Source organism: Clostridium sp. K13 (assembly GCF_019734195.1).
Lineage (GTDB): Bacteria > Bacillota > Clostridia > Clostridiales > Clostridiaceae > Clostridium.
This window is the reverse complement of record NZ_JAASHM010000019.1, coordinates 1-57,671: the sequence shown is the minus strand read 5'-3', so window position 1 is coordinate 57,671 and position 57,671 is coordinate 1. Positions and strand designations below refer to the sequence as shown.

At 28.3% G+C, this 57,671-nt stretch carries 48 protein-coding genes and 2 pseudogenes (1 of these 50 running past the window's edge); 16 read left to right on the top strand and 34 right to left on the bottom strand.

All coding sequences use genetic code 11. From position 1 onward, the window contains the following. Together HCG76_RS11655 and HCG76_RS11650 are read left to right on the top strand one after the other, a co-directional pair. Positions 1-750 carry the 3' portion of a DUF4317 domain-containing protein gene (locus HCG76_RS11655; RefSeq protein WP_221700488.1) on the top strand. The gene continues 591 nt to the left of window position 1, outside the view, so the window shows 750 of its 1,341 coding nt (coding positions 592-1,341); its start codon lies beyond the left edge, outside the window; it ends in the stop codon at positions 748-750. 416 nt (positions 751-1,166) lie between these two features. Next, positions 1,167-1,388, top strand: coding sequence for a hypothetical protein (locus tag HCG76_RS11650; protein ID WP_221700489.1), 222 nt, complete (start codon positions 1,167-1,169; stop codon positions 1,386-1,388). A gap of 209 nt (positions 1,389-1,597) precedes the next feature. Here the strand turns inward: HCG76_RS11650 and HCG76_RS11645 are convergent, their stop codons facing one another. Both HCG76_RS11645 and HCG76_RS11640 read right to left on the bottom strand, forming a co-directional pair. Then, positions 1,598-1,741 carry a hypothetical protein gene (locus HCG76_RS11645; protein ID WP_221700490.1) on the bottom strand — a complete coding sequence of 48 codons (144 nt, stop codon included), beginning with the start codon at positions 1,739-1,741 and terminating at the stop codon, positions 1,598-1,600. After that, positions 1,719-2,300, bottom strand: coding sequence for an MgtC/SapB family protein (locus HCG76_RS11640; RefSeq protein WP_221700491.1), 582 nt, complete (start codon positions 2,298-2,300; stop codon positions 1,719-1,721). Before HCG76_RS11640 ends, HCG76_RS11645 begins: the two co-directional genes overlap by 23 nt. Before the next feature lie 217 nt (positions 2,301-2,517). On the opposite strand from HCG76_RS11640, the gene HCG76_RS11635 reads away from it, so the two are divergent. Then, complete coding sequence (locus HCG76_RS11635; RefSeq protein ID WP_221700492.1) at positions 2,518-3,030, top strand: L,D-transpeptidase; 513 nt, start codon at positions 2,518-2,520, stop codon at positions 3,028-3,030. Positions 3,031-3,369: 339 nt separating this feature from the next. Here the strand turns inward: HCG76_RS11635 and HCG76_RS11630 are convergent, their stop codons facing one another. The 4 genes and pseudogenes from HCG76_RS11630 to fliB form a co-directional block, all read right to left on the bottom strand. Beyond that, positions 3,370-3,654 carry a hypothetical protein gene (locus HCG76_RS11630; protein WP_221700493.1) on the bottom strand — a complete coding sequence of 95 codons (285 nt, stop codon included), beginning with the start codon at positions 3,652-3,654 and terminating at the stop codon, positions 3,370-3,372. Between the two features lie 7 nt (positions 3,655-3,661). Continuing rightward, positions 3,662-3,922 (bottom strand): annotated as a pseudogene (locus HCG76_RS11625) (recombinase RecA); the annotation flags it as partial. 232 nt (positions 3,923-4,154) lie between these two features. After that, positions 4,155-4,892 carry an MBL fold metallo-hydrolase gene (locus HCG76_RS11615; RefSeq protein ID WP_221700495.1) on the bottom strand — a complete coding sequence of 246 codons (738 nt, stop codon included), beginning with the start codon at positions 4,890-4,892 and terminating at the stop codon, positions 4,155-4,157. A 119-nt stretch (positions 4,893-5,011) separates the two neighbouring features. Further along, positions 5,012-6,160, bottom strand: a complete 1,149-nt coding sequence (gene fliB, locus HCG76_RS11610; protein WP_221700496.1) for a flagellin lysine-N-methylase — start codon at positions 6,158-6,160, stop codon at positions 5,012-5,014. 248 nt (positions 6,161-6,408) lie between these two features. On the opposite strand from fliB, the gene HCG76_RS11605 reads away from it, so the two are divergent. Next, complete coding sequence (locus tag HCG76_RS11605) at positions 6,409-7,098, top strand: YoaK family protein (RefSeq protein ID WP_221700497.1); 690 nt, start codon at positions 6,409-6,411, stop codon at positions 7,096-7,098. 113 nt (positions 7,099-7,211) lie between these two features. On the opposite strand, the gene HCG76_RS11600 is transcribed toward HCG76_RS11605, so the two are convergent. After that, positions 7,212-8,183 carry a galactose ABC transporter substrate-binding protein gene (locus tag HCG76_RS11600; protein WP_221700498.1) on the bottom strand — a complete coding sequence of 324 codons (972 nt, stop codon included), beginning with the start codon at positions 8,181-8,183 and terminating at the stop codon, positions 7,212-7,214. 397 nt (positions 8,184-8,580) lie between these two features. Here HCG76_RS11600 and HCG76_RS19395 point away from each other — a divergent pair, with 397 nt between their 5' ends. The 4 genes from HCG76_RS19395 to HCG76_RS19090 all read left to right on the top strand — a co-directional run bounded on the left by HCG76_RS19395 (position 8,581) and on the right by HCG76_RS19090 (position 11,151). Next, positions 8,581-9,117, top strand: a complete 537-nt coding sequence (locus tag HCG76_RS19395) for a S8 family serine peptidase (protein WP_311776396.1) — start codon at positions 8,581-8,583, stop codon at positions 9,115-9,117. A gap of 297 nt (positions 9,118-9,414) precedes the next feature. Beyond that, positions 9,415-9,960, top strand: coding sequence for a S8 family serine peptidase (locus tag HCG76_RS19390; RefSeq protein WP_311776395.1), 546 nt, complete (start codon positions 9,415-9,417; stop codon positions 9,958-9,960). A 9-nt stretch (positions 9,961-9,969) separates the two neighbouring features. Further along, positions 9,970-10,902 (top strand): S8 family serine peptidase, encoded by a 933-nt coding sequence (locus HCG76_RS11590; RefSeq protein WP_260458111.1) that lies wholly within the window; start codon positions 9,970-9,972, stop codon positions 10,900-10,902. 99 nt (positions 10,903-11,001) lie between these two features. After that, entirely contained in the window at positions 11,002-11,151 is a 150-nt protein-coding gene (locus HCG76_RS19090) for a hypothetical protein (RefSeq protein WP_260458112.1), read from the top strand. Between the two features lie 65 nt (positions 11,152-11,216). Here HCG76_RS19090 and HCG76_RS11585 read toward each other — a convergent pair whose 3' ends face one another. The 3 genes from HCG76_RS11585 to HCG76_RS11575 all read right to left on the bottom strand — a co-directional run bounded on the left by HCG76_RS11585 (position 11,217) and on the right by HCG76_RS11575 (position 13,537). Further along, positions 11,217-12,089, bottom strand: a complete 873-nt coding sequence (locus HCG76_RS11585; RefSeq protein ID WP_221700499.1) for an SPL family radical SAM protein — start codon at positions 12,087-12,089, stop codon at positions 11,217-11,219. 38 nt (positions 12,090-12,127) lie between these two features. Beyond that, the gene (locus HCG76_RS11580) at positions 12,128-12,568 is read right to left on the bottom strand and encodes a GyrI-like domain-containing protein (protein ID WP_221700500.1); all 441 of its coding nucleotides are present in this window, start codon (positions 12,566-12,568) and stop codon (positions 12,128-12,130) included. Between the two features lie 66 nt (positions 12,569-12,634). Next, the gene (locus tag HCG76_RS11575; protein ID WP_221700501.1) at positions 12,635-13,537 is read right to left on the bottom strand and encodes a helix-turn-helix transcriptional regulator; all 903 of its coding nucleotides are present in this window, start codon (positions 13,535-13,537) and stop codon (positions 12,635-12,637) included. A 143-nt stretch (positions 13,538-13,680) separates the two neighbouring features. Between HCG76_RS11575 and HCG76_RS11570 the strand changes: the two genes are divergently transcribed. After that, positions 13,681-14,067, top strand: coding sequence for a hypothetical protein (locus HCG76_RS11570; RefSeq protein WP_221700502.1), 387 nt, complete (start codon positions 13,681-13,683; stop codon positions 14,065-14,067). A 141-nt stretch (positions 14,068-14,208) separates the two neighbouring features. Here HCG76_RS11570 and HCG76_RS11565 read toward each other — a convergent pair whose 3' ends face one another. From HCG76_RS11565 to HCG76_RS11500, 14 genes are all read right to left on the bottom strand, one after another. Further along, positions 14,209-14,658: an NUDIX hydrolase gene (locus tag HCG76_RS11565; protein ID WP_221700503.1), complete on the bottom strand. Its 450-nt coding sequence runs from the start codon at positions 14,656-14,658 to the stop codon at positions 14,209-14,211. Positions 14,659-14,712: 54 nt separating this feature from the next. Beyond that, the gene (locus tag HCG76_RS11560) at positions 14,713-14,907 is read right to left on the bottom strand and encodes a YwbE family protein (RefSeq protein WP_195989134.1); all 195 of its coding nucleotides are present in this window, start codon (positions 14,905-14,907) and stop codon (positions 14,713-14,715) included. A 51-nt stretch (positions 14,908-14,958) separates the two neighbouring features. Further along, positions 14,959-15,555, bottom strand: a complete 597-nt coding sequence (locus HCG76_RS11555) for a S41 family peptidase (RefSeq protein ID WP_260458113.1) — start codon at positions 15,553-15,555, stop codon at positions 14,959-14,961. A gap of 307 nt (positions 15,556-15,862) precedes the next feature. Continuing rightward, positions 15,863-21,454 (bottom strand): beta-N-acetylglucosaminidase domain-containing protein, encoded by a 5,592-nt coding sequence (locus HCG76_RS11550; protein WP_221700504.1) that lies wholly within the window; start codon positions 21,452-21,454, stop codon positions 15,863-15,865. A gap of 955 nt (positions 21,455-22,409) precedes the next feature. Then, complete coding sequence (locus HCG76_RS11545) at positions 22,410-22,700, bottom strand: TIM barrel protein (protein ID WP_370778838.1); 291 nt, start codon at positions 22,698-22,700, stop codon at positions 22,410-22,412. A 160-nt stretch (positions 22,701-22,860) separates the two neighbouring features. Next, a complete protein-coding gene (locus HCG76_RS11540) occupies positions 22,861-23,667 on the bottom strand; it encodes a hypothetical protein (protein ID WP_221700506.1) in 807 nt (268 codons plus the stop codon). A 785-nt stretch (positions 23,668-24,452) separates the two neighbouring features. After that, complete coding sequence (gene purD / locus HCG76_RS11535) at positions 24,453-25,691, bottom strand: phosphoribosylamine--glycine ligase (protein WP_221700507.1); 1,239 nt, start codon at positions 25,689-25,691, stop codon at positions 24,453-24,455. Between the two features lie 66 nt (positions 25,692-25,757). Further along, complete coding sequence (purH, locus tag HCG76_RS11530; protein ID WP_221700508.1) at positions 25,758-27,263, bottom strand: bifunctional phosphoribosylaminoimidazolecarboxamide formyltransferase/IMP cyclohydrolase; 1,506 nt, start codon at positions 27,261-27,263, stop codon at positions 25,758-25,760. A gap of 13 nt (positions 27,264-27,276) precedes the next feature. Next, a complete protein-coding gene (gene purN, locus HCG76_RS11525; RefSeq protein WP_221700509.1) occupies positions 27,277-27,879 on the bottom strand; it encodes a phosphoribosylglycinamide formyltransferase in 603 nt (200 codons plus the stop codon). Further along, positions 27,867-28,868, bottom strand: a complete 1,002-nt coding sequence (gene purM / locus HCG76_RS11520) for a phosphoribosylformylglycinamidine cyclo-ligase (RefSeq protein ID WP_221700510.1) — start codon at positions 28,866-28,868, stop codon at positions 27,867-27,869. The genes purN and purM overlap by 13 nt, the downstream gene beginning before the upstream one ends. Positions 28,869-28,877: 9 nt before the next feature. Further along, positions 28,878-30,293 carry an amidophosphoribosyltransferase gene (gene purF, locus HCG76_RS11515; RefSeq protein ID WP_221700511.1) on the bottom strand — a complete coding sequence of 472 codons (1,416 nt, stop codon included), beginning with the start codon at positions 30,291-30,293 and terminating at the stop codon, positions 28,878-28,880. Positions 30,294-30,447: 154 nt separating this feature from the next. After that, a complete protein-coding gene (gene purC, locus HCG76_RS11510; protein WP_221700512.1) occupies positions 30,448-31,152 on the bottom strand; it encodes a phosphoribosylaminoimidazolesuccinocarboxamide synthase in 705 nt (234 codons plus the stop codon). Further along, a complete protein-coding gene (gene purE / locus HCG76_RS11505; RefSeq protein ID WP_221700513.1) occupies positions 31,152-31,631 on the bottom strand; it encodes a 5-(carboxyamino)imidazole ribonucleotide mutase in 480 nt (159 codons plus the stop codon). Before purE ends, purC begins: the two co-directional genes overlap by 1 nt. Positions 31,632-31,775: 144 nt before the next feature. After that, a complete protein-coding gene (locus HCG76_RS11500) occupies positions 31,776-35,522 on the bottom strand; it encodes a phosphoribosylformylglycinamidine synthase (RefSeq protein WP_221700514.1) in 3,747 nt (1,248 codons plus the stop codon). Between the two features lie 303 nt (positions 35,523-35,825). Between HCG76_RS11500 and HCG76_RS11495 the strand changes: the two are divergent. Both HCG76_RS11495 and HCG76_RS11490 read left to right on the top strand, forming a co-directional pair. Then, positions 35,826-36,467 (top strand): annotated as a pseudogene (locus HCG76_RS11495) (undecaprenyl diphosphate synthase family protein). A 24-nt stretch (positions 36,468-36,491) separates the two neighbouring features. Then, the gene (locus HCG76_RS11490) at positions 36,492-37,973 is read left to right on the top strand and encodes a phytoene desaturase family protein (protein WP_221700515.1); all 1,482 of its coding nucleotides are present in this window, start codon (positions 36,492-36,494) and stop codon (positions 37,971-37,973) included. A gap of 77 nt (positions 37,974-38,050) precedes the next feature. Here the strand turns inward: HCG76_RS11490 and HCG76_RS11485 are convergent, their stop codons facing one another. After that, positions 38,051-43,798, bottom strand: coding sequence for a glycosyl hydrolase family 95 catalytic domain-containing protein (locus HCG76_RS11485; protein ID WP_221700516.1), 5,748 nt, complete (start codon positions 43,796-43,798; stop codon positions 38,051-38,053). Between the two features lie 466 nt (positions 43,799-44,264). Between HCG76_RS11485 and HCG76_RS11480 the strand changes: the two genes are divergently transcribed. Next, complete coding sequence (locus HCG76_RS11480) at positions 44,265-46,442, top strand: HelD family protein (RefSeq protein ID WP_221700517.1); 2,178 nt, start codon at positions 44,265-44,267, stop codon at positions 46,440-46,442. 47 nt (positions 46,443-46,489) lie between these two features. Here the strand turns inward: HCG76_RS11480 and HCG76_RS11475 are convergent, their stop codons facing one another. Further along, positions 46,490-47,434 (bottom strand): SPFH domain-containing protein, encoded by a 945-nt coding sequence (locus HCG76_RS11475; RefSeq protein ID WP_221700518.1) that lies wholly within the window; start codon positions 47,432-47,434, stop codon positions 46,490-46,492. Between the two features lies 1 nt (position 47,435). Continuing rightward, positions 47,436-47,864 carry an NfeD family protein gene (locus HCG76_RS11470; protein ID WP_221700519.1) on the bottom strand — a complete coding sequence of 143 codons (429 nt, stop codon included), beginning with the start codon at positions 47,862-47,864 and terminating at the stop codon, positions 47,436-47,438. A gap of 336 nt (positions 47,865-48,200) precedes the next feature. On the opposite strand from HCG76_RS11470, the gene HCG76_RS11465 reads away from it, so the two are divergent. Continuing rightward, positions 48,201-50,105, top strand: a complete 1,905-nt coding sequence (locus HCG76_RS11465; protein WP_221700520.1) for an NAD(+) synthase — start codon at positions 48,201-48,203, stop codon at positions 50,103-50,105. Positions 50,106-50,150: 45 nt separating this feature from the next. Here HCG76_RS11465 and HCG76_RS11460 read toward each other — a convergent pair whose 3' ends face one another. From HCG76_RS11460 to HCG76_RS11430, 7 genes are all read right to left on the bottom strand, one after another. Continuing rightward, positions 50,151-50,756, bottom strand: coding sequence for a hypothetical protein (locus HCG76_RS11460; RefSeq protein WP_221700521.1), 606 nt, complete (start codon positions 50,754-50,756; stop codon positions 50,151-50,153). Positions 50,757-50,873: 117 nt separating this feature from the next. Then, a complete protein-coding gene (locus HCG76_RS11455; protein ID WP_221700522.1) occupies positions 50,874-51,524 on the bottom strand; it encodes a deoxynucleoside kinase in 651 nt (216 codons plus the stop codon). Positions 51,525-51,655: 131 nt separating this feature from the next. Then, the gene (locus HCG76_RS11450; protein WP_221700523.1) at positions 51,656-52,519 is read right to left on the bottom strand and encodes an NAD(P)/FAD-dependent oxidoreductase; all 864 of its coding nucleotides are present in this window, start codon (positions 52,517-52,519) and stop codon (positions 51,656-51,658) included. A 12-nt stretch (positions 52,520-52,531) separates the two neighbouring features. Continuing rightward, positions 52,532-52,846, bottom strand: a complete 315-nt coding sequence (gene trxA, locus HCG76_RS11445) for a thioredoxin (protein ID WP_221700524.1) — start codon at positions 52,844-52,846, stop codon at positions 52,532-52,534. Positions 52,847-52,985: 139 nt separating this feature from the next. Then, complete coding sequence (locus HCG76_RS11440; RefSeq protein WP_221700525.1) at positions 52,986-54,695, bottom strand: ABC transporter ATP-binding protein; 1,710 nt, start codon at positions 54,693-54,695, stop codon at positions 52,986-52,988. A gap of 93 nt (positions 54,696-54,788) precedes the next feature. Beyond that, complete coding sequence (locus HCG76_RS11435) at positions 54,789-55,013, bottom strand: hypothetical protein (protein ID WP_221700526.1); 225 nt, start codon at positions 55,011-55,013, stop codon at positions 54,789-54,791. Positions 55,014-55,062: 49 nt separating this feature from the next. Beyond that, positions 55,063-55,437: a DNA mismatch repair protein MutT gene (locus HCG76_RS11430; RefSeq protein WP_221700527.1), complete on the bottom strand. Its 375-nt coding sequence runs from the start codon at positions 55,435-55,437 to the stop codon at positions 55,063-55,065. A gap of 191 nt (positions 55,438-55,628) precedes the next feature. On the opposite strand from HCG76_RS11430, the gene HCG76_RS11425 reads away from it, so the two are divergent. From HCG76_RS11425 to HCG76_RS11415, 3 genes are all read left to right on the top strand, one after another. Further along, the gene (locus tag HCG76_RS11425; RefSeq protein ID WP_221700528.1) at positions 55,629-56,228 is read left to right on the top strand and encodes a restriction endonuclease; all 600 of its coding nucleotides are present in this window, start codon (positions 55,629-55,631) and stop codon (positions 56,226-56,228) included. Next, positions 56,206-56,718 (top strand): restriction endonuclease, encoded by a 513-nt coding sequence (locus HCG76_RS11420; protein WP_221700529.1) that lies wholly within the window; start codon positions 56,206-56,208, stop codon positions 56,716-56,718. Before HCG76_RS11425 ends, HCG76_RS11420 begins: the two co-directional genes overlap by 23 nt. A 167-nt stretch (positions 56,719-56,885) precedes the next feature. Next, positions 56,886-57,599 (top strand): HAD family hydrolase, encoded by a 714-nt coding sequence (locus HCG76_RS11415; protein ID WP_221700530.1) that lies wholly within the window; start codon positions 56,886-56,888, stop codon positions 57,597-57,599. Positions 57,600-57,671: the final 72 nt, after the last annotated feature.

Below are 57,671 nucleotides of genomic sequence, written 5' to 3'. Positions count from 1 at the left end.
GGTACAGATGTTAACTCTATTATGTATTATACTAAAAATGCCAAAGACACTCATCCTGAGCTAATGGAAAATGCTTTAGGTTGTCCATCAAAACAAACCAATACAGAGCAAAAAGAAGCATTTAATGAAATAGTTCGTGATGCTCTTGGTCCAGATGAGAAAAAATCTGAGCATTTCTTTATGGAAATTCAAGAAAGTCTTAATAATAAAATAGAAGAACATAATAGTATTTATGAAGATACTGCTGAACCAATTATTTTAACTAATGATATAGTTCAAGAAATATTATCTTTAAGCGGTGTTCCTGAAGAAATTACTACTAAAATCGAAAAATCATATACAGAAAACTTTGGAGACACTCCTCCTGTAGCAGATATATTATTAGATAATAAAGCTCTTGCTGCAAAAGCTCAAAAGAAAAAAGAGGAAATGTTAGAAAAGCAAGTTCGCATACTTGAAAATAAACTTGAAAGAGTAACTCAAGATATTTCAATAAACTCTGAAATTGAAAATACTTCATTAGAATTAGATGATGAAGCTGCTGTAGAATCAGATAACTCCATTGATAATTTAGAGACAGAGCAAGATGCCCCTACAGATATTACTGAAAATTATGATATTGTACTTAAAGTAAAACCAGAAAAAGTACAACATATAAAATCACAGATAATTGACGGCAAAAAATATATTGTTATTCCTATTGATGAAAATGAACAAACTACTGTAAATGGCATTGATAATTTAATTTAACCTACTTAATGACTTCTGATATATTTCATATTGGAAGTCATTAAATTTTTAATTATGCTATTTATAGGTTATTATTTTACTTATGAACTAAAAAAAACTATTAATATGCTTATTGGATTACATTATATGTTGCTATTAACTTATCCAGTTACTGTATCACAGCTGCCTAGAAGAATACAAAAGAAGCTGATATTATTTTAGTTGAAACTATAAACAAACTTAAATCAACTATATTTGATAATAGAAAAAGCGATTCTCATCTTACAGAATGCGGATCAAATACAATTAACATATTATCATCTTTAGAAAAAATTGATACAATATTAGATAATCTAAAAAATAAATCTTTAGATTACAGTTTTTTAGATGAAATATCTACAGTATTAAAGGATATTAAAGATAATAAAGATGAATTTATGAAATTACACGTTAAGAAAAACATTATAAATTTAAAAAATATACGCGTTGCATATGGCTTAAGATTAGGTTTAATGTTTGCAATAAATTTCTTTATAGTAAGATTATTTGACATCAAACACGGTGAATGGGCTGCATATACAGTGTTTGCATTAATACAACCACATTTAGAATTTACTGTTACTAAATCTAAGAAATTACAAGTACTTCTAATAGCATAGATATTATTCAATCAAAAATAACAGAATCTATAGCTTCTGTTAACAATATTAAAGAAAAATTCTTATTAGTAAAAGTAGAAAAAATATTAACTGATATACATCATCTTGATTATAATGAAAAAGAACAAAGTGATTTATATGAATTCTTAACAATATTTAGTTAATAAAAAAGATCCACAATATAAATTGTGGATTTTTTTATTTATATATTAATGTTCTATTAATTCTACCTTATCAACTTCACTTATAATCATAATTTCTGTTAATATATCACTTATATCAAGTTCATCATCAATATTTATTTTAAATCTAACTCTAACTCCATCACTATTAGATTTTTTTTTGTATTTCAATAGATACAATATCACCACCTACACCTCTTATCATATCCTTTATTGCTTCTACTGTACTAGCTATATTACCATTTATTCCAACCTCAATATGTGCATGTAAATTTCTAGACTCAGATACTAAATTCTTTATTTTAAATATATCATTTAAAAATGCATAAGCAACAAGTGTAACTACACTTGAAGGAATATATATACCTGTTCCTACAGCTAGTCCTATTATGGCTGCAAAGCATATTGATGCTGCAGTAGTTAAGCCTTTTACACTTCTTTTATCTTTTAATATAGTTCCAGCTCCTAAAAATCCAATTCCTGAAATATATTGTCCTGCTAATCTAAACACGTCATTATCTCCACCATTAATACGATAATATTCTAATGATGTTATTTGAATTAACAAACCAACAAGTCCAACCATAACGTGAGTTCTTATACCTACTACCATTCCCTTTTTTTCTCTATTATATCCTATAGCTCCAGTAAGTATTACACATAAAACTATTTTAAACATTATAACTGCTGATATCCTAAATGTTTCATTACTAAAAAAATTATTTATCATAAAAATACCCACCTCCTTAGATTTAATAATTTTTATATTTCTCTAATTTAGTATTTGTATAAAAATAAGTTTTAGAAGTAATTTAAACTTTAAATTAATAACTATTTTAACATATTTTCTTAAACTTCTATCTTTATTTATAATACTATTTCACTAATACTATTTTTTCGTACTATATAATATAATAAAAATTTAGGAGTTTTAATAAAATAAGCCTATGAACTTTTATAATAAAATAAAAAATTCATATCATCATTATATTTTTAAAAAATCTATAATATCCCATAATCTTAGGGATTCATCAAATTATATTAATACCTCTACAGATTTTGTAAATAAAAACAATCTATCTAGTAGTACTAAATATCTAATTTGGGTAGATACTAAAAATTTCAAAGTAAATATTTTTTTAGGATCTAAAAATAACTGGAAATTACAAAAAAACTACCTTTGCTCTATTGGAAAATCATCTACTCCTACACCCTTAGGAACCTTTAAAGTTGGGGCAAAAGGTTATTCTTTCGGAGAAGATCATGGATATATTTGTTATTACTATACACAATTTAAAGGAAACTATTTATTTCACTCAATTTTATATAACTTAGATAATACTATTAGAGATGGTAGACTTGGATTTAAAATTAGTAATGGATGTATAAGACTTGCTAAAGTAAATGCTAAATGGATTTATGATAATATTCCTTATGGAACTACAGTTTATATAACTTAACTCTTATATTTTTAATACCCTATATTAATAAATTGTGAAGCAATTTATTTAGTTAAGGGCCTTTGTCCGGTTAAGTTTTTTGAACAGCGCTTCGCTAGTTCAAAAAGGTTAAAAATTGACTACGTCAATGGTAAGGGCCTTGCGGCTAGTTAAGGAAGAAACGTCTTACGAAGCTTCTAAAATATATATTCAAAGGAATTACGAAGTAATTTTATCCTTAACTCTTTAACGTTTGCGTCAGCAAACACTTACCTATGATTAATTAGCGCAAGCTATATTAATCACTTTACCTTGGCTGTTAGGCCCTTAACTTTTATTTTCCTTCGCAATTTTATTTAATTATGCAATGTCTTTTTCTAACTCTAAAGAATTATCACTCTTTTCATGCATAATTCTCATAACCTTTCTTGCTATAGGTTGTACAATAATAAGTTCTAAGAAAATAACTACACAAAACTTTCGTGGCCAGCATATTGTAAATTCTTTCAAAACCTCTATATTAAATCCAAATGCTAGTACTCCACCTATAAGTGTCATTATAATAGACATTCCAATAACAGTGAAAAATGCCTTAAATAAAATATAAGCATTTATACTATCTGTTGGCGAACTAAAAATTTTCACTAATTTATATTATATTTTCTATTTCTAAAGCAATATCTGTATTTTCTTTTAAGTACATCTTAGAATTTTCTCTTCCTTGTCCAAGTCTTATATCATTATAAGAGAACCAAGCTCCACTTATTTCAACGATTCCTTCATTTACACCAACATCTACTAAATTTCCTTCTCTTGAAATTCCTTCATTATACATAATATCAAATTCTACTTGTTTAAATGGCGGTGCAACCTTATTTTTAATTACTTTTACCCTAGTTCTATTCCCTAAAAAAGTATGGCCATTTTTTATAAATTGAACCTTTTCCAAACTGTTTTCCTATTTGCCCCATAACACTTTCTATTGCTCTTAATTTCTCATTATCAATATTCATCTATATCCTCTCCATCTTTTTCTAATAAAATAAAAAATGCGTTTGTACCTATGGCAAGTGGTATGACCATAGGTACAACGCATTGTCTTTCAAAGTATAACATAATTTTTTTTATTGATGTAATACCTAAAATTAATATTTTTTATTAGCTAGTATCTTGATATTATCATTTACATTATTATTATAAACTCCGCCATGATAACAAATAACTGTATTTATATCGTAATTACATAACTTCCTTATTGATTTTAAATACATTTCATCATTAAAATTTAAATCAGAAGCTGTAAAGCTTAAACTTTCATCTTTAATTATAAAGGCATCTCCAACTATTAATGTTTTACTTTCCTTATCATATAAACTTATATGACCAGGGGTATGCCCAGCAGTATCTAAAACTATTATATTCTCAAAGCCAGGAATAGTATATCCATCACTTAAAGTCAAATCTATATTAACCTTATTACAATTATAAAATTTTTTCATCTTTTCGTATAATAACTTTGCTTGTTCTGGTAAATCATTAAAATTATCTTCTAAATAAGTTAATTTTGTAGGAGTTTTACTTCCATTTATATATTTTTCTTCAACTTCTGAAGCAAGAACTTGAACATTAGGAATTGCATTGATAATTTCATAAGCTGTACCTACATGATCTATGTCTTGGTGAGTGAGTATTATAGCTACTAGTTTATCAAAGCTAAGTCCTTCATTTTCAATTGCATTTTTTATTTCTCCAAACTGACCTGGATTACCAGTATCAATTAGTAAAATTTTATCATCATTCTTTATCAGTGTTGGATATATAAATTCTTCTGGATTCATAGCTGATTTTAATTTTAAAACATATATATTATTATTTAATTTCATTTTATCCTCCAAAATCTTTGTATTAATTTAACAAGGGTAAATAGCATTAATAAATATTATTTGACTATTTATTAAATTTATACTAATACTACAGATTTTATAGATAATAATTTACTATGTTAATATAAACTTATAAAGCATATATATCCTACATCTAAAATTTCACTACCAAAACCTTCATTAATGAACTCTATAACAGCTTCAGTATTATTTCCAATAACTCTTGAAAATACCACTATATAATCCTTTATATTTTGTATATCTAATCCTTCTTCTTCACTAATACAATATTTTAAGAAAAGTGCATATCTAATTAGTAAATATTCTAATATAATCATTTCGAAGGAAATTACTACCTCTTCAATATCACTACTATTACAACTAGCTAAAACTTTAGATACTATGCAATTTTCAATAAGTTCATCATATTTTTCGAATTTTCCTTTGTAATCATCCCACTGTTCACAAAGATATTCTATTTCTATTTCTTCTGCAAAACCTGAAATCTCCTCTAAAATATTTTCTAGCCCAGAAACATCTCTATAGTTTTCTACTATATCTAAAAATAAATTATTAAGTTCTTCTATAGACTCATCTATATTTAAATTTACTTTACTATACATGTCTTCAAGCTCTTTCATATATTCTTTATCTTTATATTCTTCTATTTCTGTAAATAGTCTTCTCTTTTGAATATGTACATTTTCTAAAATAGCTAATAGCATCTGGAAACAAATTATTAGTTTATATTCTAATGCTAATTCATTATGCTGAATTACACTAATTAAAGTTTCTCTTACTTTAAACTCTAATGAAGAATCTATAGAAGCATTATTATCTTTACATATCATATTAATCTTTCCATCAATATTACTTATAATTTCTATAACTTCTGGACAAGAGCACGATAAAGTAAACTCATTTCTATCTCCTAATATATTTTTTATTCTAGGAAATGTTTGACACGTTAAAGATATATATTCATCTCCATGGTTCTTTACTATTTTACATAATCCATTTTCATCTAATAATGGGCATGTCTCATGAGTATATTTATCTAAAAAGTATTCCTTTTTCTCTCCAGACTCTTTTAATTTTAAATTCTGTAAAATATAATTAAATTTACTTTCTTCATTTTTCCACTTATTAAAAGTATCCTCATCTACATTTATGTCCCATCCTTCACAACATGTAAATTTGCATTTATCTGCACTACATTTAAACCTATCATAACCTGTAATTTTTGATATACTTAATTCTTTATTCATTTTTATCTCCAGTTCAATTTATTTAAACACATAGAATCTCTAACCTAAAAATTATTTTCAACAAATAAAGCTAGTGATCTATTTAACTGTTTCATTAGCTATCATAACTTATTTATAAATATCTATAAACATATTTATTTTTTATTTACACTTTATATTCTTTAACATAATAATTTCTATTTAAAATATTTAATATTTTTAGGGAATACTATATCTATGCTTATTTTTTGATAACAAAGGTGAATTATATGAAAAATGATAAAATAAAAAGAATTCCTCCTTGGGAAAGGCCATTATTTATTATGATAGTAACCTTTGTGGGAGGCTATATGAATGGATATACATATATAACTAGAAATAATATATTAGCTAATATGCATACAGCTAATATGTCTAAATTAGGAATTAATATTGCACTTGGAGAGTGGTTAGAAGCACTAAGTTACTTTCTTCCTATTATGACTTGTATCCTAGGAGCTGCATTTAGTGAATTAATTAGAGCTATACTTACTAATTTTAAATTTAAAGGTGATTGGAGAAAATTTGCTCTTATTTTAGAAAGTATTTCTTTATTTTTAATAGGCTTAATTCCTAAATCTTTTCCTGATGTTATAGTTACAAACTTAGTATCATTTCTTATGGGCTATCAATTATGTTTATTTAGAGACTGTCTTGGTACAGGATTTAATACAACTATATGTACTGGCAATATTAGAACTGTTGGTATATTACTATTTAGTGCATTAGATAAGAAAAATAATGAATCATTAAAAAAATTAATTACTTTTACAATTCTCACCTTTTCTTTTGGTTTTGGAACTATTCCTGGAACTTTAATATCGCTTATATTAAGCATTAAAGCAGTCTGGCTTTGTAGTTTAATACTATTTTTACAAGCATTCTGGATATATTATTATGAAAAAATTTATTTAATATAACTAACTTTTCACTTTGAACATTTATTCCTAGTTTTCATATCATTACTTATTTAAATTAAAATAAAAAACTAATAGAGTAAACTACTTATAAATAGTTTACCCTACTAGTTCCTTTATTTTAATAACTGTTCATTTATAATATATTTTGTATATGGTATACGTACTCCTATACCGCTACTATCAAAACTATATCCTGTATTTTCAAGTGGTTGTTTTCCTTCTACCACATTTATAGATATTTTATATAATGCATCTGACATTTTATATGGTTGCTGCACAACTGTTCCAGACATCTTTCCTTGTTTAATTAGGTTTATAGCCTCTTCTGTACCATCTACTCCAACAATAATAACTTTTTCTTTTGAACTATATCCAAATTCCTCTAAAGCAATTACACTTCCTATTGCCATCTCATCATTATTACAAATAATCGCTTCTATAGAGTTTCCATACTGTAATAAAAGTGATTTTACTCTATTTTTAGCAATATCTCTATCCCAATTACAAAATTCAGATGCAATTTCAATATTATCAACACCATTTTTATTTATAGTTTTTATAACATACTCACTTCTTAGTTTTGCATCTAAATTATTTTTTTCTCCCTTGATAAGAATATACTGAAGTATATTATCATCATTTCTATCAAATATTTTTTTATTTTTCTTCCATAACTCTGTAATTATTTCTCCCTGTAAGATTCCTGCCTCTTCTGAATCATTACCCACAAATACTGCTTTTCCATATAATTTTATGTTTACTAAAGAAAATGGTTCCCTATAAAAAAATATTACTGGTATGTTTTCTTCTTTAATTTTATCTACTAAATATTTATCATAACCTATATCTACCATACTTAATAATATTATATCAGTTCCATTTTTAAGTACTTCTTCTAATTGCTTATTTTGCAACTCTTGACTTTTCTTTGCATCATAAAAATTAAAACTTATTTTATCTTTATTATTATTTTCAATTTTCTCAAGCTCTTCTTTTATTTCACTTATATATTTATCTTTATATGTATATAGTAATACACTTGCATTTATAGGTTTATCTGAAATGGTTATACCATATACATTCATAAAATTATTTATAACCCCACTAAAAAGTAGGTGGAAAATTAGAATCTTTAATATTATTTTTTTAATACCATTATTATTTTAACTCCTATAACTATCTATTATAACTTATGATTTCACAATAATTTAAATTCTAATTGTAGTATTTGTTAATCTATAAATTTAATTCATTAATTGAGATTTAACTTAATATATTGAGTATTATTAAGTTTTGGAGATACCATAATGAATAATAAAAAGTCTTTTTATTTCGATCCATTGACTGAGAATTTTTTAGTAGAATATAGAGGTAACTTTAAAGAAGAAATAGATAAAATTTCTTAGGCTGCTGGAGATATAATTTCTAGTACCTTAGCAGTTGTATCCTTTCTGCCTGAAGATAGAGAAAGACTCTTAAGAAATAAATTCAGCTATAAAAGCTTATAAAAACAATGAAAATCCGTATAGCATTCTTCCAACTAAAGACGAACGTGGACATGGTACCAAAATAGCTGGAATTATAGGTGCTAGGGGTACTACGAGCGAATTTCAAGGTGTAGCTCATAAATGTAATTTCATAATTGTTAAGCTTATGGAATCTACTAATTTTAAGTCTATGTTAAAGGATAACTTAATAGATGATGTGCCTATTTATAATACTTCAGAATGTGTTGCTGGATTAGAGTTTTTAAAAAAAGAATTCTTTAAATTAAAAAATAAAGCCATGGTTATCTATACAGGCTTTGGTTCAACTGAAGGTAGCCATGACGGTAGAAACCTTATTAGCCGCTATTTAAATTCACTTGCATTAATAAGGGGGCTTTGCTTAGTTACAGGTGTGGGAAATGAAGGTGCTGCTGAAGGTCATACAACTGGATATATAAAATCTAAAAATGATATATCAACTCAAGAATTAAAAATTCCAAGAGCAATTAAACATCTTAGTTTTAATATCTGAATACAAAAACCTAATAGCGCTTCAGTTGAAATTATATCACCTACTGGAGAATCATCTCAAATTATAAAGTCTAAAATAAATAAAATTGAAAAATATAAATTTGTTTTCACTTCAACAGAAATTACTGTTTCATATCGTCTTCCAGATAACTTTACGGGATCTAATGTAATTAGCATTCAATTTAAAAACTTAAAACCTGGATCATGGAAGATCAAATTAATTGGTGAATATATAATTGGTGGTAGATATGATATATGGCTACCACCACATATAACCCTTCCAAGTGGTTTAGTGTTTATGGAACCCAATAATACTACTACCTTAACGCTTCCTTCTACTACTCAAAATACAGTTTCAGTTGCATATTATGGAGAAAACCAAGTAGTTTTAGCTGAGTCCGGTAAAGGATGGGATTATAATATAGGTAGAATTAAACCTGACATAGCTACTATAGGAGTAAATGTTCTAACAACAAAGCCCGGTGGCGGCTCTACTACACTTTCTGGTAGTTCCGCAGCTACGGCTATAACTGTTTGTGTTTGTGCTCTACTCCTTCAGTGGGGAATACTTAAAAGTAATGATATAAGTATGTATTCAAATAAAATTAGAAGCTATCTTATTTATGGTACATTAAGAAATCCTAATTATAAGTATCCTAATAAAGATTTAGGATACGGAGAATTAAATTTATTAGGAACCTTTAGTTCAATAGCAAAAATATATAATAATAAAACTCAATTAAATAGCCTTATGAGTATAAGATCTGATTCTAATATAGTTGATTCAGAGTATATAGAGTATAGTATTAATAATCTATTTATAAGAATTCCAATAAATACTTAGGAGGATTTTATGAAAAGAAATTTTTCAATAGATAATTATATAAGTAATCCTGACTATTTTAATTATTTAATAGAATACCAAGGTGATATTATAAAGGAATTTGAAGCTTATCCTGATTTATTTATAAACATTATTAATGATAAATATGCAGTACTATATATTCCCAAAGCAAAGCTTGATATTATTGATGATGGTTTCAAATTTTCAACTATAGTTTATATAAAACCTTCTGCTATGTATACATTACAAGACATTTCTCCAATTGAAGCATCCCAAGTAAACTTTTTACAGTTAGATTTACCTTTAAAATTAACCGGTAAAGGTATTGATGTAGCAATAATAGACACTGGTATTGATTATTTAAATGAAGAGTTTATGGATGAATTTAAGAAATCTAGAGTAGATTTAATCTGGGATCAAACAATAAAATCTACCAAACCTATTAAAGATATTAATATTCCATTTGGTACAATATATGAAAATAATGAAATACAGTTGGCTATAGATGAGTTTTTTAAAGGAAATGATCCCTATTCAATAGTTCCAAGTAAAGATGACTTTGGTCACGATACAGAAATGGCAGGAATAATTGGTGCTTCTGGAATACTTACTGAAAGTGATCCAATTAAAGTAATTGATTTAGATATACCTCCAGAAGAAAAAAATTTATGGTTAGAAATATGGGTTGATGTGCCAAATATAGTATCATTGGACATAATCTCCCCCTCTGGAGAAAATAGTGGTGTTCTCAACTCTCAAATAAATAAAACAATTAATTATACTTATATTTTTGAAAAAACCTTCATTAAGGCAAATTATTATATTCCTGAAGAAATTACAGGTGATGAACTTATAAGAGTTGGTTTTTACGATTTACAACCTGGTATATGGAAATTAAGGCTTATAGGAAATTCTCTTTTAGATGCTCATTTTAATATTTGAATTTCTCAGAAAGGTTTAGTAAATGATAATACTAGACTTAGCCCATCTGATATTTATAATACGATAACTAACCCTGGTAACTCTGATTACACAATTACTGTGGCTGCTTACAATCAAAATAATAATAATAATAATAATAATAATAATAATAATAATACATTAAGTTATTCAGGTATGTCTCCTGATATAAATTCTATTAGTACTGTTGATGTTGCTGCTGGAGGAGTTAAATGTGCTAAATGTATTTAAAAACATGTATTAGCATTATATTTATTAATACTAATACAAAATATATTCTTATCTCATATCTAAGACTATATATCAAACCTTACTTGAATTTCATTATTTTTCTCTTCAAAAGTTTTCATGTATTCAAAAACTTCCTCCAGCCCACAAATAATATTATTCTTCTTACAGGTTTCTTTAATAATTTTCATTAATATTTCATGATTTTCACTTACTACTTCATAACTATTCCCATACCTACTTATATATTTTTCTTTCAAACCTTTAAAATTCTTATCTAGATTTTTATAATAATACTCTCTATTTCCATCTCTTAATGTTAAACCAATACCAAATACTATAATTCCTTTAACTTTAGCTTCTATACAATAATTCAATATTCCCCTTATATTTTCTTCAGTATCATTTATATATGGCAATATAGGACATATCCAAACTACTGTAGGAATTCCATTATCCCTCATTATTTTTAATACTTCAAAACGTTCCTTTGTTGTAGAAACATTAGGCTCTATTATTTTACATAAATCTTCATTATAAGTTGTTAATGTCATCTGTACAACACACTTTGATTTATTATTTATACTTTTTAATAATTCTAAATCCCTTAATATTCTGTTAGATTTAGTTTGTATTGCTAATCCAAATCCATACTTTTCAATTATCTCTAAACACTTTCTTGTATTTTGCAGCTTTTCTTCTAATTGAATATATGGATCACTCATTGCACCTGTTCCTATCATACACTTTTTTCTTTTTTTCTTAAGTGCAGCTTCTAATAACTCTGGTGCATTAGCTTTAATTTCTATATTTTCAAAAACATGATCCATTCCATAACAAATACTTCTTGCATCACAATATATACATCCATGAGTACATCCTCTATAAATATTCATTCCATTAGTTCTAGATAATATTCCTTTTGCAATAACCTCATGCATATAACTTTAATCTCCTTTTATAGTTTCTAAATATAAATTTAATTTAAAGAAATATAAATATTTATTTTAGCATTATCAAAATCTGAATTTAAATATTCTTCAAAATCAGCCTTATAACTTCTATCTAAATCTATTTGCCAAATCTCATTCCAAGCTTTTGAAACTGACTTTTGCATATGTCCCTCTATAGAGAACTTAGCATACTTTCCTGCTGGAATCTTCTTTACTGTAAGCTCTTCGTTCTTTACACTTGTTACTTCATTACCTACTGTAACACAATATTTATTATTTTCATAATCTGAATAAAGACCTATTGCATATTCATTTACTTTATTTTTTATTATTTTATTAATTCCATCTTGATATAACTTTTCCCAAAGCCCCCCAATAACTTTCTCCATCTTAGGATCTTCATTACTTGTAATAGCACTAACCCCTACTATTATCTTTTCTTCTAAATTTACAATTTCATAATTCATATTAATAACCTCCATATATTTGATAAGATTATTATACTTAGGTTAATATGACAGCAATATGTCATATTAAGAATACTTTAAAATCATTTTTTTTATTTTATCTTTTACTTCTTTTCTTATCTCCTCTGGTTCTAAAACTTCACATTCTTCCCCAAATGAAGATATATAACTAAATATCCATTGACCTTTTGGATATTCTATTTCTGCAATAAAACTTCCATCCTGTAACTGTTTGAAACTTTCAAATTCATCATATACTCTATATGCCATTTTAGAAGAAATCTTCATTTTTAAAGTTACAAACTCACCTTCATAAATATTCTCTTCTTTCATTATAGTTTTAGGTACTTCAATATTGAAAGTTTCTTTAGAAATATTTAAATCCTTTATTCTTCTTAGTTTAAAAAACCTATAGTCACTTCTTATTTTACAGTATCCATATATGTACCAACTTTGTCCCTTAAAATACAACTTTAATGGGTATACTTTTCTATTAATATTTTCTCCCCTCCCACTCATATACTGGAAGTTAATTATTCTCTTATTTAATATTGCATATTTAACATTATAAAAGGTTTCTTTTTCTCTTTCTACATTACCCCAATTTGAAAAATCAACCTCTATCCAATCAGTATCATTTTCACCTAAGATATTATTTAACTTTCTAATTACCTTTTCTGGTTCCGAATCATTAAAACTTATAGCATTAACTGCTTTTATTGATGATAATATCTCTGACTTTTCCTCTTCTGTTAACACAGCTTTATTTAATATAAACTCCGGTAATATTGATATCCCCCCACCTTTTCCTTTAGTCATATATACTGGAATTCCGGTGGTAGAAAGTATTTCGATATCTCTATAAATAGTTCTTTGTGACACTTCAAATCTTTCTGCTAATTCTTTTGCTGTTACAATTTTCCTTTCTAAGAGAATATATATAATTTCAAATAATCTATTTATCTGCATAATTTCCCTCTCATTCATTACCTTTTGCTTTATAACTCTTCATTATAATTATAACTTATATTTATATACTTAAAATAATTTAAACAAACTGCTCTTTTATAAATAGTATATATTATAAAATCTAATGATAGGAGATGATATACATGTTAAGAAATTGTGATAATGACTCCTCCTGCTGTAATAATAATTACTATAACCCTTGTAATAATGCATCAGCTTTTAATAACTCTTGGCTTTATACACTAATAATATTCTTTATATTTGGTGGTGGCTTTGGGCCTGGTAGTTTTTGGGGTGATTATAATAAGGTCTTTGGTTGCAGTGGATTTAGTAATGGTTGGTGTAATAATATCGGATCTAATAACTCTAATAATGGCAACTTTAATATTGGAAACTATGGTAATAATAACTTTAATAGTCCCAACCTTTCTAACTCTAATTTTTCCAACTCTGATTTTGCAGGACTTCTTAGCAATCTTTCTGGTAATGGCAACTTGGATATTGGTAACCTTACTGATGATTCTATTTAATCAAAGCAAAATTAACTAGGGAAAACAAAAGTTTTCCCTGGTTAATTTCAATAATAATAATATTATTATTGAAGTAATCTTATGTACTACACCTTAGAAGCATAATGTTCATTTTTAATTACTGTTTTATCTAATTATAATTTATAAACTATAATATTTATCTATAAATACTTTATGACTTCTAGGTATATTTTCTGGTAATTCGTCATAACTAAAAAAACATAAATCTTTTGTTTCAAAGTTATCCACACTTAATTCACCACTATAGCTTTTACATACGTATCCTATCGTTATAAAAAATGCCTTATCTCCATGAGGAAATTCTATAAAACAATCCTCACCTGATGTTGTTCCTAAAAGCTCTAATTCCCTTATATCTAATCCTGACTCCTCCTTTGTCTCTCTAACTGCAGTAGACTCAAGAGATTCTCCTAACTCTGTAATTCCACCTATCAATCCCCATTTATATGGAAAGGTTCCTCTCTTTTGTAATAATATTTGATTATTTTCATTTATTATTAACACATTTACGCCAGTTAAATTTATTGAATCATGACCTACTTTTTCTCTTATATATCTAACATAATCCATATTTATATCCTCACTATTTTCACTAATACAAAATAACAGTTAAGACTAAACCTATTAAGTTAATATTTCTTTTACTCTACCTACAATGCCATCTTCAAGCATAACTTTAATACCATGATGATGTTCTAGAGATTTTGTTAGTATCTTCATAACTATTCCTTCTGTTAACTTACCTGTTCTTTGATCTTGTTTTTGAACTACTAACACCTTCGATCCTATTTTTATATTACTTCTTCTTGTACCATCCATTTTATGTACCTCCAAATTAAACTTAATTCCTATCTAATCTTTCATCATAAATTAATAATAATCACTAATACTTTCTTGAATATTTATATCTGGATACAAAGCTAATATAGTATCATCTTCTATTAACTTATAATATCTAGTTGAATAATTTACAATAAACCTACTATTAGGCAATGTAAACTTAAGTATCTCTCCATAACAATTTGGCTTTCCACCAGAAGGTTCACCTATTATTTCAGCATTAGTATCAAATTTAAATTCATATGCATTTAATAAGGCTGATGAAAAAGTCTCCCTACCTATAATAACCTTTAAGTTCTCTTTTCTATTTATTTTATCATTACCTTTTATAAAATTTATAAGAGGTTGTATTAATGTAGAATCTCCACCTAAATTATTCCTTAAATCAATAGTAACTTTCGCAATATTGTTATAATTAATAAAATCTATAGTTTCATTAATCTTTTCATTCAAGGTTTTTATTCCATCTTCCCTACAACTATTATATTTAATATATATTTCATCATTAATTTTCTCAAACCAATAGTTACTATAACTATTTTTTGCATATATCGGTAGTTTGGTAACTTCTATATACTTTAATTTATCTGGTGAAACTGTCTTTAAAGATATCTCTTTTCCTTCCAAGTATTTTTCATAACATCTCCTTACTTCTTTTGTTTTTATTACAATTTTACTATCTTATCTATTAAATATAAACTAATTGTGATATAACTATCAAAATAATTATAAAAATAATAACCTTTTAAATAAAAAGCTACTAGGATTTTATTTGATTTATCCTAATAGCTTTCCTAATTATACCAATTAAATGTTTTATAGAACTATTATATCTTACAACTTATTATTCTTAAACAAAAAAACTGGATTATATCCTTAATATTAAAGATATAATCCAATTTTACATTCTAATTATCTACTTTAATTTAATATCTTATTGTTGTTTAACTTTTGACTTTTTAGAATAAACAACTATTATTCCTAAAGATAGTAATAAAATTCCAACAAATAAAACATTTCTAGTATCTACTCCTCCTGTTTGTGGAAGATTATTATTTCCGTTACCTTGGTTGTTTCCGTTACCTTGGTTGTTTCCGTTATTTCCATCACCTGGTTCTGGTGTTGGTACTACTGGTTTTAACTCTAAAGCAGCTTTTGCATCTTCAAAAGCATTCTTAGCACTTACAAACTCTGTAGCTGAAGTATTTTCTACATTTTCTAACATAGCCTTTAATACTGATAATGCTTCATTATACTTAGCAACAGTTTCTTCAGTATATTTATCTGCTTCTATTTCTTCTATACTATTGATATAAGCTTTAAGATCTTCTTGGTTTACTCTTAATACAAGAGTCTTAGTAGCTTCATCAATTTCAGTAACTAATCCTTGGATAGTTTCTGCAGTACCAGATACAAATAACTCATCCGCAGTAGCAATTAAATCTACTAATATTTTGTAGCTGCTTGTAGTATATAAACTAGCATCAAATCCATTAGCGATTTCAATTTGAGCACGTAATGCAGTTACATCAACTAAAGTATTCTTTAATGTTAATAACTCATTTTCTACGTTCTTTAATTCTTCAGCTGTCATATTATTAAAGTTCATACCTTCAACTTCTGCTACTTTATCCATTAATGCTTGGAATGAATTAGTAGTATAGTTTTCACTTTTTAATCCCTTAATTTCAACAATTAATCCTTCAACACTTTCGCTTGAACCTACTAATTCTAAGTTGTTTTTAGCTTCAGTTATAGCACCTATTGCAGCTTCAATAGCTTCAACAGTACCGTCTATTAATAATTCTTTTGCCTCAGTAACTTTTAATTCATAAGCTTTATAAGAATCTTCTGTGTAGATGCTTGAATCAACTATTGCTTCAAATTCTTCAATTACTGCTACTAAAGAAGTAATATTTACTAAAGAATTTTTTGCCTCTAATATACCTTCTTTTGCAGCCTCAAATACTGCTGGGTCTTGAGGTTCTGTTTTATTTAATTCAAGTAATCCCTCAATTTCTGCTTTTGCATCATTTAATGCTGTCCAAGAATTTGTAGTATAAACCTTCTCTGGAGCAGTAACATTAGAAATAAATACATTAATATCCTCTAAAGTAATTTCAGCTTCTTCTCTGTTTGCTGGGTTATAAACTAAAGCTTCTTTTGCATTATTTAACTCACTTATTAATCTTTCAGCTTCTTTAACTGATAAGTTATTGCTATCTTCCATAGCACTCTTAATAGCATTTAAAGCTTTTTGATAATTAGCCCAAGTTTTAGCTGTGTATTTTGAACTATGTGTTATAGCTGCATCTATAACAGCTTGTACTTCTTCACTATTACACTTTTCTTCTTTACTAGCTTTTGCTTTTTCTATTTCTTTTACTGCACTATCTACTGTTCCTTGCGCTGCATAATTATTATTAAGTATAGCTTTAGCTACTTCTATAGCTTCCTTATATGCTTTTGCAGTGTTAGTTGTCCAAGTTGTAGTATCTATAGTTTCATTTACCAATTCTTGTAATCTATCTTTGTTTACAGTTTCATTTAAAGTTGAATCAAATATTAATTCTACTAAATTTGGAATAACTCCATTCCACTCAAACTTAACATCTAAAATCTTAGTTCCAGCAGGTAAAACAAATTCATTTGTACCTTTATTTAAAGTCCCTAATTCTACTGATTGTATATCCCCATTAGTGGCTACAATTCTTGCTGTTACTAGTGCATTTGAGATATTCTTAGCATTTTGCATTACTTTAATATGATTTACATCAAGATTATCAGATAATGAATAATTAAGGTATCCTTCATTTGAATTTGGAATATACATTGTAGTAATATCACCATCAACTAAATATTCATATAATCCATTTTGAGTATCTGAAACATTTGATTTAAATGTTGGATTATTAACTGTTGGAATATATGCTCCACCATTTATTTCAATTTCATTAATTCTAGTCCATCTATGACCATATGATTGAGTTATTTCTAACTTAATATATCTAGCTTTTTTATTTATATTACTTGCTTCAGCTACATTGTATGAAATTTCATGCCCTGTAAATATATCATTTATATTGCTATCATCATTTGTTGTATTAGGTTCTTGATCACCTATTAATAATACAGCATCTCCCCAGTTTCCTTTTTCTGTTGAAGCATAAACTGCACCATCTCTGATATAGTCTTTATGTGAGTCATGAACAACTACTTTTAATTGATCTAAATCAATCTCTTGACCTAAATCAAAAATCATATTGTCTCCCTTAGTTTGAAGTCTTTCAAATTGTATAGCTGTTGTACGGTCTTTATCAAATAAATCATCTACTTTACCAGCATAAATTCTTCCCATGTTATTTTCAATTACTGTTGGCTTACCGAATTCCCTTGAAGTTACTCTAAACTCATTTACATTGAAAGTAACTACTCCTGAACCTAAATTAATTAAACGAACATATCTTGCATCAGTGTTTTCACTTAGTGTTTTGTTATCTAAGTTAGTCCATTCATAACCATTCTTAGAAACTTGTAATGTAACATTTTCTAATGATGTGCCATTTACAACAATCTCTGTTAATTCATGAATACGATCTAACATTAATCCAATATATTGATTGTTTTCTAAAGTAATATCTGAAAGCCCTACCATACTAGCATTATCATTAAAATAATCTGCTGGATGCTCTTTGTAAGCTTCTACATTAGTATATACCTTACCATTATGATTAATCTTTGCATCAACTTTAAATTCTCTAAAACCAATCCAATTTCCTTGATCTCTATTATTTCTTAAACGTACATATTGAGCTTCAATATTTCTATCTGATAAGTCTATTACTATATCTCTAGTGTTTTCATAAGTTTCTATCGGCGTATATTCTCTACCATCTAAAGAATATTCTAATGTAACATTTTTGAAGTAATCATTTGAACCTGCATTTGGTCCTTGAAGAATATTAATTTTACCAAGAACTATTGGCTCACTTAATTTTACTCCTACATAGTCTCCTGCAATTGTAGTATTTGCTGGCGTAGTATTTTGTCTTACATTGTAGTGAATACTAGTATTTGGATCACCATCTAACATATTAGATTCTGGTCCAGAATAAACGCTCCATCCATCAGTTGTACGAATTACTTCACTTGTGAAAGTTGGTACTTCTACTATTTCTGGAGAAGTTAATACTTTAAATTCTCTCATAGCAGGCCATTTGTTACCACTATCTGTTGCAGTACAGATATATCTCACACCAACAACATTTTTAATTTCTACACCAGTAATCTTAACATTTACTGAATATGGTCCATAAGTTTTGTTGTTTATATCTTCCCAAGTTTGACCATCAGTTGTGTATTGTACTTTAGCATGTCCAAAAGTATCTTCTTGCTTTCCATTAGTACCATTTAATATATCTACACCATAGATTGTAGTTGGCTTACTTAAATTAACTTGATAATATTGATCTTTAGCTTCATATACTCCATTCCATATATGAGTATCATTTTTACCATCTATGATATTTTCAATTTTACCATCATAAACATTTGATATATTTGTTTCTGCAGTTAATACTAACTTTTCTCCACCATTAACTAATGAGTTAATTTCATCAGAAAGTGCATCTCTAACAGCTTCTACGAAAGGAACTAAACGTTTTGAACCTGGTTGAGCCTTTTTAGTTCCATCAATTGTTAATCTATCATGTGATTTACTATTTTCATAAGAAGTAGTTCCTTCAGCAAAATTTTGTACAGCTGACTCATTATCATTAGCTTCTAAGTTAATTGCTGCTTGAACATAGCTCTTAATAGCTGTAGCTAAATCTTTTAATGAATTAGCAAATGGTGTAATTTGTTCAACCATTCTTGCATTAGTGCTAGTTTTAATAAACTCATCACAAGCATTAATTATTATATCCATTTCATTTACTAAAGTATTTCCAACTTCAGAAATTTCTTGATTTCCATTTAATTTAGAAATAAATTCATCTAATAAAGGTCTTATCTCTTCTGATTCTCCTAATACTAGTCCATGTCCATTTGGAGCAGGATCTGATGTATGCTTAGCTATTGTATATAATGCTTCTGATACATTAGCATCTACATATTTGAAAGAATCTTCCCAACTCTTATCTTCATTAAACTCTTTTATATTCCAAGCATAATCTGCTATAGCAAAAAGACTTATTTTTGATGGTTCTGCATCTTGCATAGGATTTGTAACTACACCAGCTAAATCTTCAATATTAATATCTGTATGTAAAAGACTTCCTTTACCTAACATTAATCTATGCATGTTGATATCATTAACAGGCCAGTTTAACCAGAATAATGGACTTCTTCTTGTTACACCTTCTGGCGCTCTATGCTTTTTAAAGTTATCTAATGTATTTTGAATAATTGGTGCACATACTGAGTTACCAGTCCAGAAAATTTGAACATCTTCAGGGAAGTTTGCATCTAAGAAATTTAATTCTGAATAATCACCTTGCCATCCAGCATTGTATCCTACTGGACAGAATACCCAGTCATGTACATCTCCTTTTTTCTTACCCCATTCTGATAATTGAGTCATCATATTAGCAAGAATTTGTCTATCAAGGCTACCAACGTCATCACCTAGAACACCAAATTGACGAACACCTACAGAATATAATTGTTCGAATTTTGCTATTAATTTTTCCATTTCTCCATCAAAGTCATTTGCGTTAAATCCGCCCATAAAAGGATGAGCTGTCCAAACAAATTTTGTTTTTGTCTCTTCACCTACTTTTACCATTTCAGCAATTTTATCTAACTCTTCTTTTGGATATAATTCTCTCCATTTTCTAGTATGATATAAATCATCTTTTGGTGCAAAGATATAAGCTGTCATCTTAAAGTCTCCACCAAATTTCATTAAAGACATACGATCTTCATTTGTCCATGGAACACCATAGTAACCTTCAATGAATCCACGTATTGGTGTATCAGCATAGTCTTTAATTTCAAAATTCTTAATAGTAGATCCATCCATTTGATTAAATATATGCTTTAAGCTTGTTATTCCATAGAATGCAGCATCTGTATTTTTACCTAATATGGAAATTTCTCCATCTTTTGCTGACATAAAATATGAATCATTCTTTTCAAATAGGCTTACATCCACTTGATTTTTCTCTTGTATATAATTACTTGCGTATTCATTTGATAAATATGTTCCAACTAAAATATTAGTTTTACCACTTACAACTTCTTCTGAAATTGTAATCTTCTTATCTTTTGACTCTAAAACTTCTGTCATACGCTTTTTAGTTACAGCATCTATTGTGCTATCATAAACTACGTTTACGTCTTTACGTATAACAAATTCCCCCGTTAAGTAGTCAATTTGATGTGGGTTAGGATAAATTTCATATCCTTCTTTTGTTGTATCAGCTTCTACTATAGGGCTAGCACTAACCGTAGCTGGTTGAACTATTCCAATAATTAATGCAATAGCTAATATACAACTTAGTAGTCTCTTAACTTTGACTTTCATATTATTACCTCCATATAATTAATAAAAATTAAAATTTTATTGATTTATTTGTATTATTTATAAAAAAATTGAATAAAAAAAGCTTTCCTATAAATATAGGAAAGCTAGTGCTCTATTGGTAACACGCTCTAAATCAAATATTAATTTTAATTTTTTATTTTCTATTATATTATATATGAAAAAATTTCCTATGTAAACAATTATATTACAAATTTATCTATTTTTTAAAATTTATACTTTAATACTTATGTAATAACTTAATATAAATATATTATTTCTAGTTTTTTTTGCATTTTTTGTAATATTATCTCATTTAATTTAAAATATTTTCATTATTATTGTTTAATTTGTAGTTATATAAAAATATCACTCACTCTAAAAAATAAGAGCAGTTAAATAAATCATTATAATTCTTAGCTACTCTCTTTTATTAACTTAAATATAAATTACTTATGATACGGTTCTCCGTAACTACTGCAAATGAGGTTTTTCCATTTTATTCTTGTGTATATATTCTACATAAATATGGTATAATTCTAAAGTAATATTTTGAAATCCGTAGTAGGATGGCTACGGAGGTTTTGAACGTTTTATCCTCCATGGCTATTGGTGAACTATTTCACTATAGCTAGGAGGTGGTATTGGATATGTTTGATACTTTGATAAAGTGTATATCAGTCATTTATGTAATTAGATTAGTTCTAAAACATAATCTTTTTATACATCACTTAAAAATTAAGATTAAATTTCTTGGTCTTGATATAGAAGTTAAAAGCAAAGAAAAAAGTGCCCCATCCTGCAAAGAGTAGCACTTTTTCTTAATTAATCTTCAATTAATTTCATCCAATAGCCCTAAAACAAAATAAATGTTCTAAGGATTGCTTAGTGTTGACACACTAAGCTTTTCTTATTTATATTATATCAAAATTTTATAAAAAATAAACATATATATAAATCAATTTGTTATATAATTCTTAATGTATTTTACTGATTGCCTTAAACCTTCTATTGTCTTAGTTTCTAAAACACATGTACATTTATTTTTTATTGCAATGTTTATCATACCTTTAATATCAATATTACCTCTTCCAAGTGGTAGATGATTTTTGTAATTTATTGCATCATGTATATGCATATGCATTAATTTTTTGATATTTTTGTTTATAAACATACTATCCTTATTACATATACAATAATCGTGCCCAATATCAAATGTTAATGCAAAAACTTCGCTCTTAAGTAATATTTTGAAATCTTTAGTAGGCTAAATAATATAGTTATCCATATTTCAACCTTGGATTATAGGTAATTTAAATCATAACTTAAAAATATTGTATTGAATATGATATTTACTTTAATAAATTAATCCCCTGTAGATATAACAATTATCCTTAAGCTTTCTTCCTCTAGTCACCTCTATAAGATAAATTATTAGTTTCAATTCCATCAGGATTTGTTCTAATATGACTCTTAACATGCTCTATATCTCCACTAGAATTTATCCTTGTGTATTCTCTAACGTTGTGCATCCCTGGATTTGTTTCAACATAATTATTATATTGTGCTGTACTTACCAATGTTGATATTTCCGAAATAATAGCTGGTACTAAAATTGACATAAACAATAACGGCAACATGCATATAGCTGTTAAAGCTCCATCAACTGAGTACTTCATAAAATATAAACTAATCATCATAATATTAAATAAAATACCATAATAAACATATTCAATTGGAATGGATGTAATATCAGAAATTGTATAGATAAACTCAAATTTAGCCACAATCTCAAAAATATAATTAACTGGAATGGCTAAAATACGATATATATCTCCTAAAATAAGCTGAATTAATTGACTTGGAGCTAGAACAACTGTAATTCCTAAATACATTGCATATTTATTTTCCCAAACAAATGTCAATTTCGATATAATTCCTAATAATATTAAAATAGGTATTAAAAACCCTAAAAACGGGAAAACACCTACTATAATACCAATAAAAATTGATATAGCTATACCTATAGCTAATTGTTGATATGTACAAAAAATAATAAACACAATAGTTAATATAGTTTTCTCAATTGGAATTTCACTACCATTAATTCCAAACATTAATGTAAATATTATCATAGCAATAATATGTCTTATTGTTAAAACTTGTTTTATAGACCATAATCCCCTATTTCTAATTTCATTTAAAAACAATTTCATTCAACTCTCCTATCTACACCCCTCATATTCGTCTATTATTATAATCTAAAATTTTCCTATTTACAACTTTATCATTACGAAACTATATCTACGGTAAGTATCTTTCCCGCCTTAAAAATAGTATTATTATTGGTTCTCCCCAACTCGTATCTAACCACTCTTTTTAACCATATCTTAAGAAATAATATTTCCATCTACTCCAATAGACTCTCTTTTACGCTTTTCAGCAGTTGCCTTTTAACACAAAATATTCATATTAAAAGCTTGATTATCCATAATAAAACTTCAATATCTGAATATGATTCATATCCATAATCATAATTTACTACATTATCTTAATTCTTAATAATTTCAATAGTATCTTCCTTAGTTAAGCTCAATTCTTCTGCTACATAAAACTCTGCTAATTTTGCACTGATTTCATTTATTCTTTTTTGTTACTCTTCAGTGTACTCACTCCAACATTTCTTAACATAAAAGAATAAGGCCCTTGTTGAAATTCTCTAGTATGCTCTTTATGAACTCATACGGTATTTCTTCACTTACATCGTCTGAAAGTGCAACTAGCAATGGCTCTTTTTACTCTTTTATTTATATCACCTTTTCTTTATTCTATCTACTTATATGAATTTATCTTACTTATGACAAGGTGTTTTCAGCTACAAAAACAGGCTTAAGCTAGTAATATCAATTCCTAAAGCTATAAACCTCATTTACTTATGGTATGGTTCATTCTTCATTATTCTAAAACACTATCAACTTTTATGCTGATAGTGCTTTTTCTATTATATATCTTTTCTAAAATACTTTCCTTCAAAATTAACCATTTCAGTTAACTTATAAGCTTCTTCTCTAGCCTCTTGAACAGTTCTACCTCTTCCAACAACAGATAAAACTCTTCCTCCACTAGTTCTTAAAACTCCATCAACCAATTGAGCTCCAGCTAAGAATACCTTATCTCTTATGCTATCATCAATAGTAATTTCAAAGCCCTTTTCAAAACTTCCTGGATATCCTCCAGAAGCTAAAACAACATTAACGCATGCTCCATCATACCACTTAGCTTCTACTTCATCTAATCTACTATCTAAAGCAGCTTCAACTAAATCAACTAAATCACTTTCCATTAAAGTTAATACAGATTGAGTTTCAGGGTCTCCCATTCTTACATTATACTCTAAAAGATAAGTACCCTTCTTAGTTATCATTAACCCAAAGAAGATAATCCCCTTAAAGTCAAATCCTTCTTCTTGAATTCCTCTTAAAGTATTAGCAACTATATTTTCTTCAAAGTCATTCATTACATCTTGAGTAACAAATGGATTTGGTGCTAAAACTCCCATTCCACCAGTATTTGGTCCCTTATCTCCATCAAAAATTTGCTTGTGATCTTTTCCTGAGATAAAAGGTATTAAAGTCTTACCATCAGTAATTGAAAGAATTGATGCTTCTACCCCTTCTAAGAACTCTTCAATAACAATTTTTTGCCCAGCGCCCTTAAATATATCAGAAACCATAAAATCATCTACAGTTCTTAAAGCTTCTTCTTTAGTAGCTGCAATAACAACACCTTTCCCAGCCGCTAATCCATCTGCTTTAATAACTATTGGGTATGAGCAATCTTGAAGATATCCTAATGCTGGTTCGTAATCTGTAAATGTAGCATATTCAGCAGTTTTAACTCCATACTTCTTCATGAAATCTTTAGAGAAAGATTTACTTCCTTCTAATTGAGCACCTGCTGCATCTGGTCCAAAGCATCTAAGTCCTGCTGCTTTAAACTTATCTGTTATCCCCTTTGTTAATGGATCTTCTGGTCCAACAAAAGTTAAACCTATATTATTTTCTTTAGCAAATACTACTAATTCATCTATATCAGTGATATTAACATTTTCACATTTATTTTCAATTGAAGTTCCACCATTACCAGGCGCTACAAATATCTTACTTACCTTTTCACTTTTAGCTAATTTCCAAGCAATAGCATGCTCTCTCCCACCAGAACCAACTAATAATACTTTCATAACTTTACCTCTTTTCCAATATCTTAATAATTATCATATATCTTTTATTTAATCATTAACTATATTTTAGTGTTTAAAGTGTCTGATTCCTGTCATAACCATAGCTATTCCATGTTCGTTACAAGCATCAATTGATTCTTGGTCTCTCATTGAACCACCTGGTTGGATTATAGCTTTAATTCCGTATTTAGAACATTCATCAACTATATCTCTAAATGGGAAGAATGCATCTGAAGCTAAGATTGTAGCTCCTTCACCTCTTCTTAAAGCATCCATTGTTGGCCAAATTCTATTAACTTGTCCTCCACCGATACCTACAGCAACACCATTATGAACTGTTACTATAGCATTAGATTTAACATATTTAACAACCTTCATACCAAATAATAAATCTTTCATTTCTTCATCAGTTGGAGCTTTTTCTGTAACAACCTTTATTTCATCAACTAATTGTCTATCTTCTTCTTGAACTAATATTCCACCATCAACTGTTACCATATATTTTTCATCACATGGTTTAACATTACATTTTAAAACTCTTAAGTTCTTTTTAGTTCTTAATACTTCTAATGCATCTTCATCATAATCCGGAGCTGCAATTACTTCTAAGAATATTTTAACCATTTCTTCAGCTGTAGCCTTATCTAACTTTCTGTTAAATGCAACTATTCCACCAAATATTGAAGTTGGATCTACATCATGTGCTTTAGTGTAAGCTTCATATGGAGTCTCACCTATTGCAACACCACATGGAGTATTATGTTTTAATGCACAGCATGAAGCTTCATCAAATTCATTTGCAACCTTCCATGCTATATCTAAATCTTTAATATTATTGTAAGAAAGCTCTTTACCATTTAATATTTCATAATCATTCATTCCACCATCAAATTCAGTAGAAACATAGTAAGCAGCACTTTGATGTGGATTTTCACCGTATCTTAAGCTTTGTTTCTTTTTGTATGAAACAGATAAGTATTCTGGATACTCTTCTTCATCACCAAGCATAAAGTTTGAAATAGCTGCATCGTAAGCACTCATTAAGTTAAATACTTTACCTGCTAATTTCTTTCTTAATTTATAGCTAACATCTCCAGTTTCTTTAATTGCAGCCATTACAGCTTCATAATCTTTAACATCTGAAATAACAACAACGTCTTGGAAGTTCTTAGCTGCTGCTCTAAGCATTGTAGGACCACCGATATCAATGAATTCTACTTTTTCTTCAAAGCTTAAATCTTCTCTAACTTTTTCAAAGAAAGGATATAAATTAACTATTACCATATCAATTGTATATATATTTCTTTCTTTAATTGTATTCATATGTTCTTCATTATCTCTTATAGCAAGTATTCCTGCATGAATTATTGGGTGAAGAGTCTTAACTCTTCCATCTAGCATTTCTGGGAAGTTAGTAACTTCATTAACTTCAGTTACAGAAACTCCATTTTCTTTTAAGTGCTTATAAGTACCTCCAGTTGAAATAACCTCAACTCCGTTTTCTGCTAAAAACTTTGAAAAATCTAAAACACCAGTCTTATCAAATACACTAATTAATGCTCTTTTTATCATGTAAAAATCCTCCCTATTTTAAAATATTTACTCTTCCATCTATAATTTCAATTTTACCCCTACTTAATAAATCAATAGCCTTTGGCAATAGCTTATGTTCTTCTACTAATACTCTCTTTTGAATATCTTCAGCAGTATCCTCAAAATATACTGGCACTGCTTCTTGAAGTATTATTGCTCCCCCATCTACTTCTTCATTTACAAAGTGAACCGTACATCCAGTAAATCTAACTCCTGAGCTTCTTACTGCATTATGTACATGCATTCCATACATCTTATCTCCACAAAAACTAGGAATAAGAGATGGATGTATATTTATTATTCTATCTTTAAACGCTTTTAATATTTCCCCATTTAATATTGAAAGATACCCTGCTAAAACTATTAAATCAACTGTCCCCCTAGTTAATTCTAATATTTTATTAGAAGTCTCATTTCCATATTCTTTTCTAGAAACAACATGAGTAGCAATACCAGCATTTTTAGCTCTCTCTAAGCCATAAATTCCTTCTTTGCTTCCAATAACCATTTCTACTTTAAAAGTATCTTGTCCATAATCTAAAATTGATTGGAGGTTTGACCCTCCACCAGATACAAGTACTGCTACTTTAAGCAAACTCCTTCACCTCCAGCTGTTACAACACCAATTTCATAAGCTTTTTCACCTAATTCAATAAGTTCTTTAATAACAGCATCAACATCTTTTTCATCAACACATAACACAAAACCAATCCCCATATTGAATGTATTATACATATGATCTCTATTTACACCTTTATTAATCATATCTTCAAAGATTGCTGGTAATGGATAACTATCTTTGTTTATTTCAGCAGTTAATTCTCCACCGTTAAACATTCTTGGAACATTTTCAATAAATCCACCGCCAGTTACATGAGACATACCTTTAATATCAAACTTTTCAATTAAGCTTAATATTGGTTTAACATATATCTTAGTTGGCGTAATTAATGTTTTCCAAACTTCTTCACCATTAAATTCTTCATTTAGATCTGTATATAATTTTCTAACTAAAGAGAAACCATTTGAATGTACACCAGATGAAGCTAAACCTATTAACTTATCTCCTGGCTTAATGTTTTTTCCGTTTATTATCTTATCTTTATCAACAATACCTACTGCAAATCCTGCAATATCGTATTCTCCTTCTTTATAGAAACCTGGCATTTCAGCCGTTTCTCCTCCAACTAAAGCACAATCTGACATTACACAACCATCAGAAACACCTTTAACTAAATCAGCAGCAACTTCTGCTTCAAGCTTTCCACACGCTATATAATCTAAGAAGAATAATGGCTTTGCTCCATGACATAAAATATCATTTACACACATAGCTACACAGTCAATTCCAACTGTATCATATTTCTTAGTTTTAAAAGCTAATTCAAGCTTAGTTCCAACACCATCTGTACCAGAAACTAAAACTGGCTTTTTATATCCTTCTGGTAATTCAACCATTCCTGCAAAGCTTCCAAGACCATTTAAAACATATTCACTCATTGTTCTTTGTGCATATTCCTTTATAAGCTTTACTGACTTATACCCTTCTTCTATATTAACTCCAGCCTCTTTATAAGTTATCATTTAAATTACCTACCTTTCAGTTTCTATTGGTGTTGCAACTGGATATACTCCATTGAAACATCCTACACAATATCCTTGATCTGCATTAAAGCATTTGTACATACCATCCATAGTTAAATATCCTAATGAATCACAACCAATTATTTCTCTTATTTCTTCTAATGAATTATTAGCTCCAATAAGTTCTTTTCTATAAGGAGTATCAATTCCAAAGTAACATGGATATTGAACTACTGGTGATGCTACTAAGAAGTGAACTTCTTTTGCTCCAGCTCTTCTTAAAGATTCAACTAAATGCTTTGAAGTAGTTCCTCTTACTATAGAGTCATCTATAAGAATAACTCTCTTATCTTTAATATTTACCTTTAAAGGATTTAATTTTACAGCTACGGCTCTTTCTCTTACTTCTTGAGAAGGAGTAATAAATGTTCTTCCAACGTATCTATTTTTAACAAATCCAGTATCATAAGGAATACCTGATGCCTTAGCATATCCTATTGCTGCTGGTATACCTGAATCTGGTACTGCAACAACTACATCAGCTTCAATTTGATTTTCTTTATATAATTGTTCTCCAGCTCTAACTCTTGATTCATGAACATCTAATCCATCAATAATTGAATCTGGTCTAGCAAAGTATATATATTCAAAAGCACAAGTTTGACATTGAGTATTTTCAGAATATCTATATGACTTTATTCCACTTTCATCAATTACTACAATTTCTCCTGGATCAATATCTCTAACTAATTCTGCTCCAATTGCATCTAAAGCACAGCTTTCAGAAGTTAAAATATAACCTTCTTCAATCTTTCCTAGGCAAAGAGGTCTTATTCCATGAGGATCTCTTACACCAATAAGCTTGTTTTCAGTTAATATAACCATTGCAAAAGAACCTCTAACAGCTTGAATCGCATCTAATACAGCTCTTTCAACACCTTTTTTAGCCCCTCTTGCAATTAAGTTAGCAATTACTTCTGAGTCAATTGATGTATGGAATACATGTCCACCATCTTCAAGTAATTCTCTTATAACATCAGCATTAACTAATGTTCCATTGTGCGCCATAGCTATTGGTCCTAGCTTTGTTTTGCTTAATAATGGCTGTGCATTTTCTATTCTAGTATCACCACTTGTTGAATATCTAACATGTCCAATTGCTGCAAATCCTTTTAAGCTATTTATATCATCTTGAGAGAATGCTTCTGTTATAAGTCCCATTCCCTTTTTAATATTTATATCTTCACCATTTGCAACTGCTATACCAGCACTTTCTTGACCTCTATGTTGAAGTGCATATAATCCGTAATATGCTACTGAAGCAACATCTAATGGTTTGTTAGAGTAAACACCAAATACTCCACACTCATCTTTAAATTTATCATTACTTGGATCCATTATTATATTGTCTAACTTTGGACTCATACTTTTAACCCCCGATTAATTAGTTTGGAGTTAATAGTTTTTAGTTAGTAGTTGAGGCTGAAACTCTTAGTGAGTTTCTATAAAATATTTTTCCTAAAATCAACATTAATTGATTTTATTCATTAACTCCTAACTACTAACTCCTAACTACTAACTATTCCTGTATTCTCTTTAATATTTCTATATATGCATCTTTAACATTACCAAGGTCTCTTCTAAATCTGTCCTTATCTAATTTTTCTCCAGTAGTAGCATCCCAGAATCTGCAAGTATCTGGTGAAATTTCATCTGCTAAAACTATATCTCCGTTAAATCTACCAAACTCTAATTTAAAGTCTATTAATCTAATTTTAGATTTTAAGAACATATCCTTTAAAATATCGTTGATTTTTGCTGTTAAAGCATAAATCTTTTCTAATTCTTCAAAAGTAGTAGCTCCAATTCCAACTGCATGGTAATCATTTATTAATGGATCTCCTAGAGAATCATCTTTGTATGATAATTCAAATACTGTAGTCTTAAGCTCTGTTCCTTCTTCTAATCCTAATCTCTTAGCCATAGAACCAGCAGCAACATTTCTTACTATTACTTCTAGTGGAACTATTTCAACCTTCTTACATAATTGTTCTCTATCATTTAACTTTTCAATAAAGTGAGTTGGAACTCCCTTTTCATTTAACATTTCAAATAACATTGAAGTAATTGAATTATTTAAAACACCCTTATCTTCTATTTGCCCTTTCTTTTCTCCATTAAAAGCAGTTGCATCATCTTTGTAATAAACTATTACTTCATCAGCCTTATCTGTAGCGTATATTTTCTTTGCCTTACCTTCGTACATCATTTCTAATTTTTCCATTATAAATCCACTCCTTCACCATTTTCAGCTATAAATTTTTCTTTCATTTCTTTTCTATATTCAACTAATTTAGCTTTTAATTCTTTATCATTTACTGAAAGCATTTGTACTGCAAGCATTCCAGCATTATAAGCATTATTTATTCCAACTGTTGCAACTGGAATAGATTTTGGCATTTGTACTATTGAAAATAATGCATCTAACCCTTCTATTGCACCCTTACATGGAACTCCTATAACTGGCATTGTAGTTTGAGAAGCAATTACACCTGGTAAGTGTGCTGCAAGACCTGCACCTGCAATTACAACTTGACATCCTTGTTCTTCAACTTCTCTTAATGTTTCTTCTAACTTTTCTGGAACTCTATGAGCTGATAAAACAAATGCTTTATACTCAATACCAAATTCCTTTAAGCAGTTAGCTGCTCCCCTCATTATTTCTGTATCAGATTTAGATCCAAAAAATATTGCTACTTTCATACTATCCTCTCCTTTTAAAATAAGAACTAAGAAGGAAAAGTTAAAAGTTAAGGTAGAAACTCCTCAAGGAGTTTCTTAAAATATAATCTTTCTAAATTCAGCCCTGCTGAATTTATTCCCCAACCTTTTCCTCTTCATCCTTCACTACTTAAAGTATTTAACTCCTGATTCGAAAATCTTTTGATCAAAGTTTCCTGGTACATTCTTATAAAGATTATCTCCAATTCTTTCAGAGTGTCCCATCTTCCCAAGAACTCTACCATCTGGACTTGTTATACCTTCTATTCCAAGCATTGATCCATTTGGATTAAATGGCATATCTAATGCTATATTTCCTTTATTATCAACATATTGTGTTGCTACTTGTCCATTTTCAACTAATTGCTTTAATAGTTTTTCTGGAGCAACAAATCTTCCTTCTCCATGAGAAATTGCTACATTATGAATATCTCCCAGTTCAATCCCGTTAAACCATGGTGATTTCTTAGAAACAACCTTAGTTTGAATTATTGAACTCATATGTCTATTAATTTCGTTATAAGTTAATGTAGCCATATCTTCTTCAATATCAACTATTTCCCCATATGGTACTAATCCTAACTTAATTAATGCTTGGAAGCCGTTACAAATACCTAACATTAATCCATCTCTATTCTTTAATAAATCCATAACAGCATCTTTAATTCTTTCATTTCTAAATACTGTTGATATAAATTTACCTGAACCATCTGGCTCGTCTCCAGCAGAGAACCCACCTGGTAACATTATTATTTGACTTTCTCTAATTTGCTTTTCTAAGTTTTCAATTGACTCTACAAAAGCATCCTTAGAGTAATTTCTAAATACTAAAGTTTCTGTTTCTGCACCAGCATTTCTAAATGCTCTTTCACAATCATATTCACAGTTTGTTCCTGGGAATACCGGAATTATTACTTTTGGTTTAGCAACCTTTATAATAGGTGAATTAACATTTACTTTATCAAATAAAACTTCTTCTACTTTTTCATTGCTACTCTTAGTTTTTATCTTAAATACCTTAGATAATTTTTCTTCATAACTTTCTTCTAAAGCACTTAATTTTAAATCTAAGTCATATTCTTCTGAAATTATTACTTCATCTTTTATTGTGCTTCCTATTGCTTTATAAGCGCATCCTTTAAACTCTTCATCTATATTTACATCAGACTTAACTTCTAAAACTAAACTTCCATAGTTTAATCCAAAAAGCTCTTCCTTAGTTAGATTAGAGAACTTAACCCCAATTTTATTTCCGAAAGCCATCTTTGAAAGTGTTTCAGCTACTCCACCAAATTTAACGGATGCTGCTGATATTACTTTTCCTTCTAAAATAAGCTCATGTAACTTTTCTAAATTATTCTTATAACCTTCAACTTTTAATGTATAGTCTTCATTTCTTTCAGCCATTAAGAATACTAATTGTGAACCTGCTTCTTTTAATTCAGCACTGATTATATTCTTAGCTTTTTCAACTCCAACTGCAAAAGCTACTAGCGTTGGAGGTACATCTATATCTCCAAAACTTCCAGACATTGAGTCCTTTCCACCAATTGCAGGTATTCCTAAATCAATTTGTGCTTGATATGCCCCAAGTAATGCCGCAAATGGTTTACCCCATCTTTCTGCATTTTTTCCTAGCTTTTCAAAGTATTCTTGAAGAGTTAATCTTGCTTTTCTATAATCTCCACCAACAGCTGCTAACTTTGTAACCGCTTCAATTATTGAATAGTAAGCCATGTGATATGGACTCCAGACTCCTAAATCTGGATTAAATCCATAACTCATTATTGTAGCCTCTTCACTTACTCCATTTAATACTGGAATTTTTGCAACCATCGCTTCTTGTTCTGTGTTTGCATCCTTACCACCATATGGCATAAGAACTGTTCCTCCACCTATAGTAGAGTCAAATCTTTCAACTAATCCCTTTTGTGAAGCAACATTTAATTTCTTTAAGTTATTTACCCATGCTTCTTTAACATCTATGTCCCCAACTGCTAAAGGATATTCACCTGGTAATTTAACTTCTACATTAGTTACTTGTCTTGCCCCATTTGTATCTAAGAAGCTTCTCTTTAAGTTAACTATTTCTTTGCCTCTCCAATACATTCTTAATCTTTCTGTATCAGTAACTTCTGCTACAACAACAGCTTCTAAGTTTTCTACTTTAGATAATTCTATAAATCTATCTACATTTTCTTTATTAACTACTACAGCCATTCTTTCTTGTGATTCAGATATTGCAATTTCAGTTCCATCTAAACCTTCATACTTCTTAGGAACATTATCTAAGTTAATATCTAAACCTCTAGTTAATTCTCCAATTGCAACTGAAACTCCACCTGCTCCAAAGTCATTACATCTTTTTATCATTTTTGCTATTTCAGCATTTCTGAATAATCTTTGGATTTTTCTTTCTGTAGGTGCATTACCCTTTTGAACTTCTGCAGCACATTCATTTATTGAATCTTCTGTATGCTCTTTTGATGAACCTGTAGCTCCACCAACACCATCTCTTCCAGTTCTTCCTCCAAGAAGAATTACTATATCTCCAGCATTAGGTTCTTCTCTTACTACATTTTCCTTTGGTGCTGCTGCTATAACTGCACCAACTTCCATTCTTTTAGCTACATAGTTTGGATGATATACTTCTGAAACTTGTCCAGTTGCTAATCCAATTTGATTTCCGTATGAACTATAACCATGTGCTGCTCCTAAAGTGATAGTTCTTTGTGGTAATTTACCTTTGATTGTATCCTCTACTGGAACTGTTGGATCAGCTGCACCAGTAACCCTCATTGCTTGATATACGTATGTTCTACCTGAAAGTGGATCTCTTATAGCTCCTCCTAAACAAGTTGCTGCACCACCAAAAGGTTCAATTTCAGTTGGGTGATTGTGTGTTTCATTTTTAAACATCACTAAGTATTCTTCATTACCCTTATCTGTTTCTATGTTAACTTTTATTGAACAAGCATTTATTTCTTCAGAAATGTCTAAGTCATCTAACATCCCTCTTTTTCTCATTTCCTTCATAGTAATAACTGCTATATCCATTAATGTTTCGTCTCTATCAGTTTCTCCATAAACAAAATCTCTTGATTTTAAATATGCTTCATATGACTTTTGAGCTGCATTATTTAATTCACCTATTTCAAAAGTTACATCTTCAATTGCAGTACTAAATGTTGTATGTCTGCAGTGATCTGACCAATATGTATCAATTACTTTTATTTCTGTGATTGTTGGTACTTTTTCTTCACTTTTGAAGTAGTCTCTTATCATTACTAAGTCATCAATACTCATTGCAAGACCTAATTCTTTATGGAACTCTTCTATTTGTTTTCTATCCTTATTAACAAAGTCATTAAGTATTTCTACATCGTTAGGTTCTGCTAATTTTGAAGAAAGTTCAATATTATCTATTGCTACTTCTCTAGAATCTACTGGATTTATATAATAACTTTTTATTTTATTTACTTCATCTTCAGTTAAATTACCTTTTAAAACTATTACTTTTGCTGATTTTACTTCTACTCTATCTTCAGCTCCTAATAATCCAATACATTCTGATGCTGAATCAGCTCTTTGATCATATTGTCCCGGTAAAAACTCTACTGCAAACGCTACTTCATCCTCATTTATTGGAAGATTTTCTTCATATAAATTATCTACTGTTTTTTCAGCAAATATTGTATATAAAGATTTTTTATAATACTCTTCTTTCATTTCACCTAATATATATTTATTGATTACTCTTACTTCTTGAAGATTATCTATTCTTAAATTACTTTTAAAATCTTCCATAAGACTTTTAGCTTCAACATTAAAACCATGTTTCTTTTCTACAAAAATGCATTTAAACCCTAACATCCTATACCTCCACCTTTAAAACACGAACATTTTCTCCATTTTTATATTTATTCTTCGTATTAATTAAATATTACCAATTTATTTTATATTTGTCAACTTTATTAAGTGTTTTTTAACATATTTTTCGTTATATAGACGAATTTTAACTCTATTATTTTAAATTTAATTCGTATTATTCGTTTTTTTTATTAAATTTATTAATTTATTTAGAGATTTTAAAGTATGAATAATATAAAAATTTGCAATACTATAAAAGTAAATTACATATTTAATCTAAATTTAGTAAAGTTAAGGAGTGTTTTTATGAGAGTCCCTAAACATATCGGTATTATTCCTGATGGTAATAGACGTTGGGCAGAAAATAATGGCCTTTCTAAAGAAAAAGGATATAACATCGGCATTAATCCTGGCCTTTTATTATTTAAGTTATGTCAAAAGCTTGGTATTGAAGAACTAACTTACTATGGATTTACTACTGATAATACTAAAAGACCTAAAGATTAAAAGGATGCATTTACCCAAGCTTGTATTGATGCTGTAAATTTACTTTCTCACGAAGATGCTGAATTATTAGTTGTAGGTAATATAGAATCTCCTTGTTTTCCTCCTGAATTATTGCCCTTTACAAAAAGAAAAACATTTGGAAAGGGAGGATTAAAAGTAAATTTTTTAGTAAATTATGGTTGGGAATGGGATTTAAATTTATCAAGACAAACATATAAGAAAAGAAATAATCTTGATTTAGTTCTTCATTCTGAAGATATTTCTAGAATTGACTTAATAATTCGTTGGGGCGGCAGAAGACGCTTAAGCGGATTTTTACCAATACAATCTGTTTATTCTGATTTTTATGTAGTTAATGATTATTGGCCTGATTTCAAACCTCAACATGTTTATGATGCGTTAGAATGGTATTCTTCACAAGATATAACATTAGGTGGCTAATATTTAAATTAAGGATGTGTTTTTATGAAAAAAGCTATTATTATCGGTGGAGGTATTGGTGGCTTATCTATAGCTGCTAGACTTTTACATAAAGGCTTTAAGGTGGAGCTTTATGAAAAGAATAATTCTATCGGTGGTAAAACTAATACATTAAAGCTTGGTGATTTTAAATTTGACTTAACTGCCTCCTTATTGATGATTCCTAATGATTATATTGATATTTTTAAATATTGTAATAAGGATTATAAAGACTATTTTTCATTAATTCCTATTAATCCTCTTTATAAAGTATTTTATGATGATGGTACTAATTATAGTTTTTCAACCTCTTACCCTCACCTTTGCAAAACTATAAATAAAATAACAAATAATAATTTAAAAGACAAATATTCTTATTTTAACTTTCTATCTCTTAATTATAAACGCTATTTAATAGCAGAAAGCCATTTTTTAAATGAGCCATTTATAAAAACTAATGATTTCTTTAATCCTTATACATTAAAGGAAGTTTATAAACTTCATACTTTAAAATCCTGCTATAGCGATTGTAATAACTTTCTATCATCCGAAAAATTAATAAACTATATTATGTTTCAATCTATGTATGTAGGTGTATCCCCTTATAGTTCACCTAATATTTATAACCTAATCCCTACTGCAACTCAATATAATAGTCTTTACTATATAAAAGGTGGTATGTATTCATATATAGATTCATTAAGAAAATTAGTTTTAGACTTAGGCGGTAAAATTAATCTTTCATGTCCTGTTGATGAAATTTTATTTAAAAATAATACTGCTATAGGAGTTAAAATTAAAAAGCATACCATATATAGTGATTTAGTAGTTTGTTCTAGTGATTATTGCTACTCAATTGATAATTTAATAAAACCTGAAAATATTAAATCAAACTTAGAGCCTACTACTAAATTCCAGCAATCATGCTCTACATTTATATTATATTTAGCTTTAGATAAGAAATATCCATCACTTAATATCCATAATATTTTTATAAATAAAAACTTTAAAGAAAATTTAGAAGCACCTTTTAAAGGAATGCTTTCTTCTGATCCATCATTATATATTTATTGTCCTAGTTCTATAGATTCCACACTTTGTCCAACAAATTGTGAAACTATTAATGTAATGGTGAGAGTTCCTAATTTATTTTATAACAATATATCTTGGACTAATGATAATATTATCTCTTTAGAAAATAAATTATTAAATATAGTTTCAAGAATTCCTGGATTGGAAGATATTAAGTCACATATTATATTTAAAGATAGACTAACTCCATTAGATTTTAAAAACATATTTAATACTACTTCAGGTTCTGCATTTGGAATAAGCCATAATTTAAATCAAAGCTTACTTTTTAGACCTCAATGTACCTTACCTAATATTGAGAATTTATATTTTACAGGTGCTTCAGTACATCCTGGGAATGGTGTATCTATGGTATTAAAATCATCTAAAATTTGTGCAAATTTAATTAAGCTTTAATTATACTAAAAAGAGGCTGTATCAAATTTATAATATTTTATTTTGATACAACCTCTCTTTTAAATTTTATTATTTAATTATTTTAATGAATTATCAGATTTCTTCTTTCTAGTGAACATAAATGCTCCACCTGCAATAACTAAAATAGCACCTACTATTAATATATAAACAGTATTTGTTCCACCTGTCTTTGGAAGCTTTGAATTTGATGTTGTTTTATCATCATCTTTGTTATTGCTTCCATTATTAGTTTCACTATTTGTAGTATCATTTGATGCTATTTTCAAATCCGAAATTGCACTCTTTAAATTTTCTTCAGCTTTTGCAATTTCCTTCTCTGTTGCATCTTCATTTTTCATTACTTTATCTGCTTCTTCTACTGCTTTTTCAACTGCTCTCCAGCTTTCTCTTGTATACTTGCTAGAATCTAGAGATTGTGCTTTATTGATTAAATCATTTAAAGCATCCTTATTTGGTTTTAATCTTAATTTTAAGAATTCTCTTAATAATCCTTCATAAGATTTTGCAACTTCTTCTTCTAAAGCATTTTCATCAGCAACTACTGCTTTTGACGCTTCTAAAACTGTAGCTAAACTTTCCCAAGTTTTTGCTATATATTTACTTGAATCTAAAGCTTCAATTTTTTCTATTAAACTTACTAATTGAGTTTTATCTCCCTTATTAAAAGATAACATTTGCATTACTTTGCTTAATCTATCAAATGATGCATTTACTTCTTCTTGAGTAGCCTTATTATTTACTAATAATTCTTTAGCTTCAGCAAGTGCAGCTTTAAATTCTTTAACAACTGCAGGTACAACATTTTCAAGATCAGCTTCCGATACTTTTTCAGCCTCTTCTACAGCTATTGTTAAATGCATCTTAAATACATTTTCAGTATCTTCTTCTTTTTCTTCTAAAGCTTTAATAGCTTCCTCTAATTCAGCTTTTGCAGTTGCAACATCTTCATTAGTTGCATCTTCATTAACTAAAACTATATTAGCTTTTTCTAATGCTGATTCTAAATTAGCCCAAGTTTCTGCTGTGTAATCATCTTTAATTAAAAGCTCTGCACTATCAACTACAGCTTGTAATTCTGATTTATCAACAGTTTCTGTTGGTGGAACCTCTTCATCTCCAATTACAAAGCTTACGCTTATAGGTACTAATGAAGTATTTCCTGCTGCATCTATAGCAACTACTTTAACTGTATATTTAGCACCTTCTTCTAATCCTTCAAGTGTATAGTTTAATCCATCTACCTTATCTTTAAGAGCTCCATTTACATAAACCTTATATCCAACTACGCCAACATTATCAGTTGCTTCACTCCATGAAATTTCAGCACTTGTTTTTGAAGTAGCCTCTACAGATATTTCCTCTATATTGCTTGGTCTTTCTGTATCTACAGCTAATTCTGTTTTTACAGTTATAGATTCAAATGCTGTTGATTTTCCAGCCTCATTTACAGCTTTAACAGTAAAATTATATTCAGTATCTGCAGTTAAGTCATTAACTCTATAGTAATTATTAACTGTCTCACCAATTTTAGTTTCACCTTCATAAACTTCATAAATTGATGCTCCATCTATTGAAGTCCATGTAAGAACTAATGTCTTGCTTTCAACTCCAATTGCTTCAATCTTAGCACTATCTGGAATTACTGGTCCTTGTGCTTCTTGAGCAACTAATCCATTTGCTTTTTCTCTAAGCGCTGCTAAAGAACTTGTTACATTTTCAACTGTTGCATCATCATTATTCATAACTGCTACAGCGTTATCGTATGCAGCTTTAAACTGGTTCCATGTTTCTGCTGTATAATTAGCTTCAGCTTTATTACTATGTGATTCTATTTCTGTTTGTAATTCTGACTTATCAACTACATTACTAGTAATTGCTTTAAATACTTTAAAATAATCTAAGTTAACTTGAGTTTTTCCACCCCTATCTACAGCAGTCATAACAATAGTGTGTTCACCATTTTCTAACTCCTTAAATGCTGCAACTAATTGTTGATCATCACCAGTACCACTTCCTGCTAATGAGAAGTTTCCTTTATCTTCTCCATCTATTGAAATATCAAAGCTTGAGAAGTTTGAGTGCTTTTGAGAGTAAACTTCTATTCCTGTTCCAGTAAATGTATAAGTTACTGTTGAACCTGTAGTAGCTTCTGTTTTAGTTCCACCATGGTGTCTATCTGCTTCACCAGCCCAAACTGACCAGTTTCCACCCCATGTTATATCAGGATTTTTAGTATTATCCATATATCCATCTTCAACTATAATTTCTTCAGATGCTACTGTTGGAAGTACTACCTTTATATCAATTGAACCACTTATAGAAGCATCTTCTTTTGAAGTAGCTGTTACTGTAACAGTTCCATTAACTTTTTTAGTTGTTAATACTCCATTTTCATCAATAGTTGCAATAGTAGAGTCATTTACTGACCACGTTACTTCCTTATTGCTTATTTCACTTGGAAGCACTGTAGCAACCATTTGAACTGAACTATTTTCTTTGCTTATAGTTGTTATTCCAGACTTAGTTCCAACTGAAACTGAAGTTGGTTTTTGACTTGTTGAATCTAATACTTTAAATGCATCAAGCTCTACTTTTGTTTTTCTTGCTGCTTCTGATTTAGTGTTAGTTGCTCTAACTGTAATTGTATGCTTACCATATTCTAAATCATCTTTAGAGAATATAGTTACTTTTCTTACTGTTGATGGACTATAAGTATCAACCTCACCTATAACTTTTCCATCAATGCTTATTTCAAACTTACCTCTATCAGCATTTGTACAAGTAATAACTTCTATTCCTGTACCCACAAATGTTAGTGTAGCTGTTTCAGTTCCAACTGGATCTTCAATATACTTAATTGTTCCAGCATGATTTACAGCCTCGCTCCAATCACCCCAGTTACCAGAGTAAACAATACGTGAATCTCTATCATCAATATATCCAGCCATATTTCTTAAATCATTTACTTTTACAGCTCCAGATACCTTTGTTTCTTTTCCACTGATATTTGCAGAAACCATATAACTAAATGAACCTAATATATCTTTTGCATGAGTATCCTTAAAGCTTACTTCTTGAATATTTTTTGCTACAGTTATAACATCACCATTGCCAATTTGGCGATATACATTATAAGTAACATCATCACCTTCTATAGCATTCCATTCTAAGTTTACAGAATTACTTTCTATTCTCTCTGCAGTTAATCCAGTAGGTGCATCTGAAAGTTCTTCTCTTCCTGGAATTTCAGTTATAGTGTAAGTCTCATTTATTTCTGTATTAAATGAAATCTTATCTTCTTCAACTATTGTAAATTCTATATTTTCTCCCTTAGAGTTAGTTACTTTAGCAAGATTTAATCCAGCATATTTAACTACCGCTTCTCCACCATTTTTAGATGTAACAGTTAATTCGTATGCTTTTCCATTTTCCCACTTAGCTCCAACTTCAAAATTACCTCTTGCAAGTAAACCATCATATGAACCATTAGACCATACATCTGGAAGTGCAGGTAAGAAGTTTATATATCCCATGTTGCTTTGCATTAACATTTCAGATATTCCAGCTGTTGCTCCAAAGTTACCATCGATTTGGAAAGGTGGATGTGCATCCCAAAGGTTAGAATAAGTTCCACCACCACTGGCTTGTCCTGTTCCAACTCTCTTTAATTGCTTAGTTATTAATTCATAAGCTTTGTTACCTTGACCAGCTCTAGCCCAAGTATTAATTCTTTGTCCCATTCCCCATCCAGTAGATACATCTGTTCTATTATTTAATGATACTAAAGCAGCATCTAATAATTCTGGTGTTTCAACTGAAATAGAATCTCCAGGGAATAATCCTAAAAGGTGAGACATATGTCTATGTCCATATCCTTCACTTGGAATACTATTTAAAGTAGTTTCTTCATACCATTCTTTAATTTGACCATCATCACCAATTTGAATTGGATCTAATTTAGATTGAGTATCTTTCCATCCTTCAACTAAATCTAAATCTACACCTAATTTTTCTGCAGCTGTAATTGTGTCATCATATAATTGCCATATTAATGTTTGTTCATATGTGTTACCAACTGTTCTTGGTCCATGCTCTGGAGAATAAGTTGGTGAAGAAACCATTCTTTGTTGAACTTCATCCCATACTAACATATTTTCATATAAATTTACTTCTTCTTTCATTATTGGGTAAATAACATTTCTCATATACTCAACATCACCAGTATATTCATACATTTCCCAAACATTTTGTAATATCCATGGCACTGCTGCTGGAGACCATCCCCAGTCAAAGCTCCACCCTGGACAAGTCCATCCAAATGGAGTGTTTTGAGTATGAGCCATAAATCCATTTTGTTCTACATATTCTCCATTTTCATCCTTAGCACTTTCTACACCAGCATAAATTCTTGCTGTTTCACGTCCTGGCTCTCTTAATGATTCAATATAATTAACTAATGGAGTAGCACATTCAGCCATATTTGTAGAATAAGTTGGCCAATAATTCATTTGAAGATTTACATTCATATGATAATCTGAACTCCACGCAGGATCATTCTTATTATTCCAAACTCCTTGTAAGTTAGCTGGAAGTTGTGAATCTTCTCTTGAAGATGAAATAGTTAAATACCTTCCATATTGGAAGAACATTACCTCAAGTGCTCTTCTAGCTTCTTCAGATACTGTATTATTACCATATCCACTTAAAAGTTCATCTGTTGGAATATTAGACAATGCTTGTCCTAAATTCAAGTTTACCCTATCAAAAATACTTTTATAATCAGATACATGCTCTGCTTTTACCTCATCATAAGTTTTATTATTTAAAGCTTCAATGACATTAGAAACTCTTATATCTAGCTCTTCATCACTTTCTCCTGTACGATAAACAGGATAATCATTTTTATAATCAGTAGCTGCTGATATATAAATTGTTACTGAAGTTGCTTCTTCTATTGTTAACTTATTATTACCTTCAATGATATTTCCATTATCACTTATAACTTTTAATTGTGAATTATATTTTAATTGATTATCAGATACTTGTCCTTTTAATGTAATAGTATCATCTTCTACTATTGTTGTTGCACCTTGTTTAGATGGGAAACTTACATCAAAGTTAAGCTTTTCATCTCCCTCTGCTTCAACTCTTATAGCCATAACATCATCAGGATGACTTACAAAATATTCTCTAGTATATTCTGTGTTTCCTTCAGTATAGTTTACAGATGAAATTGCAGTTTTTAAATCTAAATCTCTAACATAGTTTGTAACATTACTTTCATTAATTCCTTTAAAGTTAAGATTTATTTCCCCCCAAGCTTGATAAGCTCCATAACCATTACTAGTACCAACTAATTGATTACATAAGGCACTAGCTTTAGCATTTCCCTCTGCTGTATGAAGTGCAAATAACTCTCTAATTTCTTGTAATACCTCATACATTGCTCTACCATCACTAGCAACCTCTACATTACCACCATTATACTTTGGGCGGCCTTCACTTGGTCCACCTGTCCAAAGCGTCTTTTCATTAAATGTTATACGTTCATTAATAATTTCTCCGTATACATTTCCTCCAATATCACCATTTCCTATAGGTAAAGTATACTCTTGCCACATATTATCCTCAGTAAGATTTGCTGCACCCTTAGAAGCTGGTTTTGTATACCACAACCTGAAATCATTTTCATCAACTTCATAGATTCCATCGGCTCTTTTCTCTGCAAAGGTTGTTTGATATAGCGATGTTACCATCATAGTAGCTATCATTGTAGCTAAAATTCTTTTTCCTCTTTTTCTCATAAAATTCCCCCACTTTATTTCATCAAATTTTAGTTTCTTAATATAAAATATCCCTCCTTATATTTAATTCTTCTTAATAAGTATAGCAATTCTTCTTACAATTAATCTTTTTCTATTTCTATATATTTGTTATATACTTCCATTTGTCTTTATGCTAACAAATCTAAGTATTTTGGTCAACGCAATCGCAACTTTATTATATATTTAAGCAATTTCTTGTTATTTTATATGAAAAACTAAAAAAAATCGCCGCAAGATAAATCTTGCGACAATAAATCCTACGTAACCTAAAAGGTTATTATTATTTTATCCTCATTGATATACTTTTATTCTTAAGTTATATTTATTTTTTTTAATTTCTTACTGAAATTTCTATATAGGAAATTTAAATTTATCTCTTCTCCACTTGACACATTCTCTTATAACAATTAAAATTTAATGACCATTATTTTAAGGAGAAGATAAAATGATAATCGGAAAAGAACTATCTGATGAAAAAATTTATTTAAATAATACAATTGAAAAAATAAATGATTTATTAAAAATTTATGGTGTTTCAAGCGCTGAACAAGATAAAGAAATAATAAAGCATAGAAAGTTTTTATGGGATAATAGAAACGAACTTGATGAAGTTGAAATAAATGAAAACTGTGGACAAGTGGCTTTAAATGAACAGCTACATTCAAAGAAAATATCAAGAATTAGAACTTTAGAAAAGCAACTTTCAACCCCATACTTTGCAAGATTAGACTTTAAAGAAGATGGAGAAGAAACAGAAAGCTTTTATATTGGTTTATCTACAGTAGAAGATGAAGATAATTTTGATATTTTTGTATTTGACTGGCGTTCACCTGTTGCTAATATGTTTTATGACTTCGAAGCTGGTCCTGCATATTATGATGCACCAGTTAGAAGAATAGAAGGTCATATCGAATTTACAAGACAATATAACATTAGAAATGGTGAAATAGTATTTATGCATAATTCTAATGAAAGTCTTTGTGATGAAGCTTTAACTTCAATGTTAAGTGGTAATGCTACAGATAAAATGAAAAATATAGTTGCTTCTATTCAAAAGGAACAAAATGATATTATTAGAAGTGACGATAGCAAAGTACTATTTATACAAGGTGCAGCTGGATCTGGTAAAACATCTATAGCCTTACATAGATCTGCTTACCTTTTATATAAGCATAGAAAGAATTTAAGTGCAGAAAATATTTTAATATTTAGTCCTAATGAAGTTTTTGCTGAATACATCTCTGATGTATTACCTGAACTTGGAGAAAGTAATATTCGTCAAACTACTTTCGAACTTTATTCAAAAAGATTTTTACCATCTAATTATTTGTATGAAAATAAAAATGATCACTTAGATTATATTTATTCTAATCATACTGATAAAGATGAGTTTAAATTAAGAAGTAAATCTATGGAATATAAAAACACTACAGACTTTATGGATACTTTAAATAAATTTATAGTAGATATTCCAAGACTTATAACAAATATAACACCTATTACAATTGAAGGTAATCAAATAGTAAGTAGAAAATCTGTTGAAAAAACTATATTTGAAAGATTTAAAGATATTCCATTCTTAAATAGAATTGAAGTTGTTAAACAAAGCTTATTCTCTCAAGTAGAAAATAAATATTTATCATCAAAGGATAATTCACACTTTGATTATGTAGAAGATAAAAAAACTTTCTATGATTACTGTAAAAATCAAGTTGATATTCAAGTTGATGCTATGCTTAGCACATTAGATAGTGTTGCTATATATAAATTACTTTGGAATAATATAAAAAGATATACTAATGTAGATTTAACTTCAGTAAAAGAAATTACATTAAATTCTTTAAATAGCAATGAAGTTAAATATGAAGATATTACACCAATAATTTATATCAGAGCTGCTTTAGAAGGCTTTAGAAGCTATGGTAATATGAAGCATGTTCTTGTAGATGAATGTCAAGATTATAGCCCATTATTCTATGAAATAATAAAAAAATCATTCCCAAATGCTTCATTAACTATTATGGGTGATTTAAACCAAAGAATTGATAAACATTCTAATGTAAAAAGTAGAAATAGTATTACTGATGTATTTAATGATGTTAAAACTGTAGTATTAACTAAGAGCTATCGTTCAACTGGTAATATAACAAACTTTACTAAGGATATATTAGACACTCATGAGCCTATAGAAGCTGTTGATAGAATTGGTGATAATCCTACTATTTATATGGTAAATGAAAACTTAACTTTAAAAATATCTGAAAAAATTAATGAAATGAAAAATAAAGGATTTAAATCTATAGCTATTATTTGTAAAAATAAAGAAAACTGTGAAAACTTATATTACTCTTTAAAAGAAATAAATTCAGATGTTAACTTAATTATTAGCGATAAATGTGAATTTAAAATTGGAGTTAATGTAATTTCATCTTATTTAGCAAAAGGACTAGAATTTGATGGTGTTATATTAGCCGATGGTGAAAATTATTTATCTAATGAAGATAAACATTTATTCTATACAGCTTGCACAAGAGCTCTTCATGAATTAAATATATATACTAATACTTCATTAGAAAATATTTTACCAAAAGATGACTCACTTTATAAAATAATAAGGGAATAAATAAAAATAAGATAATGCTATATTCTAGCATTATCTTATTTTTTTATTTATTCTTTACTACCTTTAAGCATTTCACCAATAGCTGCTATGCTACCAAGTGATGATAAAGTTTCATTTGGTAATATAAGCTTATTAGCTGGGTTGTTAGCCATTTCTTTAAGAGCTTCAACTTGTTTTAATGCTATAACTGTTTCATTAGTTCCTGATTCAATAATAGCTGAGTTTACTTTTCTGATAGCATCAGATTCTGCCATAGCAATTTGCTCTATAGCCTTTGCTTTACCTTCTGCTTCTAGTAATTGAGATTCTTTTAAACCTTCTGCTCTTCTAATATTAGCTTGTTTTTCAGCTTCAGCTGCAAGAATTTTAGATTGTTTTTCCCCTTCAGCCTTTTCTATTTGAGATTGTCTTAAACCTTCTGCTTGAAGAATCATAGCTCTCTTATCTCTTTCAGCCTTCATTTGTTTTTCCATTGCTTGTTGTATTTCAGCTGGTGGAATTATGTTTTTAATTTCAACTGATAGTACCTTAATACCATAAGCATCTGTTACTTCATCAATAATACCTAATAATGATTGATTAATACTATCTCTTCCTGCTAGTACTTCATCAAGTGTCATATTACCTAAAATATTTCTTATATTAGTTGTTGCAGAGTAAACTATACCTGATTTATAATCTTCAATATTATAAACTGCATCCTTTGCATTAAGCATCTTATAGAAAATAACATTATCAACAGAAATCTTAACATTATCTTTAGTAATAACTGATTGTGGTGGTACGTCTAAAATTTGTTGTTTAGTTGATACCTTTTTTCTTACAAAGTCTACACCTGGAATTACAAAATGCCAACCTGGCTCTAAAATTCTATGGAATTGACCTAACCTTTCTACTACATATAAATACCCTGTATTTACTACTTTAATAGATGATAATAACACTAATAGAATAATAACTAATAATGCTATTAAAAATATTAATCCTGACATATTAATCCTCCTTTAAATTTACAATTAATTTGTTTCCTTCTATACCTGTAATGATATATTCTTGTCCTTTTTCAATAACTTTACCTTTATTATAAGCAGTCCAATAAATACCACTTACTTTTATCTTTGATGTTTCCCCCATATCTTCATTTGCTACCATCACCTTACCAATATATGTTTGTTCCATAGTTGGTAATTGATTTACATCAGCTTTAAATTTCTTTTTTGCCCAAGGATAACCAATAGAAACGGTTGCAACACCTACAACTAAAAATGCTATGATTTGCCATGTAACTGATAATCCTAATAAAGAAAGTATTATAGCAACTAAAGCTCCAATTGAGAACCACATAAATATAAAACTACTTGTAACAATGTCAATAGCAATTACAAAAATAGCAACTAGAATCCAAATAATTACCTCAACCATTAACTCTTCCCCCTTTCAATATTATTTTAAGTTATTAATAAAATTACTCATTAACAACTTATATAGCTTAATTATATACCATATATTTCTTTTTTTATAGTTTAAATGTTCATAACCAAGCACTAACTATAAACTTATTATAATATATAAATAATTATTTTGCAAGTTATTTTTTACATTTAAATAGGTTAATTTATACCTTTTAAAAAGTTTATCCTTCTTTCTTTCTCTAAATTCATTGATTTTCTAAGGTTTTCCTTTTATTATTTAGTTATATGTATTTTATTAGCCTTCTAATACAATACTAAATTTATATAATGTAACGGAGATGATATTATGGATTTTATTAAAGTAGGATCTGCTTGTCCTAAAACAAGAGTTTCAGATGTTCTTTATAACGTTGAAAATATATGTTCTTGTATAAAAGAATCTTATAAGCAAGAAGTTAAATTTGTAGTTTTTCCAGAACTATCAATTACTTCTTATACTTGTGGTGATTTATTTTTAACTTCATCACTTTTAAGTAAAGCTATTGATGGTCTAAAAATAATTTGTGAAGAAAGCCGTAACAAAGACATGCTAATAGCTGTTGGTTGTCCATTAGTACATAATAATGTTCTATATAATTGTGCATGTATTATTTTTGATGGAAAGATTCTTGGTATAGTGCCAAAATCATATATTCCAAACTATAGTGAATTTTATGAAAAAAGATGGTTTACTGAAGCTGCTATGCTAATAGATGAAAGCTTAACACTATCCTTCCAAGAAAATATTCCTTTTGGAACAAATTTAATTTTCTGTGCTGGTGATTATAAGTTTGGTATTGAAATTTGTGAAGACCTTTGGGTTACAATACCTCCTAGCTCTTATCTTTCATTACTAGGTGCTAATATAATTGGTAACCTTTCAGCTTCTAATGAACTAGTAAGTAAAAAAGATTATAGAGTTTCATTAGTTTCTAACCAAAGTGCTAGATGTATGTCTTCATATATTTATTCATCTGCAGGAGTTCATGAATCTACTACAGACTTATTATTTAGTGGTCATTTAATAATTAGTGAAAATGGTTCTATACTAAAAGAAAATAATAGATTCCAAAGAGAAAATGATGTTATAACATCTTGTATTGATGTATTTAAGCTTAATTCTGAAAGATTAAAAAATTTAAGCTATAGAGCATCATCACAAATAGTACCTTTTAAAGCACAATATATAAACTTTAACTTTAATAGTACTAAAATTACAAACTTTGATAGATATATTGATAAGCACCCATTTGTTCCTTCAAATGATCATGAAAGAGAAGAAAGATGTAAGGAAATATTCAACATACAAGCTTCTGCTCTTGCAAAGCGTTTAGAGCATACTAACCTAAAGAAAGCTGTTATAGGTATTTCTGGCGGTCTTGACTCCACTCTTGCTCTTTTAGTTGTAGTTAAAACATTTAAACTACTAGGTATTGATAATAAAAATATTATAACAATTACAATGCCTGGTTTTGGAACAACAGATAGAACTTATAATAATGCTTTAACGCTATGTAATGAACTAGGTACTGATTTAAGAGAAATAAATATAGTTGATGCTGCACTTCAACACTTTAAAGATATTGGTCATGATAAAGATATACATGATGTAACTTATGAAAATGTTCAAGCTAGAGAAAGAACTCAAATTCTTATGGACTTAGCTAATAAGGAAGGTGGATTATTAATAGGTACAGGTGACCTTTCTGAATTAGCACTTGGATGGTGTACTTACAATGGAGATCATATGAGTATGTATTCAGTTAATCCTTCAATTCCAAAAACACTAGTAAGATATTTAGTAAAATATGTTGCTGAAAAGGAATCTAACCAAGAAGTATCTCATACATTGTTAGATATTTTAGATACACCTGTTAGTCCTGAACTTTTACCTAAAGGCGAAAAAGGTGATATTGTTCAAAAAACTGAAGATATTGTTGGTCCATATGAATTACACGATTTCTTCTTATATCATTTTATAAAACATGGTTCATCTAAAGAAAGAATATTACTTTTAGCTGAAACTGCTTTTAAAGCTGATTATTCTAAGGAAGAAATAGAAAAATGGTTAGATAAGTTTATTTATAGATTCTTTACACAACAATTTAAGAGAAGTGCATTACCTGATGGACCTAAAGTTGGTTCAATATCTCTTAGCCCTCGTGGTGACTGGAGAATGCCTTCAGATGCTTCATTTAATTCATTTAAGTAATTCTAATAAATTATTTAGAGTTCAATAGAAAAGAAGAGTGAAAAATTATTCTTCACTCTTCTTTACTAATTCTATTCCAATCTCTTTATGTTCATCACTATTATATTGTAATAAGTATACATTATCTTTTAAAACTTCTCCACCAAACGTATCTATACCTTCATCTATTAATCCAATATTTTCTAGAACTTCATCATCATTTAAAGAAACTATATTTATTCCTTCATACATATCCTTATCTGTTGAAATTAATATAATAAGCTCATTATCCTTTGACTCTGATAAATCTAGCATAGCTACTGAATTACCACTTTTGATTATCTTATCTAAATTTAATACCTTATGATTTCCTAAATCAAAACTTTCCTTATACTTTGCAATAACACATTGATTTTCATCACCATCTTTAATACAGAAAAATCCTAAATATGATCCATTGATTTCTTTAACTGCTAATTCTTCAATCTTACCCTCATAATCTTTTCCGTCATCCATACTTATGATTCCTTCAACTTGTTCTTTTATATAGTTTTCTGTAGTATATGTATAAAATTTAAATCCATTATTATATAAATTAAATAATACAACTCCTATTATCAGTACTAAAAGAACTATACTTCCTAGTAATATTTTTTTTGTCTTTCCTTGCATTTTATCTCCTCCCTATCTACCCTTTATACCTTTTTATTCTACATATTCCTGTAAATTCCTTCAATTAAATAATAAAAAAAGAGAAGTTAATATATAATATCAACTTCTCTTTTTTTATTATCCTCTAACTTCTTTTAACTTTTCTTCTACCATAGAAATTAGTTTCTTCTTATCATCTTCATTATTAACTACATCCATAACGTTCATATCTATAACTAAAACCTCAGATGCATTATAATGATTATTAACCCAATTATCATATCCTTCCCATAGGAATTTATAATATTCTTTTAAGCTATCATCAATTTCAAATTCTCTTCCTCTAAGATTAATTCTATTGATTACAGTTTCAAAAGATCCTTTAAGGTATATCATAATATCAGGAGCTTTCTTAGGAAGCGCTTCTAACTCTTCCATCATATTACCTAATAAATTTTCATATATGTTCATCTCTAAATCTGATATTCTACCTAGCTCCATATTTTTCTTAGCAAAATACCAATCCTCATATATTGATCTATCTAAAACATTATTATCATTAACTAATGCTTCTTTAATACTCTTAAATCTAGTATTTAAAAAATATAGTTGTAATAAGAAAGGATATCTTTTTCTTTGTATTTCCTCTTCTGATTCACTATAAAATAATGGTAAAAGTGGATTATCATCTACACTTTCATAAAAAACTTCTGAATTGAAATGTTCTCCTAGAATTTTAGCGACTGAACTTTTACCTAATCCTATCATTCCACCAACAACTAACAACATACTTCACCTATCCTTCATCTTTAGTGCTAATTAATGATAACTTGTATTTATTCTTAAATCAAGTCTTGACAATACTTAAAATTAAAAATAAGACATGTTGATTTTTATATCAACATGTCTTATTTTTAAAACTATTTATTTTTCATTATATCTATATATCTTACAGCACTTAATGCAGCTATATTTCCTTCTCCAGCTGACTTAATATATTGATATGGCTTACCAACACAATCTCCTGCTGCAAAACATCCAGGAATATTACATTTCATTTCTCTGTCAACATTGATATGACCATCAACAATTTCAAGACCTGGAACTAATTGTCCTGGTGAAATACTATCTTTAAGAACAAATACTCCATCTGTTTCTAAGTCTAAACCATCAAGCTTTAATGATGAAACTTTATTTTCCCCAATAATTTCTAATGGTTTCTTATCAACAATTTCTATATTTTCTCTTATTTCATATTCACCTTTATACATAGGTACATAATAGACTTTTCCTGCAAGCTCACTTACATAATTAGCTTCTTCTTCAGCTTCTTTATTATATCCTATAATAGAAACTGTTTTTCCCCTATAAAGAGGTGCATCACAAGTTGCACAATAGCCTACACCTTTACCTAGTAATTCAATTTCACCTTTAATAGGTTTAGTATATTCCATTCCAGTAGCTAAAATTACAGCTGTAGCTTCATACATTTTATCATTTACCATTAAAGTGAAGTAATCACCCATAGCATAGATATTATTAATTCTCTCCTCTGTAATTTCTATTCCCATATGATCTATATGCTCTGCAAATTTATCTTTTATTTGTGCTCCATTCATTCCATAAAAACCTAAGTAATTATTTATTTTAGGAGCTTTTATTATTTTATTACTTAAATCCTTACTTCCAAAAATAATAAATTTTTTATTTCTTATCTTTGCATTTAGAGCAGCTGATAAACCTGCTGGACCGCTACCTACTATGGCTAAATCATATCTTTCCATAGTATTCTCCTATTATAAGTGCTTTTCTATAGCTTCTTTTAATTGAGGTTTTGGCATAAATCCAACTAATGTATCTACTGGTGCTCCATTTTTAAATACCATTATTGTTGGTATACTTGCAACTCTAAATTTTCCTGCTAAATTAGGACATTCATCTACATTAACCTTTGTAAATTTAGCATTTGTTAATTCTCCTGCAACTTCTTCATATATAGGACCTATCATCTTACAAGGACCACACCATTCAGCCCAGAAATCTACTATACTAATACCATCAAAATCAATAACTTCTGAATTAAATTCATTTTCTTTTAAATGTTTAACCATTACAATTCCTCCTATACCCCCTTAGGGGGTTATAAATATTATTTGTTTTATTGTACAGCGATAATGATTATTAGTCAATAATTTTATCCTTATATTTAGTTTACCCTTTTTTAACCTAAAAATTCTGTGATAAAGTTACCTAATTAACCTTTGCATACCTGTTTAGTTTATTATAAATTCCACCCCTCTCTATAAGTTCTTTATGATTTCCTCTTTCTTCTATCCCTTTATCAGTTAATACTATTATTTCATCTGCATTTTTTATTGTAGATAATCTATGAGCAACAACTATAGTTGTTCTATCCTTACAAAGCTCTTCTAATGATTTTTGAATTAAATATTCAGTTACATTATCTAATGCTGATGTTGCTTCATCTAATATTAAAATTGGTGGATTTTTTAGAAATACTCTAGCAATTGATATTCTTTGCTTTTGACCACCTGATAATTTTATTCCACGCTCTCCAATATAAGTATCGTATCCATCTTTTAATCCCATTATAAATTCGTGAATATTTGCCTTCTTTGCAGCCTCAATAACTTCCTCATCACTAGCATTTTGCTTTCCATATTTTATATTTTCTTTTATAGTTCCAGTATATAAAAATACTTCCTGTTGTACTATACCGATATTTTTTCTTAAAGAATCTAACTTAATATCATATATACTCTTTCCATCTATTTTTATATCACCTTTGTCCACATCATAAAATCTAGGTATTAAATTACAGAATGTTGTCTTACCTCCACCAGATGGCCCAACTAAAGCTAACATTTTTCCTTTTTCTATAGATAATGAAATTTTATCTAATATTTTTTCATTTTCGTAACTGAAACTTACATTTTCAAAATCTATGCTTCCCTTGACTTTTGATAAATTCACTGCTGTATCTTTTTCTTTCTCTTCTTCAATATCCATAATTTCAATAAATCTTTTAAATCCAGTCATTCCATTTTGATATTGCTCTACAAAATTAATAAGTTTTTTAATTGGCTCTGTAAATAATTTAACATATAACATATAAGCTAAGAAATCTCCTAAATTAATAGCATTATAATATGTAAAAATTCCACCTGCTATTAATACAACATAATCTAATATATCTACTCCAAAATTAACACCTGCAAAATACTCTGCCATAACTTTATAAGCATTTTTTCTTACTTCTTTAAACTTATTATTACCTTTATTAAATTTTTCATTTTCATACTCTTCTGCAACAAATGCCTTTGAGATTCTTATTCCTGAAATTGAGTTTTCTAGTGTTGAATTTATTGCAGATGTATGTACTCTAGTTTCCATAAAACATTTATTCATCTTTTTTCTTTTCTTAAGAGTAAATATTACTATGAAAGGAACAAATGCAAATATTAAAATTGTAAGGGGTAAATTTATAGTAGATAATATTATAAATGATCCTAAAAACATTATTATTGAAATAAATAAATCTTCTGGTCCATGATGAGCAAGTTCTGATACCTCCATTAAATCATTTATCATTCTACTCATTAAATCTCCAGTTTTTGTATTATCAAAATATGAGTTTGGAAGCTTTTCAAGATGTTCAAACATATCTCGTCTCATATCACCTTGCATTCTAACTCCAACAAGGTGCCCAAAATATTGCATAAAATAGCAACATCCAGCCTTAATCAAATATAATACCATTAAAACAATGGCAAATATTCCTATAACTTTTATCTGTTTATTAGGAATAGCATCATTAACTAAAGTTCTTGTCATCATTGGATATATTAAATTACATAAGGTTGCTATAGTAGCAACTAATAGATCTGCAAAAAATAATCCTCTGTAAGGTTTGTAATATGAAATAAACTTTTTAATCATTAAATCTCTCCTTTTATCTATTTAACACATAAAAGAAGAACAAGAAATATTGATCCTTGTTCTTCTTTTGCATTTTCAACTAATTTGTATGTCTTAAATAGAGCTATCAATATCTAATACTCCAGCTTCTTCATCAGAAATTGGAACTAAAATAGTACTTAATAATTTCTCTTCTTTTCTAGCATAAAAATATGAATCACTACCAACCCTTAGTTTCTTGCTATATTCATTTTTTTCAATCTTATATCTCTTATTATCATAAGATTTACCTATAAAGTACTTTGCTGTTTCTCTTTTTATAATCACCCTATAAAGCATTAAGTATCCCCTTTAGTTGTTTCATTAGTTTTTATAATAATATTCTATATTAAACTTTAAAATAATCTCTTAATATCATTTTATCTTCATCATTAAAATTATAATCTTCAATATTTCTTTTTCCAATCCATTTTATACTATTTATATTTTTATGACATGTTATATATTCCTTTACACATCCTGTAAATACCTTTAGTTTTTCTTCACTATCTAAATTATACTCATTGAAAGGTTTTAAATCGAATACTGTACATTTAATATCCTTATCTATAGCCTTACAAATGCACTTTTCTTCAGTTTCCTTTCCTTTTATCTCTTTTCCAAATATGCCCCAAGTTCTTTCATTTCTTTTTCCTCTTTCTGCAATTAATACATTTCCAAAATCATCATAAATAATAATTGAACATCTTGTTACCATCCCCATATTTACCTCCAATTAACAATTGATTTTTAATGAATTTACTTATTACTATTAATTATAATATCTTTTCACCTAATTTTAAACATTATTTTCGTTTTTATTACAAATTTATTTATATTTTTTACTAAAATTTATTTTCTATCTAATGTATATATAATACAATTTTTGTTAATAATTGAAATGAGGTGATTTTAATGGGATTTATAAAACTTTTACCACTTATTATATTATTGCTTTTTTCATTAAAATTTTTAATTTCATATGTAGAGAAAGCTACTCTTGCTTTAAATAAAAAAGAATTTGAAAAACAAATTAAAACAGGAGTATTATCCATAAAAGATTTACAAAAGAATAACTATGATACATTTGTAAAAATTATAAATATTTATCTTGATATATTAGGGTTTAAAGAAATTACACTACTTCCTAATGGAAATAGTGGTTTAACTAATTTTAAATCTTCATTAAACAATGAAAATGTATTTATAAGTTGTATCCAAAATGATTTACTAGGTGAAACTCCAAAAGATGAAGATAAATGGGAGTTAACTGACAGACCTGATGTTCAAAGCTTTTTAGGTAGAATAATTATTAATGATTGTAAAAAGGGAATTCTTATTACTAATAGTACTTTTTCTAACAAAGCCATAGAATTCATTAATGATTTTAATAATCAAAATATCGGAATAGAAATTAAGCTTATTGATGGTTATGAACTTACAAAATCAATAAGAAATCATAATTATTATATTATGAAAGAAGGTTTAATGAATGAAATTAAATACAATATATAGCTATTTCATAATAATCTTATTTGCTCCTTTAATGGGAAAATTAATAAAAAAAATTATTACATACTATAAATCATATAAAAACTTTAAGAGCGATACTCAACTCTATAGTTTAATTCATAGGTTAACCCCCCATGAATTTGAAATTTGGTGTAGTGAATATTTATCAACCCTAGGATTCTCTAATATTATTCTTCTTCCTTTAGGGCCAGATGGTGGAAAAAATATTATTTGCGAAAAAGATTCTCAAAAGTTTTATATTGAATGTAAAAGATATTCTCTTAATGACTCCATATCACCTTTCCATATTGAAAAATTATTAGGTGCTATGATTTCAGATAATATAAATAATGGAATAATTATAACTACAGGCAGTATCTCTGATGATGTAAAATCTATTTTAAGTAAAGTAAATGAACCATATAATATAAAAATAATAAGTTCTACAGAGTTAGATATTCCATACACTGAATATATACTTAAAACCAATTAGTTTAGCTATCTCATTTTCCTCTCAATATATTAGGGATGTGTCATTTTTAATGCACATCCCTTTAAATCGTTCTTTTATTAGCAAATATTTTTTGTAAGAAACTCCTATTCTATTTTCGTAATCATAATGGTATAATAAAAAAAATTTTATAAACCTAAGGAGAATTTATGTATACTAATTATATTTTTGATTTATATGGAACACTTGTTGATATTAATACAGATGAAGAAAATATAGAATTTTGGTCCAAGCTATCTTTATTTTATTCCTTTAAAGGTGCTATATACGAACCTACTGAACTTAAGAACTCATATAAAGCTTTAGTTAATATAACTTTATCTAGTTTAAATAACACTACTTATCCTGACTTTCCACTTGAATCTATCTTTTCTAAACTTTACATAAATAAAGGAGTTGTGCCTTCTAATGATTTAATAATGGATACTGCTCATCTTTTCAGAACTTTATCTATAAAATATATAAAATTATATGATAATGTAATTGAACTATTAGAATTATTAAAGAAAAAAGGTAAAAAAGTTTATTTGCTATCTAATGCACAAAGAATATTTACTCTTTATGAAATGAAATTATTAGGAATTGAAAAATATTTTGATGATATTTTCTTTTCTGCCGATTATAAGGTTTGTAAACCAGATATGAAATTTTATAATACTCTAATTACTAAACATAATTTAGATGTAAAAAATAGTATTATGATTGGTAATGACTCTATATGTGATATTGAAGGTGCTTCAAAAGTTGGTTTAGATTCTTTATATCTACATTCAAACCTTTCACCTGAAATTAAAGGAGAACTTAAAAGCACATATTCAATTATGGATTTCGACCTAACTAAAATCTACGAGCTTATTGAATAAACTGCGAACTACAGTGAGAACGAAAAATGGAATATTACTTTTCCGGGAAGCGGTGAAATTTTCACTTTGAAT

What these genes read in the sequence shown, in the direction of transcription:
- HCG76_RS11465 (WP_221700520.1), top strand. Translation starts at nt 48,201, where the DNA reads ATGGATTTTATTAAAGTAGGATCTGCTTGTCCTAAAACAAGAGTTTCA.
- purH (WP_221700508.1), bottom strand. Translation starts at nt 27,263, where the DNA reads ATGATAAAAAGAGCATTAATTAGTGTATTTGATAAGACTGGTGTTTTA.
- HCG76_RS11470 (WP_221700519.1), bottom strand. Translation starts at nt 47,864, where the DNA reads ATGGTTGAGGTAATTATTTGGATTCTAGTTGCTATTTTTGTAATTGCT.
- HCG76_RS11575 (WP_221700501.1), bottom strand. Translation starts at nt 13,537, where the DNA reads ATGCAGATAAATAGATTATTTGAAATTATATATATTCTCTTAGAAAGG.
- trxA (WP_221700524.1), bottom strand. Translation starts at nt 52,846, where the DNA reads ATGGTTAAACATTTAAAAGAAAATGAATTTAATTCAGAAGTTATTGAT.
- HCG76_RS11420 (WP_221700529.1), top strand. Translation starts at nt 56,206, where the DNA reads ATGAAATTAAATACAATATATAGCTATTTCATAATAATCTTATTTGCT.
- HCG76_RS11460 (WP_221700521.1), bottom strand. Translation starts at nt 50,756, where the DNA reads ATGCAAGGAAAGACAAAAAAAATATTACTAGGAAGTATAGTTCTTTTA.
- HCG76_RS11560 (WP_195989134.1), bottom strand. Translation starts at nt 14,907, where the DNA reads ATGGATGGTACAAGAAGAAGTAATATAAAAATAGGATCGAAGGTGTTA.
- HCG76_RS11415 (WP_221700530.1), top strand. Translation starts at nt 56,886, where the DNA reads ATGTATACTAATTATATTTTTGATTTATATGGAACACTTGTTGATATT.
- HCG76_RS11615 (WP_221700495.1), bottom strand. Translation starts at nt 4,892, where the DNA reads ATGAAATTAAATAATAATATATATGTTTTAAAATTAAAATCAGCTATG.
- purC (WP_221700512.1), bottom strand. Translation starts at nt 31,152, where the DNA reads ATGGAAAAATTAGAAATGATGTACGAAGGTAAGGCAAAGAAAATATAC.
- HCG76_RS11565 (WP_221700503.1), bottom strand. Translation starts at nt 14,658, where the DNA reads ATGGATTATGTTAGATATATAAGAGAAAAAGTAGGTCATGATTCAATA.
- purE (WP_221700513.1), bottom strand. Translation starts at nt 31,631, where the DNA reads ATGAAAGTAGCAATATTTTTTGGATCTAAATCTGATACAGAAATAATG.
- HCG76_RS11540 (WP_221700506.1), bottom strand. Translation starts at nt 23,667, where the DNA reads ATGAAATTGTTTTTAAATGAAATTAGAAATAGGGGATTATGGTCTATA.
- HCG76_RS11450 (WP_221700523.1), bottom strand. Translation starts at nt 52,519, where the DNA reads ATGGAAAGATATGATTTAGCCATAGTAGGTAGCGGTCCAGCAGGTTTA.
- HCG76_RS11440 (WP_221700525.1), bottom strand. Translation starts at nt 54,695, where the DNA reads ATGATTAAAAAGTTTATTTCATATTACAAACCTTACAGAGGATTATTT.
- HCG76_RS11480 (WP_221700517.1), top strand. Translation starts at nt 44,265, where the DNA reads ATGATAATCGGAAAAGAACTATCTGATGAAAAAATTTATTTAAATAAT.
- HCG76_RS11485 (WP_221700516.1), bottom strand. Translation starts at nt 43,798, where the DNA reads ATGAGAAAAAGAGGAAAAAGAATTTTAGCTACAATGATAGCTACTATG.
- HCG76_RS11580 (WP_221700500.1), bottom strand. Translation starts at nt 12,568, where the DNA reads ATGAATTATGAAATTGTAAATTTAGAAGAAAAGATAATAGTAGGGGTT.
- purM (WP_221700510.1), bottom strand. Translation starts at nt 28,868, where the DNA reads ATGATAACTTATAAAGAGGCTGGAGTTAATATAGAAGAAGGGTATAAG.
- HCG76_RS11550 (WP_221700504.1), bottom strand. Translation starts at nt 21,454, where the DNA reads ATGAAAGTCAAAGTTAAGAGACTACTAAGTTGTATATTAGCTATTGCA.
- HCG76_RS11600 (WP_221700498.1), bottom strand. Translation starts at nt 8,183, where the DNA reads ATGAATGTATATGGTATAACCATTTCAGATAAACCTATAAATGCAAGT.
- HCG76_RS11650 (WP_221700489.1), top strand. Translation starts at nt 1,167, where the DNA reads ATGAAATTACACGTTAAGAAAAACATTATAAATTTAAAAAATATACGC.
- HCG76_RS11605 (WP_221700497.1), top strand. Translation starts at nt 6,409, where the DNA reads ATGAAAAATGATAAAATAAAAAGAATTCCTCCTTGGGAAAGGCCATTA.
- HCG76_RS11425 (WP_221700528.1), top strand. Translation starts at nt 55,629, where the DNA reads ATGGGATTTATAAAACTTTTACCACTTATTATATTATTGCTTTTTTCA.
- HCG76_RS11430 (WP_221700527.1), bottom strand. Translation starts at nt 55,437, where the DNA reads ATGGGGATGGTAACAAGATGTTCAATTATTATTTATGATGATTTTGGA.
- HCG76_RS11490 (WP_221700515.1), top strand. Translation starts at nt 36,492, where the DNA reads ATGAAAAAAGCTATTATTATCGGTGGAGGTATTGGTGGCTTATCTATA.
- HCG76_RS11590 (WP_260458111.1), top strand. Translation starts at nt 9,970, where the DNA reads ATGAAAAGAAATTTTTCAATAGATAATTATATAAGTAATCCTGACTAT.
- HCG76_RS11570 (WP_221700502.1), top strand. Translation starts at nt 13,681, where the DNA reads ATGTTAAGAAATTGTGATAATGACTCCTCCTGCTGTAATAATAATTAC.
- purF (WP_221700511.1), bottom strand. Translation starts at nt 30,293, where the DNA reads ATGAGTCCAAAGTTAGACAATATAATAATGGATCCAAGTAATGATAAA.
- purD (WP_221700507.1), bottom strand. Translation starts at nt 25,691, where the DNA reads ATGAAAGTATTATTAGTTGGTTCTGGTGGGAGAGAGCATGCTATTGCT.
- HCG76_RS11635 (WP_221700492.1), top strand. Translation starts at nt 2,518, where the DNA reads ATGAACTTTTATAATAAAATAAAAAATTCATATCATCATTATATTTTT.
- HCG76_RS11455 (WP_221700522.1), bottom strand. Translation starts at nt 51,524, where the DNA reads ATGTTGTTAGTTGTTGGTGGAATGATAGGATTAGGTAAAAGTTCAGTC.
- HCG76_RS11640 (WP_221700491.1), bottom strand. Translation starts at nt 2,300, where the DNA reads ATGATAAATAATTTTTTTAGTAATGAAACATTTAGGATATCAGCAGTT.
- HCG76_RS11435 (WP_221700526.1), bottom strand. Translation starts at nt 55,013, where the DNA reads ATGCTTTATAGGGTGATTATAAAAAGAGAAACAGCAAAGTACTTTATA.
- fliB (WP_221700496.1), bottom strand. Translation starts at nt 6,160, where the DNA reads ATGAATAAAGAATTAAGTATATCAAAAATTACAGGTTATGATAGGTTT.
- HCG76_RS11585 (WP_221700499.1), bottom strand. Translation starts at nt 12,089, where the DNA reads ATGCATGAGGTTATTGCAAAAGGAATATTATCTAGAACTAATGGAATG.
- HCG76_RS11500 (WP_221700514.1), bottom strand. Translation starts at nt 35,522, where the DNA reads ATGTTAGGGTTTAAATGCATTTTTGTAGAAAAGAAACATGGTTTTAAT.
- HCG76_RS11475 (WP_221700518.1), bottom strand. Translation starts at nt 47,434, where the DNA reads ATGTCAGGATTAATATTTTTAATAGCATTATTAGTTATTATTCTATTA.
- HCG76_RS19390 (WP_311776395.1), top strand. Translation starts at nt 9,415, where the DNA reads ATGGAACCCAATAATACTACTACCTTAACGCTTCCTTCTACTACTCAA.